Raw genomic sequence first — 57671 nt, 5'->3', positions numbered from 1 at the left:
GCGGGTAGTGGATGCACCAAGCGCATCCACGCAATTTCTCGTCAATGTTGCGATGGCGCTCATGCGCTGCACGAGATTAAGAAAAACACGTTCGCCCGACAGGATAGGTGCCACTTTGCCTGTAATCCGGACAATCGCTTCACCGGCAATCACCCGGTCGCCGTCCTGTTTGAGCGGTTCAACCGTTATGGAAGTGTCCAGAAGATGGTAGCCCCATTCGAAAAGCTGCAGCCCTGCAACAACACCTTCAGCTTTTGCCCGGACGATTGCTTCGCCGGTATCACTGTCATTAAAAATGACCGAAGAAGCATCCCGTTCCCCGATATCTTCGATTAAAAAGTCTCTCAATGCTTTTTCTGCCACTAATCTGTTCATTGTACAGTCTCCTTGCTGTGAATTTTTCTGTCGGTGATCGCTATTCCATCCAATGAAATTCCAATCACTTTTCCTTGCCATTCTGCCGATGGGTGCGGTAAATCCATCCTGAAATGGGCGCCGCGGCTTTCATCCCGTATAAAAGCGGCAGTCGCGATCAATAAACTGGCAGTCGTTCTATGGTAATCGCCGATATCGCTGTTGCTTAGTTCGAGCAGATCGCCGACGGGCAATAAGGGAAAGTCGGCAATAAATTTTTTCAATTGCGCTTTGTCTCTTAATATGCCGACAGCATGGGTCATTTTCAGCCGCAGCAAGTCACTGTCGGGAATCCGGAAAGGTGCAGGAAGCGTTTCTGTTTCCAAGCGCCGGTCCTGATTTTGGGATATGTCAGTGCCCACATCGCTTTGTTCGACTAAAAAGTCAGCCAGCCGTTTCGCGAATACGATCGCTTCCAGCAGGGAGTTGCTCGCCAGCCGGTTTGCGCCGTGGACGCCCGTCGATGCGATTTCACCGATTGCATAGAGCTGCCTGACAGTAGTTGCCCCATTCTCATCCGTTTTAACACCGCCCATATGAAAATGAGCACCCGGCCGAACCGGTATCCCTTCCAGTGCAGGATCTATTCCATGAGCCAGGCAATTTTTCAGGATTGCCGGAAATTTACGGCCGAAGCCATCGATATGGCGTGCGTCCAGAAATACAGCTCCTTTTTCCTGCCAATGCCATTCGATGGTACGGGCGACAATGTCCCGAGGCGCAAGCTCTTTCAGCGGATGGATATTCTCCATGATGGCTTTTCCGTCTATATTGACCAAAAGTGCACCTTCACCCCGGACGGCTTCGGAAATGAGTCCTTTGGCTTTGCCGTCGATGGTCAAAATAGTGGGGTGGAATTGGACAAATTCAAGATCTTCCAATACGGCACCAGCCCGGTAGGCAAGCGAAAGCCCGTCACCTTCCGCAACGGGGGAATTGGATGTATGGCTGTATAAAGCGCCTATGCCGCCAGTTGCAAGGACAGTATGCCGGGCATATATCACTTTTCTGCTGCCGCTTTCGTCACAGGCAACTACTCCGCGGCATTGCCCTTGGTCAATAACAAGATCAAGCGCCTGGTGATGATGAAATAACCGGATCTTGTCTTCGGTTTTCTTCATTAAATAGGCCATAAGCATTTTACCGGTCTGATCGCCGCCGGAGTGGAGTATTCTCCGGGTGCTGTGTGCTCCTTCGATGCCAAGTGCAGGTTGGCCGGTTTCGTCCTTGTCATAGGGGAGGCCTTCTTCCATCAGCTGACGGAGAACGGACGCTCCTTCGGTGGTCAGGATGTCCACCCGCTGTGGATTGGAATGTCCGGCTGTCGCCGTCAACGTATCTGAAGCATGTGCTGCCGGAGAATCAGAAGGATGGAGGCTCGCTGCAATTCCGCCCTGAGCAAGGCTGGAATTTGCGTTTTCCGGAGAAGCTTTTGTTAATACCGCAATTTTATAGGAGGAAGGCAAAGAGTGAGCGAGCATCAAACCCGCCGCTCCGCCGCCGATTATACATACATCAAACAAAACTTTACACCTTCTTTACAAGTGTCTTGACACTATTAATGACATAAAGATACAGTGATTACAAGGCTAAAATGATTTTCGAAGGGATTTTGATGATAATATGAAAAGTTATTTGGATGCTGCTGCAACGGTTCCGATGAGAAAAGAAGCCTTGCAGGCATATATGGAAACAGCAGAACGCGCTTTCGGCAATACGCAAAGCCTCCATGACGCAGGGACGGAAGCAGCGGAATATGTGGATTCCTGCCGCCGGATCTGGGGTACATTATTGGATATACGGCCGGAAGGATTTTATTTTACCGGAAGTGCTTCTGAGGGGAATCAATTGGCAATCCGTTCCTTGTTAAAAGGGCGTTCGGACCATTGCAAAAAAATTATCGCAACACCGCTGGAACATGCCTCGGTACTGGCTGTTCTGCATGAACTGCAAAGTGAAGGCTATCATGTCGAATTTCTTCCGGTGGATGAGAATGGAAATCTGGACATGGGGGCATTTGAACTTGCGGTGAATGAAGATACGGCACTTGTCATTATGCAGCTGGTCAATTCCGAGATGGGAGCCATCCAGGATGTTGCACATTGTGCGGCGTATGCCAAACGCTGGAATGTCCCGGTCCACTCGGATATGGTTCAGGGACTCGGAAAAATTCCGATCAATTTAAGTGCCAGCGGAGTTGCTTCTGCCGTTTTCTCTGCACATAAGATCGGTGGACCAAAAAGTGTCGGCATCGTTTACATAGATCCGAGTATCCACTGGCAGCCAGTTTATGAAGGGACCGTGCATCAGGGCGGATTCCGTGCAGGAACAATCGATGTCCCGGGAATTGTCTCTGCCACAATCGCCGCAAAACTGGCGGCAGCCGAACAGCCGGAAAGTTACAGGAAAGCGCAGATGCTTCAATCATTTTTGGCCGAACATCTGCCCGCAGATGTTTTACTTGCCGGAAATTCCGATAATAAGTCGCCTTTCATACAGGGGTTGCTTTTGCCTCACGTGGAGGGCCAGTGGATGATGCTCGAATGCAACCGGCATCAAATAGCGATTTCAACTGGCACTGCCTGCAAAATCGGTGCAGGTGAAGCGATGTCTGCGATGCTCGCAATGGGATTTGAAAGTGATGAGGCGCGGAAATTTATCCGGATCTCTTTCCACAATTCAGTAGAAGTAAAAGATTTGTTGAATTTTTTGGAGGTTGTTAAGAATTCGATGCACATTTCAGAAATGCACTTTTAATTTGCGGAATAGTCCGTTAATTGGTATTCTAAGAAAAAGGACGGTGGATATACGTGAGTGAAATTATTGAACTGACTAAAATAACGATAATCCAGAAAGATACGGCCAATAAAATCCGGGAAGCCTATATCGGCGATTTTAAAGAGCCGCTCATGTTCGGGGTACACGGCGGAGTCCGTGACTTTTACGGAGTTGAAACAGATCCTGAATATCCTTCCACTTTGGACCATATTGTAGCGGCTGCCGGCGGCTGACTGGTCGGTACATTATCAGGCGCGCTGGAAGCGCGTCAAATACCGACTTCACCAGACAAAGTCAAAGCAGACGTCCAAGGTACCATCGAAGCGCCGGAAGGTGTTTTGAAAATCACCAAAATCGATTGCCATTACCATGTGAAGGTGCCTGCAGGCAAAGAAGAAGCTGCAGAACGGGCTTTAAAAGTTTTTGACAGAGGCTGCCCGGTTGCCCAAACTTTAAAAGGGGCAGTGGAAATTGTGCATTCATGGGAAATTGAAAGTTATTGATGTGGTGAAAAAAGATTTTGGGAAGGCTTGTCTTACCATAAGGCAAGTCTTCTCTTTTATTGTTTTATCCGCTTATTGCAGGCAGGAGGCCAATGATGAAAATAGTTATTTCGCCTGATTCATTCAAAGGTTCAATGACCAGTATGCAGGCTTCGTCAGCCATAAATCGCGCAGTACATGAAATCATTCCCGAAGCCGAAACAGCACTATATCCCATGGCGGATGGCGGGGAAGGGACAGTGGAGGCGGTTTTACGCGGGAGAGACGGAGACAAAATCAGCTGCCGTGTCCAGGATCCGCTTGGACGGGATATCGATGCCGTCTACGGATGGATTGACAGGGAAAAAACCGCCATCATCGAAACAGCGGCTGCTTCCGGATTGCCCCTGCTGAAACCAGGGGAACTGGATCCGGAAACGGCTTCGAGTTATGGCACTGGACAGCTGATAAAAGACGCAATCGGGCGGGGGGCAAAAACGATTCTGCTCGGTCTTGGCGGAAGCGCGACTGTTGATGCGGGCACCGGTTTATTCCAGGCACTTGGGTTGAAATTCTTTGATCACGATAAAAAAGAAATTGCACATATCGGTGGACGGCTGGACCGTATTTTATCCATTGACACCTCAGGATTAATCCCCGCCTTATCGTCCATTAAATTTATCGTTGCCAGTGATGTCACGAACCCGCTTCTCGGAAAAGAGGGGGCGATTGCTGTCTTCGGTCCACAAAAAGGGGTGAAAAGACATCAGCTGGAAAGTTTTGAAGAAGGGATGCGGCAGTTTTCTGTAATAGCTGCACAGACTGCAGGCAGGGATATGAGCGCAGAAGCCGGCAGCGGTGCTGCTGGTGGGATTGGATTTTTGTTGAAGACATTTCTGGAGGTTGAATTTCGCAATGGACTGGATTTGATTGTCGAAATGCTCCAGCTGGAAAAGCAGCTGGCAGGGGCGGATCTCATATTAACCGGTGAAGGGCGGATTGACGGCCAATCCCTATTCGGCAAAGTACCTGTAGGAATTGGGCGCCTTGCGGGGAAAAGAGTGATACCTGTGATTGCATTTGCCGGTTCCATCGGTCCGGGCGTAGAAACCCTTGAGCAGGAGGGCATACAGGCTGTCATGCCTATAGTGGATGGCCCCATGTCACTAGAGGAAGCGCTGCAGAACGGAGAAGCTCTCCTCTATGAGTCAGCGAAACGGTTGATGAGGATCCTTCTGATAGCTAATACAATAGAAGCAGGAAACAAAGGTTGATATTACCTGCTTACAGCATGAATTTTCTCCATTATCCTGCAGATATTTTTAACCCGCTCACCACAGAGCGGGTTTTTCTATGAAAATTAATAATATCTTAATAAATATTCTGATTCTTTTTTAAGCAATCAGGTCTATAATAGGGAGAGATTCTAACAGAAAATTACATATAAGTATGAAACCTTACATGGATTCAATCGTTTAATAGATAAAGAGAAATAAGTCCCGATAGATTCTAAGCCTATGGTCGCATTCGGAAGCGGCCCGGCGCCTGATGTGGTTTAACAGAGACAAAGATAAACTGAGGTTATGGAATCATTGTATAAAACGGACTGTATGCAAGGGGGATGAAAAGATGGAAATATATATTGTGTTCACTGATACCAAAACCAATTTGGCCAAGATGATCAAAAACTGCACCCGGTATCCATTCAGCCATGTATCGCTGTCATTTACAAAGGACTTGAGCCAGATGTACAGTTTTGGCCGAAAAGATACGGACAACGCATTTATTGCCGGGTTTGTGAAGGAAGATGTGCGGGACCACCTTTTTCAGCGGGCGGACTGTGCTGTCTGCAAACTGGATATGACGCAACAGGAATACGACAGAATATGGTCTTATGTCCAAAAAATGGAGCGGGAGAAGGACTCTTTCAAATACAACTTCACTGGTCTATTCGCTGTAGCCTTAAACTATAATTTCAACCGTAAAAACGCTTATTTCTGTTCGCAATTCGTTACTGAAGCGTTGGCTGCGGGAGATATCTGGCTGGCCGAAAAACCGCCTGCCCTCATGACGCCGCGGGATATCTTCTCCTCGGACAGCATGGAAATGATTTACCGCGGTGATATGAGAAACTATCCGCATCTTGAACCCATTTCAGATTATGTCCTCACGCCCCGTCTACTGGAGGCAGTCCAATGAAGAAGGTCCTGCTCCTGCCTTTGTTGAACAGCATGCCATCCGGCCATCACCAGGTAGCGGAAGCTATCTGTGAGAGCATCCGTGCAAACACTGAAAAGATTGAATGCGAAAAATTGGATATTCTTAGTGAATGGAACATTCGGGTTGAACAAGAAATTGTCAAAGGCTATCTTGGATGGATTCGCCGCTTCCCCGAGTCCTATGCATGGATCTACCGGCAATTTGCATATCGCAGCAAAAGCGAGCGCCCCCACAGAGTCTACGAGATCCTATTCATGAAAAAGGTCAAAGATATCCTGCACAGGGAACAGCCCGACCTGATCATCTGCACACATGGTTTCTCATCTCTTTTTATCAATCGCCTGAAAGAGTCGGGTGAATGCACTGTTCCCGCGGTTAACATCTATACTGATTTTTTTATAAACGACGTATGGGGCCGCAGCCATATCGATTATCATTTTGTTCCCAGTGTTAAGATTAAAAGTGAGCTTTCTTCAAAATACAATATAGACAGCAGCCGGATTTTCGTGACCGGTATACCCATCAGCGGAAAATTCCTGGAACGGGATGAAAGGAAAGAGGGAGAGCCTGCTGAACCATTTCATATTCTGTTATCCGGGGGCAGTGTCGGTCTGGGCAATCTTGCCGAAATGCTGAAAAGAAGCGCCAAGGACTTGGATTGCCGCGTAAAGGTATTATGCGGAGCAAATAAAAAATTATACGAAGAAATTAAACGGATTCCAGGTGATTTTGCTGAAGCCTACCCTTATATTGCTTCCAAAGAAGAAATGAACACGATTTATGAAAATTCGGATGCCATTATCAGCAAGCCTGGTGGAGTGACGGTTTCGGAAGCAATCCGAAAAGATCTCCCTATATTCATTTCTTCCGCTTTGCCGGGACAGGAGCAGATAAATCTTCAGCTTTTAAATGAAATGGGTCTGGTATTCATCATTCCCGACGGAGAAGATGCACTGGATTTTGCCTGCCGGCAACTAAAGGACAGAGATAAAATGCGTAACTTTAGAGAAGCGGCTGCCCGGTACAGAGGTTCTTTTGAATTGGCAGATTCACGCAGCATGTTCAAAGTGATAGAACATATGCTTGAGCGGAGCTGAGCACAGTGGATATTCAGTCTATCGTCGATCAGATATTGATGTTTTTAAAAGATCTGGGTCTTATCGGTTTGTTTGTTTCGATATTTTTGGAAGGGGCTTCTGTTCCTTTCCCTGGCATTATCGCCGTTCTGGCATATGGCGGCCTGCTCGATTTTTCAGTGCAAAAGATGGCCGGAACCGCTGCTGCGATGGCTGTCGTTTACAGTCTGGCCAGTCTGATCCCATATTTTATAGGCAATAAATTGGAGCATCGTCTGTGGAATAAAATCCGTAAAGGGCTCAGCAAGGCAAGCCGCTTTTTCAATCGATACGGCATCTGGAGCATCGCCTTATCACGGCCATTCGGAGTAGGGAACTATATTTCTTATCTTGCAGGCATAAGCAATGTCGGCTTGGTAAAATATCTGCTGCTCACGTTTACCGGAATCTTTCCCTGGTGTTTTATCATTCTATACCTGGGTGATTACCTGAACGGCAATTACGACCGTTTCTCAGCCTTGTTCAATGAATATAAATTCGAGTTCTACGGAATCGGTCTATTGCTGGCCATTCTCTTCACAGCATATTCTATCTGGAAGCGCAGAAAAAAAGACCGGACATGAAAAGCCTCTTCAAATGCGAAGAGGCTTTTCTGTGTCCAGCACAATCCCGAATTCTTCTTCGAGCATTTTCATTTTTTCAGCTTCCGTCAATTCCTGCTTTTCTTTCCTGCCATCTATGGTGCGGGTAAGAGTGGTTCCGGTAAGCGTTACACGGCCTTCTGGAGTCGCTTTTGTCACAATGTCATCATGTGTAAAAGTAGACTCTTCTGACACCTGGTTAAAGATACACCCTTCATGGAAATCCTCCAGCTTTTTCTCGTCCAGCGTAAAGCGGTACAGCACTTTTTCATCTCCGTCATTTTCACGTGTCAATTCATAAACATCTGTTTCAATTTCATCAATCCGGTATGTGCCGCTGTTATCCGTATGGCGTTCACCGCCGAGTGGAATGGGACTGATGGTCGAATCACCGAATCCAGCATCCACCAGGTAAGGGGCGTCCAGTTCCACGATGATGGCTGCATGAGTATCGGGTTTTGCATAGCTGCCGTCAGGTTTCATCACGGTCGCCGAAATCATTTTAGCGTCAAAACCGATTTGCTGCAAAAGCCAGCAGAACAAGCCGTTCAGTTCGTAGCAATAGCCGCCTCTGTGCTGATTGACCACTTTATCGTATATGTTCTCAAGGTTCAGGTAGATTGGAACTTTGCGGATCACATCCAGGTTTTCGAAAGGGATATGCTGCATGTGAAGTGATTGGAGCTTCGCCAGGTCCTGCAGGTAATTTTCTTCAACGGGGTAGGCATCAAAGCGTTTCAAATATTTTATCGGATCCATATATATTTTCCTTCCTTTCATGCGGTAGCGTACTGGCTTATTTATTCCCGATAATTGGCTTCCGGAAACTTGCCACGCTGTGCGCAATGGAAAATTGTGCGCTGTAATAGGTGGACATGATGAGCAGGTGCGAATACGCCACAGGAGCAACAAACATATTCCAGGCCAGTACAGAATCCGATGCGACAAATAGCAGACTGCCGATGATCAGCCAGCGGTTTCCGGTCATAAATGCGGACCAGGCCATCAGGATAATGGCGAAAATATAAAACAGGACCGGCACGATTAATGCGTCATCACCGCTGGCCTGCAGTGCTCCCAGCATCCGTACACCCATCACCAGGCCAAAAATGCCGAGCGGCAGGATGGATAGTAAACGGTAGAGACTGTATTTCCATTGGGTTAAAAATGCAGCTATGTAAAAGAGATGACCGATTAAAAAGGCGGATAGGCCGATGATGAACCAATGGAGAGTCGCGTCGCCGATTGAACAAAAGACCAGCCCGGTGAGGATCAGCCAGTGGATCTTTAATTTATCGCCAGGCATTTGAAGGAATGCATACATGATGATCAGCACCATCGGAATCAGCTTGAAAATGAGCTTAAACCATAAGGGTTCATCCGGAATAAAGAAAATGTAAAGAATGCTTGCCGCTAAAATTAACACAGGTAAAAATGATTTTTTCATAATAAGGCTCCCATCGTTTCTTCTATATAAATTGTATTCCACCATACAATTGTAAATCCCTTTATTTTCCTTGTGATTTTACAATCGAAGAAGAATAGTCCAATAGAAGCGATCAGATATAATTAACAGATAAATAGGAAAATAAAATCAATACCTCTCTATACATCTTTTGAATCATAGGACTATCGGGTAAATTTATTATAATTTTACATAATTTTAACAAAGTGTATATTTTCTTCTTGTATAATTATGCCGTACGCAAATTCAAAAGAGGGAGTGAATAGTTTGACGAAAAGCGCAATAGGAAAGATTTTTCTAAGTCTTTTATTGGTGCTGTCAGCAGCTTTGCCGTATATGGCGACTGCGAATGCAGCAGATCCCATCTCGGTGGCGGACGCGATCGCGAATAACTCTGGAACTGCCACGGTTAATGGCTATATTGTGGGCACAGCCAACAGTGGGAGCAGTTATGACCAGGAAGCACCTTTTTCAAGTGCAACCAATTTAGGACTGGCAGATTCACCGGATGAAACAGATCCGGCAAAAATTTTGCCGGTGCAATTACCATCTGGTTCAATACGTTCCGCATTGAATTTGGTTGATAACCCGACCAATTTTAAAGCGGAAATAAACATTACAGGTTCACTGGAAGCGTATTTCACCGTTCCCGGTTTGAAGTCGCCATCATCTTTTGAAATCCTGTCAGAAGGCGAAGCTCCACCAGAACCGACGGTTGTCGATTCATTGGCTGAAGCCCGCACGCTGCCTGGTGAATTGATCCAGGTCGAAGCGACTGTGACGACAGGAACTGGTTTCTGGGGCGGCAACGCGTTTTATGTTCAGGACGAAACAGCTGGACTTTATGTTTACACATCCAGTGCGACTGTATCGCCTGGCGACATCGTCCGGTTGACAGGCTCAGTGTCCGAATACAGCGGGGAACTGCAATTGCAGCCGAACACGGTAGAGGTCCTGTCATCGAACAACGAACTTCCTGCTTTGCAAACTATTACACCTGCAGGAGTGAATGAAGATACGCAAGGTGAGCGCGTTGAGTTGCAGAATGTAACGATTACAGGTCTGCAAGCGGTCAATGATTACGGTACATTCGAATTTTCTGCTGTGGCGGAAAACGGGGAATCCGTAGTTGTCCGCAACGACAACCGCAACGGCGTGACGTTTGAGCAATTCACGCAGCGCTACCAGGAAGGCGACCTTGTCCACGTGACAGGAATCGCTTCTAAATTCAATGATACTTATCAGGTGAAGACATTAGGTTTCGAGAGCTTTGACTTAGTCAATAAACCGGCTGTGTATACCGATGTTTTCCCGGGCATCGTGTCTGAAGGAACAGAGATCACGCTTCAGTCAGGCTGGGAAAACGCAACGATCTATTACACGCTTGACGGCTCGACTCCAACAGCCGCCAGCACACAATACACAGCTCCGATCGTATTGACGGAGGATACAGTCATCAAAGCGATTGCTGTGGCTGACGAAACATCGGAAGTCTTTACATTCGAATACACGGTTTTGAAAACAGAAGATCTTCGCATCCGTGATATTCAAGGACAAGGACATTATTCAGACTACGAAGATGTAGCGGTCATTGAAATCACTGGTGTCATCACGCATTTCTTCAACGGTGCGAACTTTGTCATCCAGGACGTAGAGGATGATGGCGACTGGACGACTTCAGAAGCGATCATCGTTAACAGATCTAGTGCGAGCAGCGCATTTGCTGTGGGCGATGTGGTTACTGTAGCGGGAACAGTGGAAGAATGGTTCTATAAAGGCTATTCGGATATGCGCGCTAACGATCTGCCGCTTACACGCATCCGCTCAACGGAAGTAGTGAAAGACGGCACGGCAGAACTGCCTGAACCACTTGTCATCGGAGAAGATATTTTCCCTCCGACTCAAAATATTGAAAATGACGGTTTGACTTCATTCGATCCGGAAGAAGACGGCATTGATTTCTGGGAATCACTTGAATTGATGCGCGTAGGCGTAGCGGACGCACAAATCGTTGGACCACAAAAATACGGCGAAGTTTTCGTTGTATCGAAGAACGCAACAAACAATGATTTCCATAAACAAGGCGGCGTGTTGCTTGCGGAAGATGATTACAATCCGGAACGCATTACTGTAACGACGGGTGAAAACGTCATCGCCAAAGCTGGCGACACATTTGCTGAAATGCCGGTGGGTGTTCTGGGCTACGGCTTCGGCAACTACCAGATTTGGACAAATGAAAATGAAGTTCCGGCAATTGTGGACGGCGGAACAACGCCGGAAGAAACATGGATTGAAAATGCAGAAGACGAGTTAACAGTGGCAGCCTATAATGTGGAGAATTTCTCTGCAGACCCGAGCCACACTTCTGACGCAAAAGCTCAGCGCATTGCTGAGTCATTCGTAAACGATTTAAATTCACCAGATATTATCGTCATGGTGGAAGTACAGGACAGCGACGGCCCGACTGCATCCGGCAACAGCGATGCAACGGCAAGTTATGAACGCTTGATCGCTGATATCGCAGCGGCGGGCGGCCCGACTTATGCATGGACGGATATCGCACCTGAATACAACCAGGACGGCGGACAGCCTGGCGGAAATATCCGCGTCGGTTATCTTTATAACCCGGAACGCGTAACACTTTCTGAAGGGACAAAAGGAACAGCGACGCAGGATACGGAATGGGTGGACGGCGAGTTGTCATTGAATCCAGGCCGCATCCAACCGATCCCGATGCCGAATACGCGCAAACCGATTGCTGCACAATTCGAATTCCAGGGTGAGCAGGTAGTTGTGATTGGCGCACACTTGAATTCAAAAGGCGGAGACGAGCCATTATTCGGCCAAAACCAGCCGCCATTCCTTGGTTCTGAAGAAGAGCGCATTGAACTGGCGGAAGCCATCAACGGTTTCATCCAGGAAGGGCTTGAACAAGATCCCAACCTGAATGTCATTGTTGCCGGCGATATGAATGATTTTGAATTCACACCAGCAATGGAAGCGTTAAAAGGTGATATTTTAACTAACAAAGTTGAAGATGTGCCGCTTGAAGACCGTTTCTCTTATTATTACCAAGGCAATTCACAGGTTCTTGATCACCTGCTGGTGACGAATAACCTGGCGGATCGCACAGAGCTGGATATGGTTCATATCAACGCAATGTTCATGGAAGAACATGGACGCGCCTCTGACCACGATCCATTGCTTGCGCAGATCGACTTTTCAAAACCGGCAGTGCCGGGAGAACAGGAAGCGGATCCTGATTATTCAGGTGATGTTGCTGTTATCACTGCAGGTGAATTTGACGAAAACGGCGAACTGACAATCGAATTTTCTGAAGGAACAGTGGAAGAATTGCTGGCAAGCGGTAAAGATCTGTTGATCGATCTTCCGGCAGCGGATATCACTTTCACGGCTGAAAACCTTCAGCAATTGGCGGATGCTGCCGGACAAGGCTTCAATCTGGAACTGGCTGTCGATGACGCGGAAACGGTGGACAAACGTCCAGCGTTGACGCAGCAGCTCGACATCGCAGTAACAGATCCGGAAGGCAATGAAGTCGATGTTGATTTTAATTCTGATTTCACTTTGGCTTTTGACACTGACAGCGGAGTGAAAATACAATTCGGCGCCCGCGAAGACGCTAAAGGCAAATGGAAAATCATCCAGGGCGAACTGGATGGCGATACCTTTATCCTAAGCGTCAACGAATTCGGCAACTATACGGTTGTAACGAATAAAGGACAGGCGAAAAAACGCTAAAAACAATATCTCGGAAGAGGCTCCACAAACAGGAAATCTGTCAGTGGAGCCTCTTTTTTTTGTGTATACACTTGAACAAACAGTGTACATACAATCAGGAACCTCATGTTTTTTTACTGTCCAAAAGGGAAAGTGAAGGTAAATGAGATTTTAAAAGGAGAGATGGCAATTGGATAAATACAAGGATCTTGATCATCAATTCATCAACGGCCGTTGGAAAGAAGGAACAGGTAAAAAACAAATCGAAGTGGTTAACCCCTATACACAGGAACAGGTGACCACTTTTAAATCCGCAGGCACGGAAGATATCGATGAAGCTTATCGCGCCGCTTACGAAGCCCAGAAAGAATGGGCTGCTGTAAACGCTTTTGAACGGGCGCGAATCATTGAAGAAGCTTCACTCATCATGGAGCGGCGCAGAGACGAACTGGTCCAGCTTCTGATTGAAGAAGCTGGTTCGACCTTCATTAAGGCGAACGTGGAAGTGGATTTCTGCATCGCTATCACAAAACATTCCGCTTCGTTCCCATTCGAAAACGAGTCGCAGGTGCCGCCTTCGATTGTACCGGGAAAACGCAATGAAGTACTGCGTAAACCCCTTGGCGTCGTAGGCGTCATTGGACCCTTTAACTTCCCGATGTATCTTGCGATGCGTTCTGTTTCTCCTGCACTCGCGACAGGAAACGGCGTTGTGCTGAAACCGGATTCTCAAACGGCGATTACAGGCGGCACATTGCTTGGGAAAATTTTTGAAGAAGCAGGTGCACCCAAAGGCATATTGAACGTTGTGGTGCCGGATATCACTGAAATTGGGGACGCGTTTGTCGAACACCCGATACCGCGTATGATTTCATTTACCGGTTCTACCGGCGTCGGCAAACATATTGGCGAAATTGCGGGGCGCACGGTGAAAAAAGCGGTTCTGGAACTTGGCGGCAACAACCCATTCGTGGTATTGGAGGATGCCGATATTGAAAAAGCTGTAGAAGGGGCTGCGTTCGGCAAATATATGCACAGCGGCCAGATTTGCATGGCAGTCAACCGCATTATTGTCCACCAGGATATCTATGAGGAGTTTACAAACCAATTTCTTGAGCTGAGCAAAAAAATCAAAGCCGGAGACCCGAAAGATCCGACGACATTAATTGGGCCGCTTATCAATCAAAAAGCCGTTCAACGGATTCTGGGTGAAGTGGAACAGGCAAAATCAGAAGGGGCGGAAGTTCTGCTGGAGGGCTCAGTGGACGGCAACGTAATGACTCCGTTCGTATTGAAAGGGACAAATGACATGGCTACAGCAAAACATGAAATGTTCGGTCCGGTTGTGACCATTATTCCGGCGAAAGACGAAGCGGATGCCTTGCGTATAGCCAATGACACGCAATATGGACTCAGTGGATCGGTTCATTCCTCCAATTATGAGAAAGCTTTCAGTTTCGCCCAGCGAATGGAAACGGGAATGGTCCATATCAATGACCAAAGTGTCAACGATGAACCGCTGGTGGCGTTTGGCGGTGAAAAGAATTCAGGGCTGGGCCGTTTCGGAGGCCATTGGTCACTTGATGAATTTACAACTTTCCAATGGATTTCTGTACAGGAAGAAAGAAGAAGATATCCTTTTGAAAAATAGCAAACCAATCCCCGTCCTGGAAAAGACGGGGATTGTTTTGCAGTTGTTTATTCCGGCCATTCACGGTTGTTGTCACGCAGGCTTCCAAGCAGCGCTTTTCGGCGGTCTGATAAATCTTCCAGAGAGTACAGGAAGACATCGGTCGAAACAACAGGCAACCCTTTTTCCCTCATCGTATCGAGGTCCGGGGACGGAGGGGCCATTTCTGCCGGGCTTATATAGCCGCTGCGCAGAGTTGTGATAAAACTGTCAATCGTGGACCGTGCTTCAAGTACAAGCAGCTTGTTCGGCCCATAGCCTTCTTTTATTCCGAATTTGAATACTGTTAATGCTTCATCCAGCGTAGCAACTGATACGGCAATTTCCTGATCCCTTTTACTTGAGTGGTAATAATGCAGAATAGGATAAGCATTATGCTGTGAGGTCAGCAGGCTCAACTGTGCCGAAAAAGAATTGAGCAAAAGATTGATATCATCGAAATTTTTCCCGTTCCAGGAATTCGAGACAACATCTGTTACATTATCACCGATGCCGCGGACACTTTCTGCAAAAGCGCGTTTTTGGGTTACGGCGCCAAGTACAGAAAGGATATAGGTGACGCCGAGCGTAATGAATACCAGACCGCTGGCTGCTGTTAGAACGGCGAGAATCTGCCATAAGCCTTCTTTCATGATGTAATCGCCGACTCCGAGTGTAAAGAGCAGGTAACCGGTCACATACCAGCGTTCAGCCCAGCTGATCGGATTATTGTCGTTTGTGTCAATAAATGAGCCCGGATCCGCAGCAAACAGCAACGTCCAGCCTGTCCAAAACAGCAGGATCCAGGTCAAAAGCGTCGCAATAAGTATAATGGGGCCAGCCAGGCTAATGAGGGAGGATTTGCCGCCGCTGAGCCAACGGAGCAAAAGCCAAAATGCCAGCGACACTCTTTTGGTAATCGGTCCTGCGCCTCCATCCGGCCATAAAGTAGTCCAAGCGAAATCGATTATGCCAGCGATCAACAGAAGGATGCCTAATATAGCGTAAATTTCATTCATCATTAACCTCCTTAAGTGAATAATCCATTTACTTCATAATAAAAGAATAAGCGAATTTGGCTGGCATGTATATTCATTTGGTTCATATGAGTCTTTTTAATTGATGAATTATTATTATAATGATATAATTGTGATAATTATTGATTGAAAGGGAAGTGCTTGGATTGGAAAATAAAATACTGTCGGGCGCCCTTTTAAAGAAGACGCCCTTAAGCAAAATAAAAAAACATAAAAAAGAATATGCGATAAAAACGATTGTGATAATCGGTGATTCTGTTGCTTATGGCTACGGGACTAAAGAAGGCATCGCAAAATACCTGAAAGAAAGTTTTCCGGGAAGCAGGGTTATCAACCTCGGCATCAATGGATTGACGAGCGATGGGCTTGTTGCCAGATTAACCTCGGGATTCTGGGATCTACACCTGTCACAAGCAGACCTGGTTCTTATCAATATCGGTGGCAACGATCTGCTGCAGGGTTTCCGGAAGCTCGGGACGGCTGGATTGGTTCGCAATTTTAAAGCGATCCGCATCAATTACCGGAAAAACCTTCTTGAGATTTACGGCAAGCTCCGCGAGTTGAATCCGGAGGTACTGCTGGTTCAGAACGACCTGTATAATTCAATGAAAAAAGAACATCAATATATGGGCTTGACTAAACTTCTATACCGGCGGTGGAACCGGTCAATCGGAGAGCGGGGCGTAATCATTTCAAAAACCGATAAGATGGGCAAGAATCCCGGTATCTGGCTGGACGGAATTCACCCCAATGATGAAGGCTATAAATTGATGCATGAAATATTGATTGATACACTGCAGTCTACCGGCATAGTGCCGCAGCAGCATTCCAACGAAAAATAAACCGTGAGTATATGAAGCGCATAGCCGCTTCTTTTTTTATGGTACGAAATTTCCGGTTATGAGCCATAAATTTAGGGTATTGGAATTTATACAGCATTTTTGCTGCAGTATCCAAAGCAGGAGGCGGATTGCATGAACCGTGGAGTAATCACATCTTTATCAGCGATTGGTATCGCACAGGCATTAAAAATTGTAACAAATAAAAAACTGACGGGTGAATGGCATTTGAAGCATGCGTTCACGACAGGAGGCATGCCGAGTTCCCACTCAGCAGGTGTATCTGCTCTGGCTACATATGTGGCAGCCAATAAAGGGACGCGCCACACGGAAACGGCACTGGCTGTCGTTTTCGGAACCATTGTTATGTACGACGCACAGGGAATCAGAAGGCATACAGGCGAAATAGCACAATTGGTCAACGATCTTGAAGACAGCCTGATATCCCTGAAAGGTGATTTTCCCAGCCTTGAATTGATCAAAAGGGAAGAAGAACTGAAGGAGCTATTGGGACATCAGCCGATTGAAGTTTTTGCAGGCGCCATGTTCGGTGTAGTCCTTGGACTGATTTCCGCTAAATTTGAAAACGATGCAATTGACCGGAAAAGAGCTAAACGATTGCGGGTTCCAGCAGGCGTGAACAGTTATCGTTATGGACAGTAAATAAAATAAATGCTCCTTCCAGGAAGTTTTTCGGGAAGGGGCTTTTATTTGTTTAGTTTTATTGTTAATGTATACGTATACATATGTGTACTAAGCAATCCGGAAAGTGGTGGAATGAATGGTTTCTTCGGTTGATGTAGCAAAACTTGCAGGGGTGTCGCAGGCCACGGTCTCACGGGTTTTGAATAACCCTGAAAAAGTGAATGCGCCGACACTTGAAAAAGTAAATGCCGCCATCCGGCAATTGAATTACCGTCCCAATGCTGCTGCCCGGTCCTTAATCAGCAGGAAGAGCGGGATAATTGCTTTGTTTTGCGGACAGCTGGATGAGCCGGATAATGCTGAGTTCGCCAATAAGGCAGTGATAAACGCGCAACAAAAAGGTTATACCGTTGAAATTCATATACAGAACCCGGAAAAACCGGAGTCGGTCTTTAATGCAATCCTGAATACGCAGGCGGAAGGAATAATAATTGGTCCGTTAATTATCAAGGGGATGGCTATTGAATATTTGAAAACATCGGGAATCCCTTATATTTTTTGTGGTTCAAGCGGTGGCCGGGAAGGAATTACTGTAGGGATGGATAATCATTCTGCCGGCAAACTTGCGGCAGAATATATCAGATCCATGAAGCCTGAAGCAGTCGGCTGGCTAGGAGGCAACCAATCAGACCTTCGCCTGCAGGAACGCTACCAGGGCTTTGTTGAAGGCATGAAAGAGAGTGGGGTCAATATTGTCAAAGTGACGGGCGATATGGAAGATATCGAGTTGTCTTTTACCGCTATGATGGCTCAAAAGCAGCGTCCGGATGTTATCGTTTCAGCAACAGATTATTACGCAGGCTATGCCCTGGATTTTCTATACGATTATGGATATGCGGTACCGGAAGACATCGCTGTACTGGGAATCGGCAATTCCAGACAGTCAGCTATGAATTATATGAGCTTGAGCAGCATCGGGCTGCCTGGCGATATAAATATTTATGAAGAAGCAATCAATCGGCTGGCCGCCATGATTGATAACAGTGAAAAGGGAAATCGCGGTCCTGCCGATGTTAAGCCGGTTATTTATGAAAGAAGAACGACCAGAAGAAAATAGACCGCTTGATGTATACGTATACATCAAGCGGTCTATTTTTTCGCCAGGTATATTTCCAGAATATTTGTTATAATTTTCTTTATTGAAGGAGGTATGGATATGGACAAAAAAGACCCAGTCGCTTTGACAGACCGTATTACGCTTATTGATGGCTTTGACATGGACATAGCTGAAAGAACCGGTACATATGTTATTAATGAGAAACATTTAACGATTATAGAAACCGGCCCCAGCCCCTCGGTTGCCTATATAAAAGATGGCCTGAAAAAAATGGGGCATAAATTATCTGATGTAGAATATATTATTGTCACTCATATTCATCTTGACCACGCTGGCGGAGCGGGTCTTCTGCTGCAGGATTGTCCGAATGCCAAACTCGTGGTCCATCCAAAAGGTGCAAGGCATCTGGCAGATCCGTCCCGGTTGGTGGCTGGTGCAAAAATGGTTTACGGTGATCGTTTTGACAATCTGTTTGCTCCTGTTTTGCCGGTTTCCGAGGACAGGATTCTGGTTAAAGGGGAAGGGGACAGGCTGGAAATCAGTCCGGATTGCATCCTCGAATTCTGGGATTCATCGGGACATGCCAATCATCATTTCGCAATTGTAGAACCCGTCAGCAATGGTATTTTTACGGGCGATACTGCAGGCATCCACTATGAGCAATTGGCCAAGGAAGGCATTGATTTCCATCTTCCTTCCACATCTCCAAACCAATTTGATCCGGACCTTATGCGTGAATCGATTCTTAGAATGAAAGAAAGAGGTTTTTCCCGTGCATTTTATGGCCATTACGGAATGTCGGAAAAACCGGATGCTGCTTTCGGGCAGACATTGGATTGGCTTGAAATTTTCATGAATGAAGGGGAGGCGGCATTGCAGGCAGGAGAAACTCACATCGAGTTGGCCGCCCGGTTGAAAGAACATATTAATCAGCACTTAAGGAGCATTGAAATAGACGATGATCATGAAGTTTACATGCTGATTGAACTCGATTTGATGGTCGGAGCCATGGGCTTGTTGGATTATCTTTACAAGAAAAAGGATAAATGAAAAAACCTGGCGAGAAAGAGTCTGTCGCTTTCTCGCCAGGTTTTTAGTGTTTTAAAATGTGATCAGTGTTTATTTCGGTTTCAATACAAAAAGGAAGAAACCTATATCCTTATCGAAGTTCCAATCCACAAAAGTTTCATCTATCAATCGAACTCCGGATGATGGGAGGTTAACTTCGCCGATGACCCTTTTTTCAAGGGGCCTCTTTGCAAGTTTCAATTCTTCTGTATAGCCATTGGCAATTAACTCTTTTTCAATGGGGACAAGAATCTGTTCCCTGACCACGAGTATGGTGCGCTCACTTAACCAGTAAATTCCTGTTTTTTCAGGAATTTTTTCTGATTTTTGGCTGGCTATATCAATCGCTTTATAAAATTCCTTCTCTTTGACATCTTGAGGCCAATAATCCAAAGCTTCATCGTGTTTCTCGTTGAGCACAGCAAATATCATGCCCGTTTCTTTATCCAGGTTCCAATCGGCATAAATAGAGTCAATATCCAGACCTGTCAGTTTGTACAATTGCAATGTAATTTCCGAAGCCAAGTCATTCATCAACAAGTCCCGCGTCTCCAGTATCCGCTGTTTTTCATGTTTATTCAAAAGAATTCTTTCCATCGGGGCAATAAACCCTCGGAAGTGAATGGCTAAATAAGGACGTGTTAATATGACATACACAGAAGTGGGGCCTTTTCCGAAATTTTGCCTTAGCAAAGTAGCGATATAGCCCGAGATTTCATTTTCCAGACTTTTCTCGTTTTTCATGGAATCGACTCCTTTTCAGTAAAACAATCTATATAATTCCGGATTAAGATTAATACAATTTGATTATCCATTTCCCTGCGGAAGATGAACTAAACTTCAAGTTCCAGTAAATAAAATAAATAGGGAACTTACTATCAATTGACGCGTCACACCTTAGGGATTAAAATAAATTATCCTTATGTTAAGTAATCACATTTTTCAATAATAAAATGTTAGAAACTACTGCTGGGATAAATTTTTTACAAAATGTATCAACTAGTTGTTCTTTTTTATTACCTGCTGTGATTTAATATATGAAGAAACAAGAACGAAGCATTAATTTTAATGGGAAAAGAGGCTGTATATGTGCGGATTTACAGGATTTATCGGTGAAACAGAAAATGCCGGATCCATACTGAATAATATGATGGACCGGATTATACATAGAGGGCCGGATTCGGCTGGTGAATTTTTGGAAGGCGAAGCTGCTTTAGGTTTCCGGAGATTGAGCATCATTGATCTGGAAAGCGGCAGCCAGCCTTTCCATAACGAGGACAACTCCCTCGTATCCATGGTCAACGGAGAAATCTATAATTTCCAGGAACTTCGTGAAGAGTTGATCGAAAAAGGCCATGACTTCACTACCCATTCGGATTGTGAAGTCATCATCCACGGTTACGAGGAATACGGAACGGCGATTTTCAGCCGGCTTCGCGGCATGTTCGCGTGTGCTATCTGGGACCGCAAAGAGAAGAAATTGGTTGTTGCCAGAGACATGTTCGGCATCAAGCCGTTATATTATGCGAACATGAACGGCGTTTTGCTGTTCGGCTCCGAAATCAAAAGTTTCCTTCCGCATCCGGCTTTCAAGAAAGAAGTTAACCGGGATGCGTTAAAACCTTATTTGACTTTCCAGTATTCCGTGATGGATGAAACGTTCTTCAAAGGTGTGTTCAAGTTGCCTGCAGCCCACTTCATGGTCTATGAACAAGGCCAAGTGTCGCTTGAGCGCTACTGGGAACCTTCTTTTGATGTGAATGAAAAACCGCTTGAAGAAACAGTAGAGGAAATCGACAGCGTGATTCGCGAGTCCATCCAGGCTCACCGGATCAGTGATGTAAAAGTCGGTTCTTTCCTTTCAAGCGGAGTGGATTCCAGTTATGTAGCGTCTGTGCTTAAACCGGATAAAACCTTTACGGTCGGCTTCAGCGACAAGAACTTCTCAGAAATCGACAATGCACAGATCTTGTCTGATGAACTGGGTATCCAGAATATCAATGAAGTCCTGAATTCGGATGAATGTTTCACCGAGCTGGAGCAAATCCAGTATTTAATGGATGAACCGCATTCGAACCCATCAATCGTTCCGTTGTATTTCCTGGCACAATTGGCGAAGAAAGATGTAACTGTCGTCTTGTCGGGTGAAGGTGCAGATGAATTATTCGGTGGTTACGATGATTACGATATCCGTCCGAATTTGAAAAAATACAGAAAACTGCCTGCCGGTCTGCGTTCGGCAGTCGGTTCTGCTGCGGCGAAACTGCCGGAGATGCGCGGCAAGCAATTTCTGATCCAAGGCGGTCTGCCAGTTGAAAAATGGTTCATCGGCCAGGCCAATGTATTTCCGGAACACGAAGCGGCGCGTATGCTAAAAGCTGAATACCAGACAGGTCCGTCAGTAGCGGAGATTGTTCAGCCCGTCTATGACCGTGTCAAAGGCAAAGATGATTTGACAAAAATGCAGTATCTCGATTTGAACCTCTGGCTTGTCGGGGATATCCTGTTGAAAGCCGATAAAATGAGCATGGCGCATTCCCTTGAATTGCGCGTGCCTTTCCTGGATAAAAAAGTGATGGCGACAGCGGCACAATTGCCGGCCCATTACCGCATCGGGGCAAATGACACCAAATACGCAATGCGCCTCGCAGCTCGCCGGGCACTTCCGGAAGTTTCCGCCAACCGCAAAAAAATGGGATTCCCTGTGCCAATCCGGAATTGGATGCGCGAAGATAAATTCTATCAGCAGATCAAATCATATTTCACTTCAGACGAAGCTGCTGAATTCTTCAATCAGAACGAATTGCTGGCTCTATTGGAAGAGCATTACACGAATAAAGCAAATAACGCCCGTAAAATTTGGACCATTTTCATGTTCCTAGTGTGGCATAGACGCTACTTCATCGTAGAGCAGCCGAATGCAGTCCAAGTCCAAATGGATGAGGAAACGGCATTGGTATAAAAAACAAAACAGCAGCTCATCGGAAAGTTATTCTGATGAGCTGCTGTTTTTATTGTTGTTCATATGGCTTCATGACCGTTGGCAGAAGTTCCGTCAGTTCATGGGCAAGCAACGTATGGGCGGAGTGGGTTTTGATCCATTCATCGGCGCACGCCCCGTGGAGATGGACGGCGTTCAGTACTGCATGGCGCCAATTATCATGGCAGCAGAGCATTCCGAGCAGCATCCCGGTCAATGTATCGCCGGTACCGCCCTTTGCCAGTGCGCTGTTCCCAGTCGCGTTCAAATAAGTCTCGCCATCCGGAAATGCGATAACTGTGTTCTGTCCTTTCAGCACGATGGTAACACCTAATTTTACAGCACAATTTGCGGCATGATGAGCGCGCTGCTGCTGAAGTTTTTCCACTGGCACTCCTGTGATCCGTGAAAATTCACCCGGGTGCGGCGTCAAAATGACTGGAGCTTCTGTTTTGGCGTAGGTTCTCTCAGACAGCGCACCGGCATCCATCACAAGCGGTTTTCCAAGCTGCAGCAGATGTTCGACTGCTGCTTCGGTTTTTTGATCGGGCAGCATCCCCGGACCTATTGCAATTGCTTTATAGGAGGTCAGGTCAAGTTCAGGGTCGTTAATCCGCTCCATCAATTCAGGCTCGAAAGTCGCTTCCGGCACATGGGAAGCGATGGGCGTTATGGATTCCCTGGCAGTCGCCACCACCAATTTCCCGAGGCCGCTCCTCATCGCAGCTTTAGCAGCCAATACAGCCGCGCCAGGCATACCCGTACTGCCGGCAATCAGTAAAGCCGTTCCATAAGTACCTTTATGGCTGCCCGATTGCCGTTGGGGTAAATGCATTCTTACATGATCTTTTGACCAAACAGGAATGTCGTCCATTCAACTCATCCTTCCTCTTCACTATATAAAAGAAATAGCCTGAATAGAGGCGGATTAAACTAAAGAAAACGGACAGAACTGCTTGAAAAATGCATGAGCGGGTAAAGGACAGTAAACCATAACAAGGGAGTGATCTGGATGACAGATAAAAAAGAGCAGCGAAACAACGGGGAAGATAAGGAAGAAATCTTTACTGGTACGCCTGAAGAGCAATTGCCTGATTTGGAAGCAGAAGATATACAGAATCAGCAGAAAGAGAAGGCTGAAAAAGAAGAGGAATCAGACAACCAGGATGATAAACACTAAGAGCCGTTCCCTATATTAGGGAGCGGCTTTTTTGCGTGTAGAGTGTCGGTGATATTTATTTTGCAGATTGGCCGTATATGGAACTTGCTGTATTTATTTTTGGCTGTTTTTAATGTAAAATTAAAGCGTATTTAAATGTCGGAAATTTCTGAAATATAGGGGGGGTGGATAAAAAGTTCTATTTTCTTCGGATGCCTAAGTGCCTACACGACACCAGAAAATATTCGGAGGCGATCCAGATGGAAGAGAAGGCGAAAGTGGAGTTTTTCAGTAAGTTCAATGCCGCTTTTTTTAAGGGAGACCAGGAATTCATAAACAATCATGTCACGGAAGATGTCACCTGGTCGATTGTCGGTGCAGAACCTGTTAAAGGGAAGCAGGGGTTGTTGGACGCTGCATTTGGTGTTGCCGACTTCAGCAATATGGAATATGAGATTGAATCGGTTATTTGCAGCAAAGGCGAAGCTGCAGTAAAAGGGATCAGCCGCCGTAATGATGATGAAGGGAATGTCCGCAATTTCTGCTATTGTGATATGTATACATTGGAAGGTGAACATTCTGAAAAAGTAAAAAGCATCATTACATTTGTGATTGAATTGAACCAGCAGCAACAAGCAAATAGTTATTGAAATGTTTTTATTTGTACAGATAAAAGAAATGGAAATGAGAAATTAGCCTGTCTGCCTCTTCACTTGTCTATGGTAAACTGGGAGATGCAATCGAATAGGGAACTCAAGGGTGGTTGGCCATCCCCGGAAGAAAGGGGGGTGGTGCATATGACGGTTTATGAAGCATTGATGTTTGCAGTAACTTTCGCAAGCCTGATGCTTATGATTTCGTCTAAAGACCAAAAAAAATAACCCGCCCTTGAGTTGGTAGCTCTGCGGGTTATCCTTATTAAGTAACCTAATGGCTGATCTCCCTTGTTGGGACCTGGCGAATGCTTGCCGTTCGGTGTTGACGCACCGGGCGGCTTTTTCTTATACATACTATTATATACCCAGTAGCTTGAATTTCAAGCAAATCGGTTAAAAATACTGAAAGGCGGGATAAGGATATGAGAAATCGGGCTGCTGTGATCATCAGTGAAAACAATCGATTGGCATTGATCAAAAGAATGCGGAAAGGCCAGACCTATTATGTCTTTCCCGGCGGCGGTATCGAAGCAGATGAAACACCTGCAGAAGCCGCAAAACGGGAAGCAATGGAAGAACTGGGACTCGAAGTGGAAATCGGTGAATGCATTTTCAAGCTGTCGGGCACGGCGGAAGAATCTTATTTTCTGGCTGCAGCAACAGGCGGAAAGTTTGGCACGGGCACCGGATTGGAATTTACAGAGCCTGAGTCGGAACGGGGAAGCTATGAAGCTGTATGGATTGCCAGGGACAAGCTCACGACGATTAAGCTGTATCCAGAAGAGTTGGCAGCAAAACTCTCCCAAAACTTAAAATAACCCCTTGGAGTGAGAAATAGCCTCATCCAAGGGGTTATGTTTATTATCTGTGTTTCCTATAGTCAGATTGGGTTTATCATATCTTATTTATCCACTAATTGAGATACATAATTTTTTACATCTTCTGCAGTAGCCAATGCCAATATCGAGTCGGTGTGTTTTTCCATTTCCGCTTTCGACAAGCTGCTGATCATGGAGCGGGTTTTTAATATGGATGAAGCGCTCATTGAAAACTCATCAAGACCAAGCCCCAGTAAGATCGGAACAGCCAGTTCTTCTCCAGCCATCTCTCCGCACATACCAGCCCATTTTCCTTCTTTATGGGCAGCGTCTATAACCATTTTCACCATCCGCAGTATTGCAGGGTTGAACGGCTGGTATAGATGTGAGACATTTTCATTCATTCGGTCGGCAGCCATCGTGTACTGGATCAAATCGTTGGTTCCAATGGAGAAGAAATCGACTTCTTTAGCGAAAAGGTCAGCCATCACAGCTGTAGAAGGGATTTCAACCATTATGCCGACTTCGATGTTGTTATTGAAAGGGATGTTTTCTGTTGCAAGCTTTTCCTGTTCTTCTAAAAACAATTGCTTGGCTTGCCTGAATTCATCAAGCGTTGCAATCATCGGGAACATGATTTTCAGATTGCCATGGACGCTTGAACGGAGCAAAGCCCGCAGCTGTGTTCTGAACAAATCGGGCATCTCGAGGCACAAGCGAATTGCCCGAAGCCCAAGAAACGGATTCAGTTCTTTCGGCAAATCCAAATAAGACAGTTCCTTGTCTCCTCCGATGTCCAATGTACGGGCAACAGTCGGTTTATCTCCCATAGCCTTCAGCACTTCAGAATACATTTCAAATTGCTGTTCTTCAGTCGGGAAACTGTCTCTGCCCATATACAAAAATTCCGTCCGGAAAAGGCCGATAGCTTCCGCGCCGTTTTCAAGCGCGGATTTTACGTCTTTCGGTGAACCGATATTGGCAGCCAGTTCCACTTTAAAGCCGTCTGCGGAAACAGAAGGTGCATCTTTCAATGCAGCCAGCGCTGTTTTTCTGTCTTCAAAATCAATTTTTCGTTTCTTATACAATTCAATTTGTTCTTCCGTGGGATCTGCAATAATCTTCCCTTCAATGCCGTCAATGATAAGCATAGTTTCATCAGATAGGCTTGCCATCAGTTTTTTGACTCCGACTACTGCAGGAATTTCCAGCGTTCTCGCCAAAATGGCCGAGTGTGATGTCCTGCCGCCTATTTCAGTTACAAAACCCTGGATGAATTCAGGATTGAACTGGACCGTGTCTGATGGGGTAAGATCATCAGCCAGTAGGATTACTTTCTCTGAAATCAACCCCGGGTTCGGAAACTTCACTCCCAGTAAATGGGCCAATACACGGTTTCTGACATCTTTTATATCCGCTGCGCGTTCCTTCATATAGTCATTGTCCATCGAAGCGAAAATATTCATAAACATGTCCGACACTTCATGCAAGGCAAACTCAGCATTGACCAGGTCATTTTCAATTTTCTCTGTAATTGGTCCGATCAGTTCAGGATCACTCAGCACCATGAGATGAGCACCAAAAATCGCTGCTTCTTTAGGTCCGATTTGCATTTCGGCCTGATCTTTGATGAGTTCGAGTTCTTCTGAAGATACAGCAATCGCTGTGTGGAACCGTTCAATTTCAAGTGCAGGGTCGTCAATTGACTTCTTATCAAATTCAAGAGATGGACTTTCCAGCCGGTATGTCTTTGCTATGGCAATTCCGTCAGAAGCCGCAATTCCATATAGTTCAGCTGTCATTAGTTCGAAATCCCTTCCGCTTTCATTGCTTCTTCGATCTTAGCCATCGCTTCATCTTCATCTTCACCGTCAGCAGAAATCGTGACAACCGAACCTGATGAGATCCCGAGGGACATGACGCCCAGGATTGATTTCAGATTGACTTTCTTGCCTTTATACTCCAATTGGATATCCGATTTAAATTTGCTCACTGTACCAACCAGTGCAGAGGCAGGGCGCGCATGCATACCCGCTTCATCAGTTATTGTAAATTGTTTTTCAGTCATTTAAATTTCCTCCTCAATAGTTATAAGCTCATTCCTTTAGTATAAACCTTAATGATTTAAAGGGTTAACGGATAGAAATGAACGTTTTTGATTGCTTATGAATGATTATGATTGATTTTGGAAGCGATTTCAAGTAATATCTACTTAAAATTACTAAAGCAGGTGATTAGTTTGTTAACCAATGAGCGGCACGATTACATATTACAATTGCTGGATGAAAAGCGGACCGTTAAATTGCAGGATCTGGTTGAAAAGACGGATGCCTCTGAATCGACCTTGCGCCGCGACCTTACAGAACTTGAGAATATGGGTAAACTTGAACGTGTTTTTGGAGGGGCAATCCTTCCAACACGGAATTTGCAGGAACCGAGCATGGATGACAAGTCGACGCGGAATTTAAAAGAAAAACAGTCGATTGCTGAATTTGCAGCCACATTTGTTCAGGAAGGCGACAGTGTATTCCTTGATGCAGGAACTACCACTCTGCAAATGATTCCTCATCTAAAAGATAAGAACCCGGTGGTTGTGACTAACGGATTGCCACTTGCTGTTGCGTTGAATGAAGCAGGTATTACCACTTACTTGACCGGGGGAATGTTAAAGCCGCGAACAGGCGCGTTCGTCGGAGCGGGTGCTTTAGCTGCACTTGGAACTTATCATTTCGACATCTGTTTTCTCGGGGTCAACGGCGTTCATGCCGATTATGGCTATACGACGCCTGATCCGGAGGAAGCAGCCATTAAGAAAAAAGCGGCTTCTCATGCGAGAAAGACGTATATCCTGGCAGACCACAGCAAAGTGAATAAAGTAAGTTTCGCCACAATAATGGATCTGCAGGAAGCAGCATTGATTGTCGATGGACTGCCGGCTGAATCTTTAAAGGAACTTGAGAAAATAACGCCAGTAAAGGTGGTTGAGGAATGATATACACATGCACTGTGTCACCGTCGATCGATTACACGAATTATTTGCCGGATTTCAGGACAGGTGGCTTGAACAGAAGTAATAAGGTCCATTATTATCCCGGTGGCAAAGGCATTAACGTTTCCCGGGTATTGAAACGCCTAGGCGTCGACAGTATTGCTTACGGATTTGCCGGAGGTTTTACCGGCCAGTTCATCCAGGATTTTTTGGCAGCTGAAGGTGTACGGACAGACTTTATCGATACCGGCCAGATTTCGCGGATCAATGTTAAAATCAAAGCTGCCGAGGAAACCGAATTGAACGGACCCGGTCCGGAGCTGAGCGCTAGTCATTTACAGGAATTAAAAGAGAAAGTGGAAAGAATCAAACCCGGTGACTGGTTCGTCTTGTCAGGAAGCATACCGGATTCCTTGCCGATCAGTTATTTTAAATCATTAGGAAATATCATGCAGAAACAGGAAATTCGTTTCGTGCTGGATACTTCCGGCAAGGCCCTGAAGGAACTAATCGACAGCCGTCCCTTCCTGATTAAACCGAATATGGAAGAACTGGGTGAATTGTTCCAGACAACGATCAAAGATAAGCACCATGCTGCAGAATGTGCTTTTCAGCTTACTGCAAAAGGGGTTGCCAATGTCATTGTATCGATGGGGGCAGACGGGGCCATGCTGGTTGACCGGGAGGCGGCTTATTTCGCTGAAGCTCCAACAGGAAAAATGGTCAATACAGTAGGAGCGGGTGATTCACTTGTCTCTGGTTTCATCGCTGCTTTGTCATATGGCAGTTCCAAGGAAGAAGCATTCCGCTACGGTATAGCAAGCGGCAGTGCGACTGCTTTCAGTGATGACTTGTGCAGGAAAGAAGATACAGAAAAATTATTGGATCAGATTAAAGTTCAACCATTTAAGAGACTGGATGTGAAAAGATGAGAATTACAGATTTATTGACAAAAGAAACGATTGCCATGGATTTGATAGCGGGTTCAAAAGAAGCTGTGATCGATGAATTGGTGAATCAGCTGGATGTAGCAGGAAAGTTAACGGATAAAGAAACATTCAAGCAAAATATCTTAGCGAGAGAACAACAAAGCACCACGGGTATCGGCGAAGGAATTGCCATTCCTCACGCTAAGTCAGCAGCAGTCAAACTTCCTGCAATTGCATTTGGACGAGCGGTGAACGGCATTGATTTTGAATCGATGGACGGCCAGCCGGCAAACTTATTTTTCATGATCGCTGCCAGTGAAGGCGCTAATGATGCACATTTGGAAGCCCTATCAAGATTAGCGACATTTTTGATGGATGAACAGTTCCGGGAAAAGATTCTGGCTGCCGATTCAAAAGACGAAGTTTTGCGTGCGGTGTCAGACAAGGAAACTGAAGTTGAAGGTCCTGAAGACACTACAGTCTCAGAAGCAGTGCCGGAGACAACCGGAAAAAGGATTTTAGCGGTTACTGCCTGTCCGACAGGCATTGCCCATACGTATATGGCGGCTGAAAAATTGAATGACCGCGCAAAAGAGCTGGGCATTTCACTGAAAGTCGAAACAAATGGTTCAAGTGGTGCAAAAAATAAGTTGACTGCTGAAGATATTGCAGCAGCGGATGCCATTATCGTAGCTGCTGATACAAAAGTGGATATGGGCCGTTTTGACGGCAAACCGGTCATCCAGACAGCTGTCGGCAAAGCGATCTACGAGACCGATAATCTATTGAACCGGGCAGTCACCAACGACGCACCGATTTATAAACATGATAAATCGAAAGATGATGCAACTGACTCTGAATCCAAAGGCGGTTTCTACAAACATTTGATGAATGGTGTATCGAATATGCTGCCATTCGTAGTCGGAGGCGGAATCCTGATCGCTATTTCGTTTTTCTGGGGAATAGACGCTACAGATCCGACAAGCCCCAATTACAATGAATTTGCTGCAATGCTGAATACAATCGGCGGCGGAAATGCATTCTTCCTGATGGTGCCGGTTCTTGCCGGTTTTATCGCAATGAGTATTGCTGACCGGCCAGGTTTTGCACCAGGTATGATCGGCGGTCTGATTGCCATTACCGTTTCCGGTGTTGATGAAGTTAGTGGCGGTTCTGGTTTCCTTGGCGGTTTGATCGCCGGGTTCCTGGCAGGTTACGTAACGCTATTGGTGAAAAAGGCTTTCGCCGGTTTGCCGAATGCGCTTGAAGGTTTGAAACCGGTTCTATTCTATCCGGTGTTCAGCATTGCTATCACAGGTATCATCATGATGCTCGTCAATCCACAGCTGACAAGCGTTTATACAGGAATTTCTTCTTTCCTGGAAAGCCTTGGCGGTACGAACCTGGTGCTGGTCGGGTTGCTGCTTGGCGGTATGATGGCAGTCGATATGGGCGGCCCAGTCAATAAAGCCGCATATACATTCGGTATTGCTATGCTGGATGCAGACAATTTCACTTTCATGGCGACAGTCATGGCTGCCGGGATGGTTCCACCGCTTGGCATGGCGATTGCGACAACGCTGTTCAAGAAGAAATTCACCAAACCGGAACGTGAAGCTGGCAAAACGGCGTATGTTCTCGGGGCTTGTTTTATCACAGAAGGCGTCATTCCGTTTGCAGCAGCCGATCCGGCTCGTGTCATCCCGGCATCTGTTGCTGGAGCGGCCGTGACAGGAGCACTTGTCATGCTGTTTGATATCGGTTTGCGTGCTCCACACGGCGGAGTTTTCGTAATGGGCTTTGTGGAAGGCGGCGCAATGAACATTCTGCTTTACGCTCTGGCGATCCTCATTGGAGCAATCGTTGCTGCATTGACTGTCGGGCTTTTGAAAAAGAATACTGTTACAGCATAATTATCATGAAGAGCTCTCATTAACATGAGGGCTCTTTTTTTTTGCTCTTAACAGTATCTGCAATTATGCTAAAATAAGGAAACAAATGTTATTTGCAATAAATAATACATAAGAATTGCAGGTGAGAATGTGTTTTTGAAACGGATAAGCTTGCTCAATAAAGACAATGTCGACTTTACACAATATCCTTTCACGATTCCAGCCATTGAAAGTTTTGATGAATTGGAGCTGACAAGGAATATCACTTTCTTTGTTGGAGAGAATGGATCGGGGAAATCCACGTTGCTGGAGGCGATTGCCGAGAAATGCGATTTCAATACGGCGGGCGGGGGGCGCAATAATACATACGATGTCCACGCCTCCAATTCAGTTTTGGGAGATTATATCCGCTTGTCCTGGATGCCCAAAATCACCAATGGTTTTTTCATGAGAGCCGAATCTTTTTATCATTTTGCCACTCATATCGATGAATTGCAGAAAGATGGAGCCGATGCATACCGAAGCTACGGGGGACGTTCTTTGCATGAACAATCTCACGGGGAGTCGTTTTTTTCATTGTTCCAGAATCGTTTCAATGGACGGGCAATTTATCTCCTGGATGAGCCGGAAGCTGCATTGTCGCCGCAGCGGCAATTGGCATTTTTACGGATTCTTCATGATTTGACGGTCAAAGAAGGATGCCAGTTTATCATTGCTACGCATTCTCCTATTTTGCTGGGTTATCCTGAAGCCTCAATATTAAGTTTTGATGATGGAAAAATAGAAGAAATCGACTATGAACAAACCGATCATTATCAAATCACAAAATATTTTCTCGATCATCGTGAAAAATTCCTGAAGGAAATTTTGAAAGAAGAACCGGAGTCATAACTTTATAGATAGAGGATAAGGAAATAGCCGCCTGGTTCTGTGCGGCGTTTTTGCGTTCATATTGATGAATAATAAAGTCGTTTAATTTAAAACGGTTAAAGCGTTCGTAAAGGTATCTGGAAAAAAGCGGACGTTCGTAAAGTGTTTTGGTACATTTACGAACGTTCTTTTTGTGGGTTTAGAGGGGATTTGGGGCGTTCGTAATGGTGTACTTTTACGAACGCTTTAGCAGCAAATAATATTAACGCCAAATTCACACTTCTATATTATCGTATAGTACGATATAATCGTTTTATAAGATGTATCAGAAGGAGTATTCATAATGGCCAGTAACGTAAAAGAATTAAATGAATATTGGACTGATATTTATTTTCATCTGCATTATCCGCATACAGAAAAGATTTCCCACCAAGTAATTCGAATTCTGCAGCTTGTTGAGAAAAAAGAAGAGATTGGCGTAAATGAGGTGGCCACTTATCTTCACATTTCTCATAATACCGCTTCTGAACACGTGAAACGGATGGTGGAGAAGAATCTTCTAATTAAAGAAAGAGGTCTACTTGATGAAAGGAAAGTTTTATTGCACCTGACAAAGGTGGGGAAAGATGTTTTGCATCGAAATACGAGTCTTGATGAAGAGAAACTTGAGCAGGTTATGAATCAGTTAGCGGATAAGGAAAAAGAAATCATAGAACAGGCCTTTAAAATTTTAAGTGAGCGTGCCAAAACATGTTTGTGATTATGAAGATTATCGCTTCTGCAATTGTAATCGCTATCGTAACAGAGATTTCCAGGAGATTTCCTTCATATGGCGGGATAGTAGCAGCTCTTCCACTTGTGAGTTTGCTGAGCATCATTTGGTTGTACGTTCAGGGTGAGCAGACTGCTACCTTAAGCAAGTTTGCATTAGGTGTGCTGTGGGGGTTTCCAGCAACGGCTGTTTTGTTGGTCATCGTCTATATCGCTCTGCAAAATTCCGTTCATCTGTTTCTTTCCATTGCCTTAGGCGTAGGTGGTTGGTTGCTTTTTTTAGTTCTTCAAAATATTGTTATAGATTATGCAAAAGGAATTTTTACCTGAGGAAGGGTAGGAGATGATCTAATGGAACAAATGTTAGATGAAGCAATTAAATTAAGAGAAGCCGGGAAACAAATAGAATCAAATAATCTGATTAAAGAACTAGTAGAAAAAAACCCCGAGGATCCACAAATCAATTACCAGTGTGCATGGAGTTTTGACTTATTAGGAGAAGAAGAAAAAGCAGTTCCTTTTTATGAGAAAGCGATTGTTCTGGGATTAGCTGGAAAAGACTTAGAAGGTGCACTACTGGGATTAGGAAGTACATATAGAACGCTGGGGAAATACCAGGAATCAAAAAGGACTTTTTTAAAAGGAATAGAGCTTTTTCCAAAAAATAATGCAATGAGAAATTTCTTTGCAATGACACTTTATAATCTGAAAGAGCATCAAAAAGCGATGGAAATACTTCTTCAATGCTTACTGGAGACTTCTACTGATGAAGATATTCAATCGTATAAAAAGGCTATTGAATTTTATTCAAATAAGCTGGATGAAACTTGGAAGTGAATAAAGCATTCATGGCATCCAGTTTACATATCATCAGATTATAGGAAGGGAAGAAGTAAACAGAGCTTCTTTCCTTTTTTTATTTTTTGGAAAAGAGTACTGCTATAAAATATTTTTATCGAAATTGAATTTTTATAGTTTTTAAAATCCAAGAAGTAAATAATGGTAAAATAAGTATGGAAAGATTCGAACTATTTTTTAAATAAATTTTTTACTGCCTATTAGAAGAACATCTAACTCTTTAAACAAATTAAAATAGCTAAGGGGATGACAGTTTTGAGGGCTGTATTTTTAGATAGGGATGGAACCATTGGCGGAACAGGTGGAGGAATGCACCCCTTCGAATTTCAACTATATGATTTTGCGCCGGTAGCTATCAAAACGCTGAACGATTTAGGGATCAAGGTATTTTTATTTACCAACCAAACCCGGGTGGGGCGAGGTTTTTTTACCGAAAAGGTATTATTAAAGGGATTTAAACTTATGGAAGAAGAGTTGGCAAGACATGATGCTTTTCTGGATGGTATCTACTATTGTCCCCATAACCTGGAAGAAGGTTGCACTTGTCAAAAACCGAATATTGGTTTGCTTTTACAAGCCAAAGAAGAGCATGGACTGAATTTGGAAGCGTGTTACATCGTTGGGGATACGGGTGGTTCGGACATGCTGGCTGCAAGTAAAGCGGGAACAAAAATGGTGCTAGTAAGAACCGGCTGGGGCGAAGGCTCGTTAACGAAGTACCGCAGCCATTGGTTGGGCATTGATCCAGACTATGTAGCTAAGGATTTACTGGAAGCTGTGGAATGGATTTCATTAGATATACAAAATCAGCATTCTGTTAGTTGAAACAAAAAAATCGAAGGATGTGTTGCAGGTGAAGATTTTGATCGCACAACCCAATCGGGAAAATACCTTGGAATCAATGAGAAGGGAAGCCGGAAACCGCCCAAATGTGGATGTTATTCTATTCCCGGAGGGTTATTTTCAATCCGATAAACTCGAGGTTGTGTCCCAACTAGCCAAAGAATCAAACATTTATATCGTTTGCGGATACAAGGATGAGAATGATAAAGACCGGGCTTTTATGGTGAATCAACATGGCAAAGTCTTATTAGAAAGAGCAAAAACACCCGAGGCCGACAGTTTATTTGCTCCGTCGAAGATTGAAGATGAGGGAAGGAAATTCGGATACGTTCTGTGCAGAGAAATTTTCCTCGGCTTGAAGGGGCTGGGACGAGAACCAGTAGACATTATTTTTAATCCTATTGGTGTAGGGATGTTTAGCGAAGAGCAATTTACGGAATGGACGGACGAAGCCAGAAAAATAGCGATTGAACAGAAAGCATTTGTTATCGGCGTTAGCCATTCGGACGGTTCCTACCGAGATTGCGGGTTTTCCATACCGATTGCGTACGGTTTCGATCAGAACGGAAAAGAGGTATTGATGTTGAAAAATGATATGAGAAGCGTCATTTTAGACACGGAACTAAGGGCTGTAGAATATGTTTCTGTTTCTTGAGAGAGTTCGAAATTCAAAAATCTAATGAAGTATACTGTCGGTTGAAAAAATATTAGCTTACATATGAAACATTATCAAAAGGGAAGAAGCTCGAGAAAGATGAATACTTTATAAGAATGAGCCAACCACTGAATAGACTTATCAAGTTTAAGACATCTAGTAAAGGCGGTGGAATATTCGCCTAACGCCAAAAGGAGAAGAACAATGTCCATTCAAAGAGAACCTATCGTAGCTCTTGATTTCTATCAGGAATATTATAAATCGAAACTAAGTGACTATCATTTATCAGAAGAACAAAGCCGCTATGCTTCAGTCCCTTTAAAAGCCGTGTCCGAATGCGAAACTGATGGTACCAGACACCCGGTCGTCATCTTGTATGACGGTGAGCCGGCGGGTTTTTTTGTGCTGCAGGGTTGGGAAGGGGTTAAAGCATATAGTGATAACCCCGATGCCATCTTATTAAGAGGATACTCCGTCAACGCTAATTTCCAGGGCAAAGGAATTGCCAAGGAGTCCTTATTCGCATTGGATTCATTTGTGAAGAGAAATTTCCCGGATAAAAAGGAAATTATCTTAGCCGTGAACCACAAAAATACACTCGCTCAGCATGTCTATAAGAAGAGCGGGTTTATCGATAAGGGAATAAGAGTGATGGGAAAAAAAGGAGAATTATTAATATTTCATAAGGGATGCTAAATAATAGCAAACCATCACAGTGGTTACATGCTTTATTTGGAGAGTCTCATGTCAATAAAGGAGGCAGTTATGAATTCATTCATTTTTGATATGGATGGCACACTTTTTCAAACCAATAAGATTCTGGAACTAGCTCTTGGCGATACATTTGACCGCTTAAGAACTTTGAATCTCTGGGATTCCGGTACGCCAATTGAAAAATACCGGAAAATCATGGGGGTTCCCTTGCCCCAGGTTTGGAAAGAGTTGCTCCCTCAGCATTCACTTCCAGTAAGAGAAGAAGCAAATGACTATTTTCATGAAAGGTTGATTCAGAACATCGAAAGTGGGAAAGGTGCCTTATATCCAAATGTGGAGGAGTTATTTACGCACTTGAAAGAGGAAGGACATGCCATCTACATTGCTAGCAATGGCTTAACAGCTTATTTGTCTGCCATCGTGGCATTCTACCGGCTGGACCGCTGGGTTACCGAAACTTTCAGCATTCAACAGATTGCTTCTCTGGACAAAGGGCAACTGGTCGGCACAATAATTCAAAAGTATGGCATCAAGAATGGAGCAGTTATTGGCGACCGGCTATCCGATATCAATGCAGCAAAAACGAATCACTTAACCGCTGTGGGCTGCAAGTTCGATTTCGCCCAGGAAGAGGAATTGGCTCAAGCAGATTTTGTGATCGAAGATTTGTCTGAATTGAAGTTCCTGCTGTCAGATTCATGTGATGTTTAAATAAATTGACTCACTCCATGCAATCACTGGTTTTCTGCTAAATGAAAAAATTTTGAATACAAAATTGCTTTATCAGAATGGGAGAAAGGAGCTTTTTATGACTACTGAAGTAATCTATAGAATAGCTGTTGGTGAAGATCGAAACAATTTATATCCGTTAGCAAAGAGTTTGGCCACAAGCTTTGAAGTGAACGAAGAAGACTTTTCCAATGTTTTCAATTCGTTAGTAGAAGATAACAATATAGATCTGCTTGTTGCAGAAAAAGATCATGAATTGATCGGATATGTTTTTGTATTACACCATCCGGCTTTTTATGCGAATGGTACCATCAGTTGGGTAGAGGAATTGTTTGTATCAGAAGAGTATAGAGGTCAAAACATTGGAAAGTACTTGATGGAAGAAGCCGAAAAGCTATCTTAAAACCGAGGTTCAAAATTAATGGCGTTAGCCACGAGAAGAGCCGACAAGTTCTATAAAGCGATAGGCTATAGCGAATCGGCGACTTACTTTAAAAAGATTTTGTTTGATGCATTTTTATAATAACTCAACTCCGTTTTGGTGAACCATTAAGGTTGAATGATTGGATTACATATCACCAATTTATTGGAAGCTGAACAAATAGAAATGGAGAGAAGAGGCGGTGCTAGACCAAACCTTTTCTCTTTTTTCATATTCAGTAAAACTAACTTTTAAAGAAAACATTTCTCCTTAAATGCTAGGTTTTACCCATAAATTTGAGAAATCCACATAGCCGAAGTGGCTGATTTTAATATTCATCAAATCTGCCGAAAAAGGGATTTGACGCTTTTCATAATAGAGGGGAATCATGATTGATGACTCCAAAAGCATCTTTTCAATTTGTAAATTCAGAGAAGTCCAATCTTCGAAAGGGGTCTGTGAGTATTGATTAAGACATGCAAGAATTTGCTTGTTTTTGGCCAGGTTGGCAGTCAAAGGTGAATTACTGTTCTTGAGAAAGTAATAAAATGAGAAGTTTTGATTCATTTCGAGTACTTCTCCGTGTATAAATAGATCCGCTTGTTGATCTTCTCCGTGATCTAAAAGTTTATCTGCATAAGTCATCCACTGCATTTTAACGGGAACGCCTTCTTTTTCCAGAGCCTCTTTTAACCAGACCGCTGGTTTTTCGATGTCTTTTATTGCTTTTAAGACCAGTGGTTGATCAAAATGCGGACGCTTAACATCCTGTGCGGTATACTCCTGGCTGTGGCCAATTAAGCAGCTCTTCGAGTTTGGCAAAGCTCGTATGTGGTAATGACCTATATCGTTTCGGTGTTTCGCTATAACATAATGCACATAATCCCGTACTTCTTTGTGTTGGATAGGTGAAGGGCGGAATGCATTCATAATAACGACGCCGAATCCCGTATCACTTTCCACTTGAAATGTGGTTTCTTCTTTCGCTTGGCTGGCAGAACGATAGATGATATCGAAGTCTTTCGGCACTTGGACGAAATCAATTACATCCAACAAGGGTCTTGTTTGAAAGTAATCGCTGAAGGCTTTTAAAGACGTTTTGCCTTCCACGTTCTCAGCTTCATAGAAACCTCCGGTGCCCAATACTTTGCCTTTGCTTTCTTTGTAAATACTTGAATTCATCATCCCAAGCATTTGAAGACAGTAACTGCAGCCGCCGGGAAAGTGAAAGTCAACCACCAGCGGAGCAACAGCTTTCACTGACGTGACAGGCTCCCACAGAGTTTTGAAATAGGGATGATTACGCAACCGGTCTATACATGTTACTACATCCTCAGCGGTCAACAGAGAGCCATCGTGGAATTTTACGTCTTTATGTAAATAGAATCGAAGCCGTGTATCTTGCACGTCCCATGCATGGGCAAGTTCCGGAGTAATGGAACCAGCCTCATCAACTGAAACCAGACGATTAAAGACATTGGCGACCATACTGGCACTTTGTATATCAAGTGCTTCAATCGGGTGCAAAGTCAGCAATGGATACTTCCTCGGGATGATCAACTTATCAACTTCTTCGGCACTTTGAAAATAACCGAATTTTAAACGGAATTGATTCAGTAACCGCAGCTTGCTTTCACTCGACCAATCGTACAGCAAATACTTGCTACTCTCTTCAACAGCTTCTTGCTCGATTATCTTCATTAGCTGCTCTTCATAAATCTCTTCCACATTTTTCAGCCAGATCAATTTTGAAAAGTTCCCTCTGCCGCGGCCAGCTGTATAACTTAACCAGCCTTGTGCTGTCCACTTTTTAATATAGCGAGAGGTTTGTTTGGTGCTGAAACCAAGGATGCTTGCTATTTCTTTGTGTTTCACATTTCCGGAAGGGATGGTTTTCCATAACGTTAATAAGTGTTTCTCCATTATTTTTTCTCCTTTAAAAGTGGACGTTTTTACAAATATTGTCCATTTTTCTTCTCTTGAGTCTGGTTTAATATACAGAATATGGAGGGGGAATACAACATGAAATGGAAAGACTATCCACGCAACATTAAAGTCCGCTTGATTACTTCGTTTTTTAATAGAGGAGTATCGTCGGCGGTCATGCCATTCATGGCCTTGTTTTTTGCACAGGAAATAGGAAAAGTGGCAGCAGGTTTATTTTTAATAGGAACTGTCTTTGTCGGATTTTTTGTTAATCTGATTGGTGGGTATATTTCGGATCGTTTCCCCAGAAAAAAAGTTTTGATTATGACTTCTTCGCTGAGTGCGCTCTTTTTCTTCTTTATGACGGCCAGTTTAATGCCGGCAGCTAATTGGATTTGGTTGTTTGCAGCAGCTTATGTGGCGTACATCGTCACGAGCAGTTTGGGAAGACCGGCCATGCGGGCAATTATAATCGACTCCACAACACCTGAAAACCGGAAAGCGGTCTATGCCATCGATTATTGGTTAATCAATCTTTCCTTGGCTGTTGGTGCGGCATTAGGCGGGTTATTGTATATCAATCATCAAGTAGAGTTATTTCTGCTATTATTTTTGACATCAGCCTTCTTACCGGTTGCTTATGCCATCTGGCTGGATGATCAACAGGAATACCATTTGAAAAAGCAGCATGAAAATGTGTTTCTTGATTTATTTCATAACTATAAAGTGGCGTTTCAAGATCGGCCATTTGTGAAAGTCGTAGTAGGATCAATGTTTATCTTTGCTGCTGAATTCTCACTGAACAGCTACATCGGAGTCCGGCTAGCGGAAAGCTTTGATCCTGTATCGATTGGAAGTTTTGAAATCGGTGGGGTCCGGATGCTGAGTATACTCAATATCCAGAATATGCTTTTGGTAGTATTCTTTACATTCTTCATCAGTAAGATCACTGACCGATTTAACAATAAAAAAGTCCTTTTTTGGGGGCTTGTCATCTATAGTGCCGGTTATGTTGTAATGACTTCTGCAGACACCTGGTACCTGCTTCTTCTCTTCAGTATTGTTGCGACCTTGGGTGAATTGATGTATTCCCCGATTCGCAACGCTGAGCAGGCTAATATGATGCCGATTGACAAGAGAGGTTCTTACTCCGCATTTTCCAATATTTCTTTTAGCGGTGCAGACTTAATTGCGCGTTCCACGATTATTCTAGGCGCATATTTAATTCCCAGCATGATGTCTGTTTATATGGGAGGCATTCTGATGTTGGGGACTTTTCTTGTTTATACCGGTTTATTCAGTAAAAAAGCTGAAACTAAAAAATTAGTAGTAACCAGTGCAACTTAATAATTCGAAAGAAAGAAAAAATGCTTTCAATCAGTAATCGTACTTTATCAGTAAAAGTGTACTTTTACGAAGGATCAATTCTAGTGCCATACAATTTAAATACAGAACTTGAATGGTTATTTTAAATATTAGTAGTTTTATTAATATTTTATTTTTCAATGGTAAAATAAAGAAATCTCATTGGATAGGAGTTTAAAAGCAATGAAAACTCTCGAAACGGAAAGGGTCTATTTAAGAGAATTTATTGAAAGTGATTGGGTAGGAGTACATAATTACGCATCTCAAGAACAAGTTTCTGAACACCAAACCTGGGAGCCGAGTTCTAAGGAGGAGTCTAAAGAATTTGTGAAACAAGTTCTTGATGATTCACAAATAATGCCTAGAACAAGATTTACATTCGCTATTGTTCATAAAGAAGATGAAGTAATGATTGGTTCTGGAGAGATTAATATTCGAAGTTTCAGTAATAAAACAGGGGAAATTAGTTATATTTTAAACCCGGATTATTGGGGAATGGGAATTGCAACAGAAGTTGCTAAAGTTGTAATTGGATTTGGGTTTAGCGAACTGAATCTTCACCGGATTTATGCTACGTGTGCTCCTAAGAACATTGGGTCACAAAAAGTGTTAGAGAAGTCGGGCATGTCTTTTGAAGGGAGAATGAGAGAAACCTTGTTACTTAAAGAAGGGTGGAGAGATTCTCTCCTTTACAGTGTGCTGACTCATGAACGGCCAACTGAGCAGGTATAATTTTCTTTTTAGTTTACATGTAGCGGCTTATTAGAAGTAGTTACAATTCAATGGCAAGATACAAAGAGGAAGAGCAGTGCAAATCAGCACCGCTTTTCCTCTTTTTTCTATTAATGATCATTGTTGCGAGATACCCTCATATAAAAACTATATGGTAAAGTTAAGAAAAAAAAGAATAGTAGGGATATTCGAATGAATTTAAGCGACTTTGAAATAATAATTAAAAAACTCTTTGGTGCAAAGTTATTAGAAGAACATGACGAATATGGATTTACGAATACTTCAAATGATGACATTCAAAAAATAGGGTATGCTACGAACCTTTCACTAGAGACAGTAGAAAAAGCCATCCAGCATGGTGTGGACTTGATAGTTACCCACCATGATGCTTGGGATTTCCTCTATGGCCTAAGAGAAACCTGTGTAAGCAAGATGAAAGAACATCATATCAGTCACTTTTGGATCCATGGTCCACTCGATTTTATTGAATTTGGAACTTGTACATCGCTCATGGAGACTTTAGAAATTGATAGGATTCTAAGATATTCTTCTTACTCTGAAGAAGATGGCGAGATGCCGGGCGTTGGAGAATATCGCAATCCACTTAACTTTGATACATTAGTCGAAAGTATGCGCTCTAAGTTACAGGAACCCGTGCGTTCATGGAAAAACAACCAAAAAGAAGTGAGAAGGGTTGGCGTATTAACAGGAGCTGGTCATTCTTCGGCTATTATTCAAAAGGCAATCGATGAAGACTGCGATACATACATAACAGGTGAAGCGAATTTATATACCATCCAGTACGCAGAATTTGCAGGAATTAACCTGCTGGTTGGCAGTCATACTTTCACTGAAATTTTCGGAGTAAAAACATTGGCGAATAAAATAGTGGAACTAAATCCAGAGGTTATTGTAAGAGAATTGAAAGAATCTCACTTTGAGATGAATCACTAATCTCTGCTTTTAGAAAAGGCAAGGTATGCAGTTTGCATATCGACAGATTACATGGAATTGTTTTAATACAATTGGGGAGAAGACAAGCAGATGTATTGAAAATAATGGATCATAATAGTTAGGGATAACCAATGAGACTGTGGAATGGAGCAATTGGAATGGAAATATGGGATTTAGTCGACGAATATAGAAACCCGATAGGGAAACTGCATGTTAAAGGAAAAGAATTAATGCCTGGTGAATATCATGTCTCTGTGGAAGTTTTCACGATTAATAAAGACGGGAGGATCCTTTTGACTCAACGTTCTCCGTTCAAGTCCTATCCATTGCTTTGGGAAAGCACAGGCGGTGCGGTTCATGGAGGAGAAAAGAGTATGGAAGGGGCCACTCGGGAACTCGCGGAGGAAACTGGTTTGCTTGTGAAGTCTGAAGATCTTCAGTATTTGGGCGAAATAAAGCGGGAGAATTCTTTTTTAGACTGCTATCTTTGGGTCAGCTCTGAACATATCAACATTCACGAGTTAACACTGCAGGCAGGAGAGGTGAACGCTGCTAGGTTGGTTACGTCGACAGAGTTAATAGAAATGAACAATGCCGGTCAAATCGTTCCTCCGGTATGGGAGAGGTACCAACTATTTTGTGAGAAATTAGCAGACTTCGTTATAAAATAAGTTGAACCAAGTCCGATTCTTTTAAAACGGTAATTGAGACAAGCTAACTAAGTCAGGAAGATGATAAAGAAATAGGGGTGAGAAAATGCCTGTAACTCTAGCTGAACAAATTCCTCATATAAGGGAATGCCATAAAGTCGTGCCGATACACAAGGGGTTTTCCTCCGATGAAAAATACCTTGTCCATATGCCGGACGGTCATGATAAGTTGTTTCTGCGAATTTTCAAGCCAGAACAGCTGGAAGCCAAAAAAATTGAATACGCGCTTCTGAAAAAGATGCAAGACTATGGTGTTGCCAGTTTAAAACCACTAGCGATTGGAAAGACGCTAGAAAAGGGATATATGATCACGTCTTATATAGAAGGTAATGATGCAGGAGAGGAAATCTCCGCTTATAGTGAACAAGAACAATATGACCTGGGGATAGCAGCGGGGAAAGAACTGAAGAAAATGCATCAATATGCGGCACCTGAAACGATCACTCCTTGGCATTTTAGAAAAATAGAGAAATATCAGAAGTACTTGGATGCCTATTCATCCTGTGGGATAAAGGTGAATAACGATAAACAAATCATGGACTTTATCGATGAGAACATTCACCTGATGGAACAGCGGCCGAACCTGTTTCAGCATGATGACTTTCATCTTGGAAACCTCATTGTGAAGAATAAAAAGCTGGCGGGCGTTATTGATTTTGACAGATACGATTGGGGAGATCCCATTCATGAGTTCCTGAAGATCGGCTTTAGCAGAGGAATCAGCGTTCCATTCTCAAGAGGGCAAATAAAGGGATATTTTCAAGGCGAAGAACCCGGCGAAGAATTTTGGCAGCTGTATTCGCTTTATATGGCCATGTGTGTGTTTTCATCCGTCATTTGGACCTTGAATACCATTCCGGAAGAAATGGATGATATGCTGCAGAAAATCGAAGTATTTTTGGATGATCATGATTACTTCAATCGGTTGCAGCCCAAATGGTACAACAAATTAAGCGGTTATGAATGAGTGGTAGATTCGTAAAAGGTTTAAATTAATTGGTATCAAAAATTTGGAAAGCAGGAAAAGGGGATTTACATGACCACTCACATCATCTATCGAAAAGCCGTTGAGAGCGACAGACAAGAGGTATACCCGTTAGCAAAGAGCTTAGCCACCAGCTTTGAAGTGAACGAAGCGGACTTTTCCTCAGTTTTCAAATCTATAGTTGAGGATCCAAATGCAGACATGTTGGTTGCGGAAAAGGATCAACAACTGATCGGATATGTTTTTGTCTTGCATCACCCCGCATTTTATGCGAATGGCATCATCAGTTGGGTAGAAGAGTTGTTCGTATTGGAAGAATATAGAGGACAATCTATTGGAAAGCACTTGATGGAAGAAGCAGAGAAACAGTCGAAAGCCCGAGGAGCAAAATTAATCGCTTTAGCCACGAGAAGAGCCGACCAATTCTATAAAGCAATCGGGTATAGCGAATCCGCGACTTATTTCAAAAAGAATTTTGTGTGATGTCCTTTCAGCATAATTCAGTTACATTCTCTTGAAGCGCTAAGTGTGGAAGATGGCTATACATATTAGAGAGTTATTGTAACTTTTAAAATGATGAGTAAAAAAAATCCTTAAAAAAAAAGTATTAGTTTGGAGGCTTAAATGACTAGAATTGCGATAGTCTCGGATATACACGGGAACATCTATGCACTTGAAGCTGTTTTAGAGGATATGAAAGAGAAAGCGATCGATTCTGTATACTGCCTTGGCGACATGATTGGAATAGGCCCTTTTTCGAATGAAGTTCTGGAAGCATTATTTGCAACAGATAATATGCAAATGATTACAGGAAACCACGAGGAATCCATTTTAGCTGTTCTTACTAACGAACCTTACCCTAAAAGCAGAGTCAACGTGAAACCGCATCATGAGTGGATTGCGAGTAGACTAAAGGACGAATTTATAGAGAAAATATCAAAATTACCTCGTCAACTAAATAAAACCTTTGATGAACATAGTATACAATTCATTCATTATCCGATGAATCCGTCTTCATCTAACGACCCTATCAACAAAGATCCATTTGACCAACTGGGTGTGCCTTCAGTAGAAAATTTCACTCACCTTCAAGGGTTGGAAAACACTGAGTTGGTTTGCTTTGGGCATGATCATAGCCATCATCTATTTACCTGTAACAATACAACTTTCTATAATACAGGCTCTCTCGGGTATTCCAGTAAAGCATTTGCTCGTTATGGAATCATTGAGGTTGATACAAACGGCTATCACATTTCTCAAATTAATGTCCCTTATGATTTAGAGAAATATGTTCATGACTTAACCAATAGTTCAGTACCGAGGAAAGAAATCATCCTTCGAATGTATTCATAACGATAAGCTGTCAGCGTAATTTGATAGCATTTAAAAAGACAGCCAGTAAAGTCGGCATCAAACCCTACAGGTTTTAGAGGTAGAAATTAAAAAACGAAAGGGAGGAAAGCTTCATGGAGTATGTAAAAGAACTAAGGGCTTTGGTGGGCCATAGACCTCTGATACTGGCGGGTTCGGTTGTCTTAATCGTCAATCAAAAGAATGAACTGCTTCTGCAGCATCGAAACGATGGTGGGTGGGGTTTGCCAGGCGGGTTAATGGAGTTAGGAGAAAGCTTGGAAGACACGGCAAGAAGAGAAGTAAAAGAAGAAACCGGACTAGACATTGGCGAATTGAAACAGTTAGGCGTGTTTTCAGGGCCGGACTACTTCTTTAGAGTTGCGAACGGGGATGAATTGTATTCTGTAACGGCTGTTTTTCTATCTGATGATGTAACAGGCGAGATCCAAGTAGATGAAACTGAATCCGTTGAAATGCAGTTCTTTAAGTTGGATTCACTGCCTGCTGGATTGACGGAAGAATACCAAAGTTACATAACTCCATTTATTGACCAACTAATTAAGTAAACAGTGGCTAGAGTTTACATGTCGTGCATTATCAGAAGGGGGCTTAAATATGGAGGGAGACGCTTATGACCAAAGACGAAATGTTAGTTTTTGTAGAAAATAAGTTCCCTGATTTACCACTAAATAAAGTGCAAACAAACAGCATCGGTTGGGATAATGACATTTTAATTGTAAATGAAGAAATCGTCTTCAGGTTCCCTAAATCAGATGAACTCTTGTCTAAAATCGAAGATGAAGGAAAAATATTAGAAATACTAAAAACCCAAAAGCCTTTATTGTTTCTTCCTTCTTATGAGTATTTGTACAGAAATAATGCCTTGAAAGGGGTTAAATATGATTTCATGAAAGGCAGCTCTTTGAGTGAATTTCCAGTTAGTAAGCTTCGTGATAACCCGTTTAACGCCAAAGGAATTGGTGATTTTTTAACTAAGTTACATAGTATAGAGTTATCAAAGCTTCATCATTCGAATGTAGGAACGACTCACTCTTTGAAATACTGGGAAAACTTATACGCAATGGTCGAAAGGGATGTTTTTCCATTTTTAGCTTCTGGCCAACAACATAAAATTAGTGAACTGTTCTCAGAATTTCTTGAAAGACTGCCTGCATTGACAAATAAAAAGACGATCATACACGGAGACTTAACCGCCGCAAATATCATTTATAATCATGAAAAAGAATGCATTAATGGAATAATTGATTTCACAGATGCCCAACTAGGGGATCCGGCCTTCGATTTTGCAGGACTGTACTGGGATTTTGGGCTTGAGTTTACAAAAGATGTCTTGAGGTGGTACCGCAGTACCGAAAACAAAGAAGCCTTACTGAATCGAGTTAAAACCTTCTATGGATTACAGCCCGTTTTCCATGAGCTGCTGTATGCGGTAAATCATAATCATCAAATTAACTGGGATACAGCGTTAAAGAAGTTTAACCGACTCTATCAACTTGCAAAATAAGTAGTTGCCTTAATAAGCGATAGAGCTTTAACAAAACGAAAATAATAATTTCTAATAGAAAGCAAACAGTGCAATTTTATTCGAATGGGTTAATGAAAAAGATTTATGATTACAGGAAGAGAGGCTGAGCCATCACCATGAGAGAAATAGTTGGAACAAAAATTGAGTTAATAGAAAATACGGAAGAAAACACGGATGAACTGTATTTTTGGAGATTTGAAGAAAAGGAACAAGAAGCGAAAAAATGGAATGGACCTTACATACCGGAAAAGCGAATGACCAAGGAAGAACACCGTAATCATTGGTTGAATGAAGAGGAGATTGCAACAGGAGTTCCAGCTTCCCTCGTGATAAGAGCTGAGGGAAAAGTGGTTGGCTATGTGGGAGCTTACTGGATAGATAAGAATACGAACTGGCTCGAGACCGGAATTGTGATTTACGATAAAGATTATTGGAATGGCGGATATGGCACTGAAGCCTACAAGCTATGGATTGATTTCCTTTTTGAATCGACCGACTTGCATAGGCTTGGGATGTCGACCTGGTCTGGAAACGAACGAATGATGATAGTGGCTGAAAGAATAGGGATGACGGTGGAGGCATGTATTAGAAATGCCCGAACGGTAGAAGGACAGTATTTTGATGCCATCAAAATGGGCATGTTGAGAGAAGAATGGGAGAAGTTAAGCACTATTTAATTTAAGCTTTTTGATTGAGTATATATGAAGGATTATAAGAAAGGAACTTAACACTGAGTTTCTTCTTTTTTGTTCGCAGAAGTGTACTTCTACGAAAGAATATACTTTTAATGACAAGCTTTTTAATAATTTTATTTAACGAGGTTCATGGAAGAGTATAATATAATCCATAGAAAATGAAAGAAGGGATATAAATGGAAATTAAAGTAGACAATCTGACAAATTCTGCGGTCAAACAATTGCTTGGGGAACATATAAATAGTATGAGTCAGCAGAGTCCTCCTGAAAGTAAATATGCACTTGATCTTGAAGGGTTAAAGAAACCGGATATCACTTTTTGGAGTGCCTGGGAAAATCATGAACTTTTAGGATTCGGGGCTCTTCACGAAATCGATCCTCAACATGGTGAGCTAAAATCCTTAAAAACTTCGCCAGTTCATCTAAAAAAAGGCGTAGCCGCCAAAATGGTTGATCATATAATTAAGGAAGCAACGTCACGTGGGTATAATAGAATAAGCTTAGAAACTGGACCGACGGAAATTTTCGGACCAGCAATTAACTTATATAAAAAATTCGGATTTGAATACTGTGAGCCGTTCGCTAGTTATAAAAGAAGCGACTTTAACATCTTTATGACTCTTAAATTATAGGTTTTAGAGTACTGTTTATAAATTTTAAAGTAAGGTTTTGAAGGTAATTATCTAGAAACTTACTTCAAAGCTTCGTTAATTTACATATCATGAGGTTATCGGAAGGAAGAAAACCTACCCCTACAAAAAGAAAGGAAGAGAAGATGCTCAATTAGAGCTTCTTTTCTTCCTTTCTTTTTGTACAAGCGTTTTTTCGATATATCATCAATCCTAAAGCTTTTACTTAAGAGAGAGTTAATTTGTTTTTAAAAATTTATCATTTTTAAATTCATTACTATTTACAATACTCAGTAAAAAGTATAAACTAAGAAAAAGTTTCCTTAGGGAAAAATAATTTTACTTACGAAAAATAATGTTAGGAGGGAATCATATGGTTTCTGCGCTTGTATTAAATGATGTTCATGTTTCTTATCACGGTAAATCAGCCATCAGTGGAATTAATTTAACAGTTGAATCAGGAAACGTCTTAGGGATTATCGGACCAAACGGTGCTGGAAAATCGACTTTATTAAAAGCATTGTTGAAATTGGTATCAATCGATAAAGGAAGTATAGAGATATTTGGAAAAACATTAGAAGAAAACCGTAAAAGAATCGCATATGTACCACAACGAAGCGAGTTTGATTGGGATTTCCCTATCCATGTTCTAGACACCGTCTTGATGGGCACATATCCCAAGATAGGAATCTTTAAGCGCCCGAAGAAAAAAGAAAGGGACTTAGCCTACGAGTGTTTGGAAAAGGTGGGAATGGAACATTTTTATAATCGACAGATAGGCGAACTGTCGGGAGGACAACAGCAGCGTGTCTTTCTCGCTAGGGCACTTGCGCAAAATGCCGCTCTTTTCTTTTTGGATGAACCATTTGTTGGTATTGACATAGCCAGCGAAGAAACGATTGTTGACCTCTTGAAAGATTTGCGTAATCAAGGGAAAACAGTGGTGGTTGTTCATCATGATTTAAGCAAAGCAACTGAGTATTTCGATGAACTGCTTTTACTGAACAAACACGTGATTCATGCCGGGAAGCCTAGTGAAGTCATGCGTCCGGAGATTATGTTGAAAGCCTATGAAAGAGAATTATCTTTTTTACGCGAAGCAGGGGTGAACTAATATGGCCTTTATTGAAGGACTTATTCAATATGATTTTCTGCAAAAGGCGCTTTTAACTTCAATTATAGTGGGTATTGTTTGCGGAGTTATCGGCTGTTTCATTATTTTAAGAGGAATGGCTCTTATGGGTGATGCTATCTCACACGCAGTATTGCCAGGGGTGGCCATATCCTATGCACTGGGAATCAATTTTTTCTTCGGTGCCGTTTTTACAGGTGTAGTAACAGCAATAGGAATAGGCTTTGTAAGCCAAAATAGCCGTATTAAACAGGATACATCCATCGGCATTATGTTCACCGCTGCCTTTGCTTTAGGCGTTATTCTCATAACCGTGCTCGAAAGCAGCACGGATTTGTATCATATTTTGTTTGGTAACGTCTTGGCGGTCCGGCCTTCGGATGTGTGGATTACACTGATTATCGGACTAATTGTATTAATTTCTGTTTATGTATTTTACAAAGAACTTCTTGTCACTTCTTTCGATCCGACCATGGCGGAGGTATACGGCCTACCGGTAAGGCTGATCCATTATTTTTTGATGACACTTTTGACTATGGTTACAGTAGCTTCCTTGCAGACGGTCGGTATCGTGCTGGTAGTCGCCATGCTGATTACCCCGGCTGCAACAGCCTATTTGCTGACCGATCGTTTGTCGGTGATGATTTTTCTTTCTGCCGCAATCGGAGCAAGCGCTTCGGTGATCGGTCTGTATTTCAGTTTTACTTATAATTTGGCCTCAGGGGCCACGATCGTCCTTTCGGCGACAGCTTTGTTTTTTGTGGCTTTTCTTTTTTCCCCAAAACAAGGAATTTTATGGAAAAAATTAAATGATAAGAAAAATCGACTTGCTTTACAATAATAAAATATCCGAAGAAGAGGAGAATACGCATGACAAAGAAAAGAATTTTCTTATTTATTAGCTTGTTTTTACTGATTGGTTTAACAGGATGTGCGAGTAGTCAGAATCAAAATAAAACGGCAGATGCAAACGAAGATAAACTGCTGGTAGTTACCACTTACTCCATTATTTATGACATCGTGAAAAATGTAGGCGGAGATCGAATAGAGATTCACAGTTTGGCTCCAGTAGGTTCCAATCCCCATGAATACGAACCCCTTCCAGTGGACGTACAAAAAACGACAGACGCCGATGCCGTCTTCTATAATGGCTTAAACCTTGAAGCAGGTAATTCCTGGTTTGAAAAATTGATGGGCACGACTGGCAAAGCCGGGGCTGAAGCGCCCGTCTTCCGGTTAAGCAAAGGTGTCGAGCCGATGTTTCTAACAACTGAAGGGAAAGAAGGGGAAGAAGATCCCCATGCATGGTTAGATATTCGTAATGGGATTAAGTATGCAGAAAACGCAAGAGATGCGCTGATTGAAATTGATCCAGATCATGCAGAAGAATACGAAAAAAATGCAGAAAGCTATATCAAAGAATTAGAAGCACTTCACCAAAAAGCTATCGAGCGATATAGTGAAATTCCGAAAGAGGACCGTATTTTTGTAACAAGTGAGGGCGCATTCAAATATTTTAGCCAAGCGTATGATTTTACAGCGGAATATATTTGGGAAATTAACCAGGAAAACCAAGGTACGCCAAAACAGATTACCCGCATTCTAGAGATTATCGAAGAACAGGATATTCAAGGGTTATTTTTAGAAACAAGTATCGATCCTCGCAGTATGGAAATGGTATCCCGAGAAACCGGTATTGAGATTAAAGGAAAAGTATTTACCGATTCCATCGGAAAGCCGGGAGAAGACGGAGACACTTATCTGAAAATGATGGAGTGGAACATTGAAACGATTTTAGAAGGATTAACTAACTAATTGTTGAGAGAAGTTTTAAGTAGTTTGTCTTTTTGAAGCTGTATTTGAAGATAACAAGTTTAGAGTGCATTGGCTCTTTTGGTCTTAACAGAAGCACAATCCGTAACAAATATGAACATCAGAAGGAGGGGAGCATATTGCCCACCATCAATATGGAAGATTACTTGGAAAAGATTTATTTATTAATTGAAGAAAAGGGTTATGCACGTGCAACCGATGTAGCTTCGTCCTTGGATGTCTTGCCTTCTTCTGTATCCAAAATGATGAGAAAACTTGATAAAAATGGGTTGGTTTCTTATGAAAGATATCGGGGTTTCACATTGACGACAAAAGGAAGAAGCATAGCGAAAGATATAGCGAATAAACATCGTACGTTAGAAAAGCTATTCCACATTCTTGAAATTCCTTCTATAAATATTTACCAGGAAATTGAGGGAATAGAACATCATATCGGAAAAGAAACCGCGTTTTGTTTAGGTAGCTTGGTTCAATTTCTGGAGGAAAATCCCAACATCAAAAATTCTTATATAAAATATCGAGAAGAATTGGTCCGATAAATATAGTCGCTTTAAAACACTAAAGAGTTTGTTTTGAATGATTTCAAGTAATGAAATGGAATTTAAAACAAACGATAGTATGAAATAACAATAACCTTTTAACCTGTTTTAGCGACTTGAGAAAGATAAAAATTCTTTCTATATGATATTAGATAGTGCTCATTGAAGGGAACTGGAGGAACTGGAGGTTCTGAAATTCCCCTAACCTATATTATTTTGTGAATTACCCTTTTACCTGTGCAACCTTATTATCAATGAAGACGCAGAAAAAATGTTTATTAAATAGAAAATATCTTTTTTAAGCCTGAAATTAGATGGCATACTGAAAAGTTTTTATTTGATTCAAAATTAAAGAAATTGTCTAATGATTACTGGTTTGCAGATGAGTAATTGTTAAAAGCACTGAGATAAACAATACAACCAGAAGGGAAGAGAAGAAGCTCAAATAGAGTTTTTTCTCTTCCCTTCTATTCGAAAGTGTACTTTTACGAACGATCTAATGTTAGTAAAGAACGACTTGAACAAGCTCATTTCTGATTTGTATGAGGAGTTGTATAAGAATACAGCAGATATTTCATGCAATATGCAGAAGGAACAGTCAATAAATATACGGTGGAATAAGAAGCAATTTTAAGTGAAAGGGGATTAATACCGTGAAGACTTCTCTCAATTTATGAGTGGCTATACGGAGAACAGACTGAAAGGTTCATCACTTATTGAAGGTCTTCAAGCGCAGATCGGTCATGTGTTCACGGCGGTTAAACTGTTTAGTTTTGCAATTTTCCGGCAGTTCCCGGAAAAATACGACAAAAAAGTAATCTAAAAAAGTTTTTCAAACGTTTAGTAATTGTAAAAGGATCAGGCAGAAAAATCGCAGAAACAAAACAACAAGGAGGAATAAGGAGGATGTTAATAGGAAAGGGTTTGAGGATTTCAATGATTTCATTTGCTCTTCGCAAAATATGTTACGTTCAAAACGTTGATTTGTAAGATATTAAAGACATGGATGGATAAGTAGGGTGAACCGTTTTTCAGCTGTACTGGTTACTATTCCTTGATAAGGATAAGCTTAGAGAACGGAATGCAAGGGCCGGGAGAGTGAATGAAAATGAAGGTGACTGTAAAAGGAAAAGGACGGTACTTGATTGCCAGTTCGTTTGTAACATTCGGCTTATTAGCAGGATGTGGAAGTGGGGACGTATTCGAGTCCGAAGAAGCAAACGCTGGATCAGAAAGCGAACAAGTAGCTGTGGAAGAAAGTGAACAAGCAGCTTCAGAAAAAAGCGAAAAGGCAGACTCGGAAGAAGTGACAGATGATCATGTAATTGATATCAGGGCGTTTGAGATGGGTTATACACCGCCTACCATTACCTTGACCAAAGGGGAAGAATATACATTGGTCATGAAAAATGAAGGGGAGTTATTCCATGATTTAACGTCACAGGACATTGACGTTGAAATCACCTACATGAGTGAAATGCCCGACCATCCGGAGGAGGTCTCGTTCATTGATGATATATTGGGCATGAACAAGGCTCACGCTGAGGGAGACCACGACGGAGAACAAGGCGATGGACATGACGAAGAAATGAATGCCCTCCATATGAACTCAAAACCGGGTCAAACAGTGGAAATTAAATTCATCCCGAAAGAAGCAGGGGGATTTAAATTTTACTGCAGTATTCCGGGACATGAAGAAGCAGGGATGCACGGTATGTTTGAAGTCATCGATTAATGTGACGATCGGACTGCCGGCAACTGTACGAGGAAGTCCAAAGTAGCATGAGCCGGATTCAGGAGAAGATGAGCCCGGTCAGAATGGGGGGGCTTAGCTGATTTCCATAAGAAACCTTAGTATTAAGGTTTTTTATTCGGCGAACCCTTTTCCTGCCCGTCCTGATTTATTCTTATATCTTACAATAATGTTAAAATTAAAAACAATTAAATAACAAGTTTATCAAAAAAGTTGCTGGGTAAACAGAATTATGTAAGCGCTTCCGTCCTTTTCAACAAGACTATTACATAAAAAACAAGGTCGGTCTTGCAGTCTGTCGTTCGGTCACTGGATGTAGGACAAGTAGGTTCACGTAAAATTTTACAAAACAAGGAGGAATTATTTAATGAAAATGAATTGGAAAACAGCAAAGAAAACAGCGATTACACTCCCGTTGAGTGCAGTATTACTGACAGGGGTAGGTGTCGGATCAATCAGTGCGTCAGGACATGGGGGCGAAGCACCGGAAATGTCCCATCCGACCATTGACACGGCGGCTCTCGAGTTGCGTACCCATTTAAGCCATTACCTGAGTGAACATGGATTCCTCGCAGTTGAAACCATGAGAAACGGGGCTGCTGGATCTGCAGACTTCGAAGCATCTGCCATGGCATTAAGCGCCAACACGGAAGATTTGACGGCGGCCATCACATCTGTTTACGGAGAAGAAGCAGGTCAGGCTTTCCATGACATGTGGAGCGCGCACATCGGTTACTTTGTTGATTACGTGAAAGCCACTGGAGCAGAAGATGAAGCGGCCAAACAGGAGGCGCTGGATGAACTGGCACAATACAAAGCAGATTTCTCCAGCTTCCTGGAAGGCGCTACAGATGAACGGCTGGATGCAGACGCATTGGCAGAAGGGCTCCAAATGCACGTAAACCAACTAATCGGCGCTTTTGACAGCTATGTAGCCGGTGATTTTGAACAAGCGTATATGTACGAAAGAGAAGCGATCGAGCACCTTCACGGGGTTGCAAAAGGACTATCCGTAGCCATCGTGGACCAATTCCCGGAAGAGTTCAACAATACGAAAGCGGACACACCTGCCGGTGAATTGCGTGCTCATTTGGGCCATCTGTTATCTGAGCATGCCGGATTGGCGACAATTGTCATGCAGAACGGCTTGAGCGGATCGGAAGAGTTTGAAGCATCGGCCGCGGCATTGAGCACCAATACAGAAGACCTAACAGCGGCCATTGCTTCTGTCTACGGAGAGGAAGCAGGCCAGGCATTTGAAGAGATGTGGTCGGAACATATCGGGTACTTTGTCGATTATACAGAAGCGACGGCCGCAGGTGATGAAGCAGCAAAACAGGAAGCTTTGGACGAGCTTTCAATGTACAAAGAAGACTTCTCAGCTTTCATCGCGACAGCGACAGATGGAGAAGTGCCAGCTGAAGAAATGGCGAACGGGCTACAAATGCATATTGAGCAGCTGACGACAGCGCTTGATCTCTATGCAGCAGAAGATTACGAGGCGGCATTTGAAGAAATCCGCACCGCTTATGCTCATATGTATGGTGCAGCTGAGGGCTTATCCGGTGGTATCGTGAACCAGATGCCGGAGAAATTCAGTGCTGATATGCCAGGCATGCCAGAAACCGGTATGGGCGGAACAGCCGATTCAGCTAATATGGCTTGGATGCTGTGGGCACTTCCATTCTTGGCGCTTGCAGGTGGATTTGTCGTAGCCAGAAGAAAAGAACAAGCAGAGTAATAGCTGTAAGGATGGAGAGGGGGAACATCCCCCTCTTTTTTCTACTTTCTAAACAAGGAGTGAATCAAATGAATGGATTTGCCAAAAAGTTTTTCCTCATTTATTTTTTATTTCTCCTGACGACTCTCAGCGATACCCCCAGGCATTCCACAGAACTTATCTCTACAGAAGCTGAACAAGATTTTGTCCCTGCCCAAACGGAAGTTACCCAAGAAGATGTCCAACAGCCGACACTTCCGGTGGCTGAAAAATTGGATGAGACAAAAGTTGACGTTCCGAAAACGACTGCTGAAGCACTTGCATCGGCACCGTCTGAACCAGACTTGAGTGGCATCACACCCGCTGTAATTGAGATTCCCGCCATTGGCGAACGGGCCGAAGTGATTGAAGTCGGACTGACCGAAGATGGAGCGATGGAAGCGCCAGCGAGCATTTACGAGATTGGCTGGTATGCCCTTGGAACGAAGCCGGGAAGCCGCGGAAATGCGGTGATGGCCGGTCATGTCGATGGACTGACGAGCCCGGGAACCTTTTATAACTTGAAAAAGCTGGAGCCAGGGGACAAAATCCATATCACGGGAACGGAAGGGGAGAAGCTGACGTTCGTCGTCACGGAAAAGAAAGCCTATGTGCCGGAAGAAGCGCCGCTGGAAAAGATATTCGGGCCAAGTTCCGGCTCTCATTTAAACTTGATCACCTGCACAGGGACTTTCAACGATGAAACCGACGATTACGAGGAACGGCTCGTCGTCTATACGGATTTAGTGGAAAACTGATAGGTATTCTGATTAAACTATTGTTTTTTGCCTTGTTGCTGCTATTAAAAAACCCACCATACAGTTGAACTGAACCCCAAATGGTAAACACTTTAAAAAGTGACCCTATTTTGGTTTTTTTCTGTTTTCAAACCCCGGTATACTGAAATCATCTATCAGAACAAGAGAGATTGACTTTAGCCGCTTTAGAACATCATGGGATTTGTTATAAATGATTTCAAGTAATGAACGGAAATCAAAAACAAATTATAGTATGAAATAAAAATAACTTTTCAACCTAATTTAGCGACTTGAAAAAGATGAAAATTCAATTTGTATTATAGTAGACAGTACTCATCGAAGGGAACTGGAGGTTCTCAAATTCCTCTGAAATGATATTATTCTGTGAATTACCCTCTTACCTGTGCAACCTTATTATCAATGAAAATGTAGAAATAATGATTTTATGCATGAATGGGAAATATCTTCTTTTAAAGCCTAAAATTAGTTGGCATACCGAAAAGCTTTTATTTGATTCAAATTTAAAGAAATGGACTAATGATTACTGGTTAGCATATAAGTAATTGTCAAAAGTACTGAGACAAATAATACAACCAGAAGTAAAGAGAAGAAGCTCAAATAGAGTTTTTCTCTTTACTTCTGTTCGCAAAAGTGTACTTTTGCGAACGGTTAATTTAGGGCAAGCCTATAAGAATCGTTGCATTCGCAAAGATTCCGACATGAAAATTATTAATTTATTTTTCCTGTAATAGAAATATATATATCAGTATTTTAAGCTGATAATTTATCAAGTATAATTGAAAAGAAGGAAAAAATCAGTAGATTCGGGGTGGGAGTATGGGGTTTTTGTTTGGTTGTTTAGTGTTAATAGTCAGCTCTATTTTAGTGTTCAGGAATCTTAAGATCATAAACCCTTTTACAAAAGGGGTGGGGATTGCAATTGCACTATCTATTTTGGGTGCAGCTAGCCTGGGGCAAAACTATACACAAAGTTTAATCCCTGAGGCAAACGATGGGTTAGGGATTTCCAATACAATCGCTTATTGGATAATTGGTGAAGATGGATGGTCTCAAGAAGTGTTTAAAAATATGTTCGAAATATCTCTAATTGTCTCTTTAATTTTGATCGTAACTTATCCAATTGTCACTGTCATTGAAACAAAACTGGAGAGAAAACCAGCATAGTTATTTTAATAAGTTAGCTTCGAAGGACTATCTTGGAAGTGGTCTTTATAGATTGGTCTTAAAATTAAACTAGTTAATAATATGAGGGATTATCAGAAGTTGATTGAATACAAATGGAGAAAAGAGGCCGTTTAGAAAGTCTCTTTTCTCCATTTGTATAAGTGTACTTTTACGAACGCTTTATCTACAGGAAATTTTTAAGTTTTATAAAAGTATTATTATAGATAATGGTAAAATTAGTATGATGAAGGCTGTTACGCTCTCCAAAAGAAGGTATAAGAGTTTATTTAAGACCCTCTTTGACTGTGCCTGTGACTTTAAAAATGAAATTTTAAAAACGGAGTGGCATTTATGAAAAGACTATTAATTATGACTGTCGGAAAAACCCATAGCGGAAAAAGTACATTTGCTAAAGATTTAGAAACAAGGCTGCCTAATTCTATAGTAGTCGACCAGGACAATCACGCTGAAATCCTGCAGACTTATTATCCGGTATTAGTCCCTCAGGAGGGACCGAATACGATTAAGTATGCACTTACTCAAACCATTGTCGATTATGCAGTGAATGAAACGAATTGTCATGTGATTCTATGTAATTCAAATCGGAATCACAAAGGTCGAATGAAACTACTGGATTATTATCATGAAAAGGAATTCGTTACTATTCTTGTGAAATTTGATATTCCGAATCATATTCTTGAGGAAAGAATCAGGAAAAGCCAAAGAAGTACAACCATACTAAGAACGGCTTCTTCTTTTCAGGAAGTGCTTACTCAGCAAAATGAAACTCGTAAAGACGCTTTGGTGGCTCCCTCAAAAAATGAAGCAGACTATTTGTTTGTAATAAAAAACGCTGATGATATTGAATCGGTCGTATCATAAATTATTGAGATAGCTCAAAATCAATAATTTCTATTGCCTCAACTAATGACTGTAATAAAGAGCTAGCTAACTCGCAAGCAATCTAATATTCTGCAGTTAATAATGATCTTTGGTTTACATATCACGAGGTTATCGGTAGCTGGCATAAATCTTGCACATAATATTAAGAACCCAGAAATCCTAGTTTAAAAGGTTGCTGGATTCTTAAAAGTTATGCGTAAAATAAAGCTCAAAATTGATGCAAGTTTTTCTTAAAGTAACACGCTTTTACACGGATGGAAAAAGCAGAACAGCTTGGTAGAATTGGAGTTCTGATCCGATAGCAAAGAAAAGAGCCGAAGCGATATTATCGCCCCGGCTTTTCTTATGCGTCTGTACCCCGGTCGCCTACAATAATCATAGGATCTTGTTTTGTTTTTACCTCTTCCTTACTTAAAAGCAAGGCCGAGATCAGTGCAG

60 protein-coding genes (1 of these 60 running past the window's edge) are annotated in these 57671 nt (G+C 42.8%); 50 read left to right on the top strand and 10 right to left on the bottom strand.

Annotated elements, in window-relative coordinates; translation table 11 throughout:
* Together nadC and nadB are read right to left on the bottom strand one after the other, a co-directional pair.
* Positions 1 to 375 carry the 5' portion of a carboxylating nicotinate-nucleotide diphosphorylase gene (gene nadC, locus DP120_RS04930; RefSeq protein ID WP_112222456.1) on the bottom strand. Its footprint begins 480 nt before the window's first position, so 375 of the gene's 855 nt are visible here — the first part of the coding sequence; its start codon is at positions 373 to 375; its stop codon lies off the left edge, out of view.
* Positions 372 to 1937: an L-aspartate oxidase gene (gene nadB, locus DP120_RS04925; RefSeq protein WP_112222454.1), complete on the bottom strand. Its 1566-nt coding sequence runs from the start codon at positions 1935 to 1937 to the stop codon at positions 372 to 374. Before nadB ends, nadC begins: the two co-directional genes overlap by 4 nt.
* Before the next feature lie 100 nt (positions 1938 to 2037).
* Here nadB and DP120_RS04920 point away from each other — a divergent pair, with 100 nt between their 5' ends.
* From DP120_RS04920 to DP120_RS04890, 7 genes are all read left to right on the top strand, one after another.
* Positions 2038 to 3171: an IscS subfamily cysteine desulfurase gene (locus DP120_RS04920; protein ID WP_112222452.1), complete on the top strand. Its 1134-nt coding sequence runs from the start codon at positions 2038 to 2040 to the stop codon at positions 3169 to 3171.
* Between the two features lie 53 nt (positions 3172 to 3224).
* Positions 3225 to 3425: a hypothetical protein gene (locus tag DP120_RS04915; protein WP_112222450.1), complete on the top strand. Its 201-nt coding sequence runs from the start codon at positions 3225 to 3227 to the stop codon at positions 3423 to 3425.
* Positions 3426 to 3695, top strand: a complete 270-nt coding sequence (locus DP120_RS04910) for an OsmC family protein (RefSeq protein WP_112222448.1) — start codon at positions 3426 to 3428, stop codon at positions 3693 to 3695. It begins immediately after the preceding gene.
* A gap of 95 nt (positions 3696 to 3790) precedes the next feature.
* Positions 3791 to 4948 (top strand): glycerate kinase, encoded by a 1158-nt coding sequence (locus DP120_RS04905; protein ID WP_240611973.1) that lies wholly within the window; start codon positions 3791 to 3793, stop codon positions 4946 to 4948.
* A gap of 355 nt (positions 4949 to 5303) precedes the next feature.
* Positions 5304 to 5873 (top strand): hypothetical protein, encoded by a 570-nt coding sequence (locus DP120_RS04900; RefSeq protein ID WP_112222444.1) that lies wholly within the window; start codon positions 5304 to 5306, stop codon positions 5871 to 5873.
* Positions 5870 to 6991: an MGDG synthase family glycosyltransferase gene (locus tag DP120_RS04895; RefSeq protein WP_112222442.1), complete on the top strand. Its 1122-nt coding sequence runs from the start codon at positions 5870 to 5872 to the stop codon at positions 6989 to 6991. Before DP120_RS04900 ends, DP120_RS04895 begins: the two co-directional genes overlap by 4 nt.
* A 5-nt stretch (positions 6992 to 6996) precedes the next feature.
* Complete coding sequence (locus tag DP120_RS04890) at positions 6997 to 7593, top strand: DedA family protein (RefSeq protein ID WP_112222440.1); 597 nt, start codon at positions 6997 to 6999, stop codon at positions 7591 to 7593.
* 9 nt (positions 7594 to 7602) lie between these two features.
* Here the strand turns inward: DP120_RS04890 and DP120_RS04885 are convergent, their stop codons facing one another.
* Both DP120_RS04885 and DP120_RS04880 read right to left on the bottom strand, forming a co-directional pair.
* Positions 7603 to 8370: an arylamine N-acetyltransferase family protein gene (locus DP120_RS04885; RefSeq protein WP_112222438.1), complete on the bottom strand. Its 768-nt coding sequence runs from the start codon at positions 8368 to 8370 to the stop codon at positions 7603 to 7605.
* A 37-nt stretch (positions 8371 to 8407) separates the two neighbouring features.
* Positions 8408 to 9058 (bottom strand): lysoplasmalogenase, encoded by a 651-nt coding sequence (locus DP120_RS04880; protein ID WP_112222436.1) that lies wholly within the window; start codon positions 9056 to 9058, stop codon positions 8408 to 8410.
* A gap of 276 nt (positions 9059 to 9334) precedes the next feature.
* Between DP120_RS04880 and DP120_RS04875 the strand changes: the two genes are divergently transcribed.
* Positions 9335 to 12838 (top strand): DUF6359 domain-containing protein, encoded by a 3504-nt coding sequence (locus DP120_RS04875; protein ID WP_420812430.1) that lies wholly within the window; start codon positions 9335 to 9337, stop codon positions 12836 to 12838.
* Positions 12839 to 13007: 169 nt separating this feature from the next.
* Positions 13008 to 14468 (top strand): aldehyde dehydrogenase family protein, encoded by a 1461-nt coding sequence (locus DP120_RS04870; protein ID WP_112222432.1) that lies wholly within the window; start codon positions 13008 to 13010, stop codon positions 14466 to 14468.
* Between the two features lie 47 nt (positions 14469 to 14515).
* Here DP120_RS04870 and DP120_RS04865 read toward each other — a convergent pair whose 3' ends face one another.
* Complete coding sequence (locus DP120_RS04865) at positions 14516 to 15505, bottom strand: two pore domain potassium channel family protein (protein ID WP_112222430.1); 990 nt, start codon at positions 15503 to 15505, stop codon at positions 14516 to 14518.
* Between the two features lie 257 nt (positions 15506 to 15762).
* On the opposite strand from DP120_RS04865, the gene DP120_RS04860 reads away from it, so the two are divergent.
* From DP120_RS04860 to DP120_RS04845, 4 genes are all read left to right on the top strand, one after another.
* Positions 15763 to 16365: an SGNH/GDSL hydrolase family protein gene (locus DP120_RS04860; RefSeq protein ID WP_205854510.1), complete on the top strand. Its 603-nt coding sequence runs from the start codon at positions 15763 to 15765 to the stop codon at positions 16363 to 16365.
* A gap of 132 nt (positions 16366 to 16497) precedes the next feature.
* Positions 16498 to 17025 (top strand): divergent PAP2 family protein, encoded by a 528-nt coding sequence (locus tag DP120_RS04855; RefSeq protein ID WP_112222426.1) that lies wholly within the window; start codon positions 16498 to 16500, stop codon positions 17023 to 17025.
* Between the two features lie 118 nt (positions 17026 to 17143).
* On the top strand, positions 17144 to 18124 hold the full coding sequence (locus DP120_RS04850) for a LacI family DNA-binding transcriptional regulator (protein ID WP_112222424.1): 981 nt from the start codon (positions 17144 to 17146) through the stop codon (positions 18122 to 18124).
* Positions 18125 to 18223: 99 nt separating this feature from the next.
* The gene (locus tag DP120_RS04845; protein ID WP_112222422.1) at positions 18224 to 19174 is read left to right on the top strand and encodes an MBL fold metallo-hydrolase; all 951 of its coding nucleotides are present in this window, start codon (positions 18224 to 18226) and stop codon (positions 19172 to 19174) included.
* A gap of 69 nt (positions 19175 to 19243) precedes the next feature.
* Here DP120_RS04845 and DP120_RS04840 read toward each other — a convergent pair whose 3' ends face one another.
* The gene (locus tag DP120_RS04840; protein ID WP_112222420.1) at positions 19244 to 19936 is read right to left on the bottom strand and encodes a Na-translocating system protein MpsC family protein; all 693 of its coding nucleotides are present in this window, start codon (positions 19934 to 19936) and stop codon (positions 19244 to 19246) included.
* A gap of 343 nt (positions 19937 to 20279) precedes the next feature.
* Between DP120_RS04840 and asnB the strand changes: the two genes are divergently transcribed.
* Positions 20280 to 22154 carry an asparagine synthase (glutamine-hydrolyzing) gene (asnB, locus tag DP120_RS04835; RefSeq protein WP_112222418.1) on the top strand — a complete coding sequence of 625 codons (1875 nt, stop codon included), beginning with the start codon at positions 20280 to 20282 and terminating at the stop codon, positions 22152 to 22154.
* Between the two features lie 49 nt (positions 22155 to 22203).
* On the opposite strand, the gene DP120_RS04830 is transcribed toward asnB, so the two are convergent.
* Entirely contained in the window at positions 22204 to 23046 is an 843-nt protein-coding gene (locus DP120_RS04830; protein WP_112222416.1) for an NAD(P)H-hydrate dehydratase, read from the bottom strand.
* Between the two features lie 138 nt (positions 23047 to 23184).
* On the opposite strand from DP120_RS04830, the gene DP120_RS18380 reads away from it, so the two are divergent.
* The 3 genes from DP120_RS18380 (at position 23185) to DP120_RS04820 (ending at position 24805) form a co-directional block, all read left to right on the top strand.
* Positions 23185 to 23352 (top strand): hypothetical protein, encoded by a 168-nt coding sequence (locus DP120_RS18380; RefSeq protein ID WP_165843726.1) that lies wholly within the window; start codon positions 23185 to 23187, stop codon positions 23350 to 23352.
* Positions 23353 to 23591: 239 nt separating this feature from the next.
* A complete protein-coding gene (locus DP120_RS04825; protein ID WP_165843725.1) occupies positions 23592 to 23981 on the top strand; it encodes a nuclear transport factor 2 family protein in 390 nt (129 codons plus the stop codon).
* A 428-nt stretch (positions 23982 to 24409) separates the two neighbouring features.
* Complete coding sequence (locus DP120_RS04820; protein WP_112222412.1) at positions 24410 to 24805, top strand: NUDIX domain-containing protein; 396 nt, start codon at positions 24410 to 24412, stop codon at positions 24803 to 24805.
* 83 nt (positions 24806 to 24888) lie between these two features.
* Here the strand turns inward: DP120_RS04820 and ptsP are convergent, their stop codons facing one another.
* Together ptsP and DP120_RS04810 are read right to left on the bottom strand one after the other, a co-directional pair.
* Complete coding sequence (gene ptsP / locus DP120_RS04815) at positions 24889 to 26607, bottom strand: phosphoenolpyruvate--protein phosphotransferase (RefSeq protein WP_112222410.1); 1719 nt, start codon at positions 26605 to 26607, stop codon at positions 24889 to 24891.
* On the bottom strand, positions 26607 to 26873 hold the full coding sequence (locus tag DP120_RS04810; protein WP_112222408.1) for a phosphocarrier protein HPr: 267 nt from the start codon (positions 26871 to 26873) through the stop codon (positions 26607 to 26609). Before DP120_RS04810 ends, ptsP begins: the two co-directional genes overlap by 1 nt.
* Before the next feature lie 171 nt (positions 26874 to 27044).
* Between DP120_RS04810 and DP120_RS04805 the strand changes: the two genes are divergently transcribed.
* The 12 genes from DP120_RS04805 (at position 27045) to DP120_RS04750 (ending at position 36458) form a co-directional block, all read left to right on the top strand.
* Positions 27045 to 27797 (top strand): DeoR/GlpR family DNA-binding transcription regulator, encoded by a 753-nt coding sequence (locus DP120_RS04805; protein WP_112222406.1) that lies wholly within the window; start codon positions 27045 to 27047, stop codon positions 27795 to 27797.
* Positions 27794 to 28726, top strand: a complete 933-nt coding sequence (gene pfkB, locus DP120_RS04800) for a 1-phosphofructokinase (RefSeq protein ID WP_112222404.1) — start codon at positions 27794 to 27796, stop codon at positions 28724 to 28726. The genes DP120_RS04805 and pfkB overlap by 4 nt, the downstream gene beginning before the upstream one ends.
* Positions 28723 to 30636: a PTS fructose transporter subunit IIABC gene (locus tag DP120_RS04795; protein WP_112222402.1), complete on the top strand. Its 1914-nt coding sequence runs from the start codon at positions 28723 to 28725 to the stop codon at positions 30634 to 30636. The genes pfkB and DP120_RS04795 overlap by 4 nt, the downstream gene beginning before the upstream one ends.
* 129 nt (positions 30637 to 30765) lie before the next feature.
* Positions 30766 to 31506 (top strand): AAA family ATPase, encoded by a 741-nt coding sequence (locus DP120_RS04790; protein WP_112222400.1) that lies wholly within the window; start codon positions 30766 to 30768, stop codon positions 31504 to 31506.
* Positions 31507 to 31828: 322 nt separating this feature from the next.
* Positions 31829 to 32245, top strand: coding sequence for a MarR family winged helix-turn-helix transcriptional regulator (locus DP120_RS04785; RefSeq protein WP_112222398.1), 417 nt, complete (start codon positions 31829 to 31831; stop codon positions 32243 to 32245).
* Entirely contained in the window at positions 32236 to 32586 is a 351-nt protein-coding gene (locus tag DP120_RS04780; protein ID WP_112222396.1) for a DUF3147 family protein, read from the top strand. The genes DP120_RS04785 and DP120_RS04780 overlap by 10 nt, the downstream gene beginning before the upstream one ends.
* Before the next feature lie 21 nt (positions 32587 to 32607).
* Entirely contained in the window at positions 32608 to 33093 is a 486-nt protein-coding gene (locus tag DP120_RS04775) for a tetratricopeptide repeat protein (protein ID WP_112222394.1), read from the top strand.
* A 267-nt stretch (positions 33094 to 33360) separates the two neighbouring features.
* A complete protein-coding gene (locus tag DP120_RS04770; RefSeq protein ID WP_112222392.1) occupies positions 33361 to 33939 on the top strand; it encodes an HAD-IIIA family hydrolase in 579 nt (192 codons plus the stop codon).
* Positions 33940 to 33967: 28 nt separating this feature from the next.
* On the top strand, positions 33968 to 34612 hold the full coding sequence (locus DP120_RS04765; protein WP_112222390.1) for a carbon-nitrogen hydrolase family protein: 645 nt from the start codon (positions 33968 to 33970) through the stop codon (positions 34610 to 34612).
* A 204-nt stretch (positions 34613 to 34816) separates the two neighbouring features.
* Positions 34817 to 35308, top strand: coding sequence for a GNAT family N-acetyltransferase (locus DP120_RS04760; protein ID WP_112222388.1), 492 nt, complete (start codon positions 34817 to 34819; stop codon positions 35306 to 35308).
* Between the two features lie 69 nt (positions 35309 to 35377).
* A complete protein-coding gene (locus tag DP120_RS04755; protein WP_112222386.1) occupies positions 35378 to 36037 on the top strand; it encodes an HAD family hydrolase in 660 nt (219 codons plus the stop codon).
* 97 nt (positions 36038 to 36134) lie between these two features.
* Complete coding sequence (locus DP120_RS04750) at positions 36135 to 36458, top strand: GNAT family N-acetyltransferase (protein WP_112222384.1); 324 nt, start codon at positions 36135 to 36137, stop codon at positions 36456 to 36458.
* A 288-nt stretch (positions 36459 to 36746) separates the two neighbouring features.
* On the opposite strand, the gene DP120_RS04745 is transcribed toward DP120_RS04750, so the two are convergent.
* On the bottom strand, positions 36747 to 38399 hold the full coding sequence (locus tag DP120_RS04745) for an ABC transporter substrate-binding protein (RefSeq protein ID WP_112222382.1): 1653 nt from the start codon (positions 38397 to 38399) through the stop codon (positions 36747 to 36749).
* 99 nt (positions 38400 to 38498) lie between these two features.
* On the opposite strand from DP120_RS04745, the gene DP120_RS04740 reads away from it, so the two are divergent.
* The 21 genes from DP120_RS04740 to DP120_RS04640 all read left to right on the top strand — a co-directional run bounded on the left by DP120_RS04740 (position 38499) and on the right by DP120_RS04640 (position 57212).
* On the top strand, positions 38499 to 39749 hold the full coding sequence (locus DP120_RS04740) for an MDR family MFS transporter (protein ID WP_112222380.1): 1251 nt from the start codon (positions 38499 to 38501) through the stop codon (positions 39747 to 39749).
* 201 nt (positions 39750 to 39950) lie between these two features.
* Complete coding sequence (locus DP120_RS04735; RefSeq protein WP_112222378.1) at positions 39951 to 40499, top strand: GNAT family N-acetyltransferase; 549 nt, start codon at positions 39951 to 39953, stop codon at positions 40497 to 40499.
* A gap of 192 nt (positions 40500 to 40691) precedes the next feature.
* A complete protein-coding gene (locus DP120_RS04730) occupies positions 40692 to 41453 on the top strand; it encodes a Nif3-like dinuclear metal center hexameric protein (protein WP_112222376.1) in 762 nt (253 codons plus the stop codon).
* A 158-nt stretch (positions 41454 to 41611) separates the two neighbouring features.
* Positions 41612 to 42124 (top strand): NUDIX hydrolase, encoded by a 513-nt coding sequence (locus DP120_RS04725; protein ID WP_165843724.1) that lies wholly within the window; start codon positions 41612 to 41614, stop codon positions 42122 to 42124.
* Between the two features lie 85 nt (positions 42125 to 42209).
* A complete protein-coding gene (locus DP120_RS04720) occupies positions 42210 to 43130 on the top strand; it encodes an aminoglycoside phosphotransferase family protein (protein WP_112222373.1) in 921 nt (306 codons plus the stop codon).
* A gap of 69 nt (positions 43131 to 43199) precedes the next feature.
* The gene (locus tag DP120_RS04715) at positions 43200 to 43631 is read left to right on the top strand and encodes a GNAT family N-acetyltransferase (protein ID WP_112222372.1); all 432 of its coding nucleotides are present in this window, start codon (positions 43200 to 43202) and stop codon (positions 43629 to 43631) included.
* Positions 43632 to 43772: 141 nt separating this feature from the next.
* Positions 43773 to 44501 carry a metallophosphoesterase family protein gene (locus tag DP120_RS04710; RefSeq protein WP_112222371.1) on the top strand — a complete coding sequence of 243 codons (729 nt, stop codon included), beginning with the start codon at positions 43773 to 43775 and terminating at the stop codon, positions 44499 to 44501.
* A 113-nt stretch (positions 44502 to 44614) separates the two neighbouring features.
* Positions 44615 to 45067: an NUDIX hydrolase gene (locus DP120_RS04705; protein ID WP_112222370.1), complete on the top strand. Its 453-nt coding sequence runs from the start codon at positions 44615 to 44617 to the stop codon at positions 45065 to 45067.
* A gap of 65 nt (positions 45068 to 45132) precedes the next feature.
* On the top strand, positions 45133 to 46026 hold the full coding sequence (locus tag DP120_RS04700; protein WP_112222368.1) for an aminoglycoside phosphotransferase family protein: 894 nt from the start codon (positions 45133 to 45135) through the stop codon (positions 46024 to 46026).
* A gap of 137 nt (positions 46027 to 46163) precedes the next feature.
* Entirely contained in the window at positions 46164 to 46724 is a 561-nt protein-coding gene (locus DP120_RS04695; protein WP_112222367.1) for a GNAT family N-acetyltransferase, read from the top strand.
* Positions 46725 to 46918: 194 nt separating this feature from the next.
* Positions 46919 to 47374, top strand: coding sequence for a GNAT family N-acetyltransferase (locus tag DP120_RS04690; protein ID WP_112222365.1), 456 nt, complete (start codon positions 46919 to 46921; stop codon positions 47372 to 47374).
* A gap of 370 nt (positions 47375 to 47744) precedes the next feature.
* Positions 47745 to 48485 (top strand): metal ABC transporter ATP-binding protein, encoded by a 741-nt coding sequence (locus DP120_RS04685; RefSeq protein ID WP_112222363.1) that lies wholly within the window; start codon positions 47745 to 47747, stop codon positions 48483 to 48485.
* Position 48486: 1 nt separating this feature from the next.
* The gene (locus DP120_RS04680; RefSeq protein WP_112222361.1) at positions 48487 to 49344 is read left to right on the top strand and encodes a metal ABC transporter permease; all 858 of its coding nucleotides are present in this window, start codon (positions 48487 to 48489) and stop codon (positions 49342 to 49344) included.
* Between the two features lie 29 nt (positions 49345 to 49373).
* Positions 49374 to 50318, top strand: a complete 945-nt coding sequence (locus tag DP120_RS04675) for a metal ABC transporter substrate-binding protein (protein WP_112222360.1) — start codon at positions 49374 to 49376, stop codon at positions 50316 to 50318.
* Between the two features lie 137 nt (positions 50319 to 50455).
* On the top strand, positions 50456 to 50875 hold the full coding sequence (mntR, locus tag DP120_RS04670; RefSeq protein ID WP_112222359.1) for a transcriptional regulator MntR: 420 nt from the start codon (positions 50456 to 50458) through the stop codon (positions 50873 to 50875).
* Between the two features lie 673 nt (positions 50876 to 51548).
* Complete coding sequence (locus DP120_RS18375; RefSeq protein WP_165843723.1) at positions 51549 to 51698, top strand: hypothetical protein; 150 nt, start codon at positions 51549 to 51551, stop codon at positions 51696 to 51698.
* A 279-nt stretch (positions 51699 to 51977) separates the two neighbouring features.
* On the top strand, positions 51978 to 52610 hold the full coding sequence (locus DP120_RS04665; protein WP_112222358.1) for a plastocyanin/azurin family copper-binding protein: 633 nt from the start codon (positions 51978 to 51980) through the stop codon (positions 52608 to 52610).
* Positions 52611 to 52995: 385 nt separating this feature from the next.
* Positions 52996 to 54369, top strand: coding sequence for a copper amine oxidase (locus DP120_RS04660; protein ID WP_338046814.1), 1374 nt, complete (start codon positions 52996 to 52998; stop codon positions 54367 to 54369).
* A gap of 68 nt (positions 54370 to 54437) precedes the next feature.
* The gene (locus DP120_RS04655) at positions 54438 to 55145 is read left to right on the top strand and encodes a class F sortase (protein WP_112222356.1); all 708 of its coding nucleotides are present in this window, start codon (positions 54438 to 54440) and stop codon (positions 55143 to 55145) included.
* Between the two features lie 837 nt (positions 55146 to 55982).
* A complete protein-coding gene (locus tag DP120_RS04650; RefSeq protein ID WP_233785897.1) occupies positions 55983 to 56330 on the top strand; it encodes a hypothetical protein in 348 nt (115 codons plus the stop codon).
* A 351-nt stretch (positions 56331 to 56681) separates the two neighbouring features.
* Entirely contained in the window at positions 56682 to 57212 is a 531-nt protein-coding gene (locus DP120_RS04640) for an AAA family ATPase (protein WP_112222352.1), read from the top strand.
* Positions 57213 to 57671 lie beyond the last annotated feature (459 nt).

Source organism: Planococcus halotolerans (assembly GCF_003289955.1).
In the GTDB taxonomy this organism is placed as follows: Bacteria; Bacillota; Bacilli; order Bacillales_A; family Planococcaceae; genus Planococcus; species Planococcus halotolerans.
Note: the sequence above shows the minus strand (reverse complement) of the source record. Positions and strands in the feature narration are given on the sequence as shown.

What these genes read in the sequence shown, in the direction of transcription:
- DP120_RS04920 (WP_112222452.1), top strand. Translation starts at nt 2,038, where the DNA reads ATGAAAAGTTATTTGGATGCTGCTGCAACGGTTCCGATGAGAAAAGAA.
- DP120_RS04905 (WP_240611973.1), top strand. Translation starts at nt 3,791, where the DNA reads ATGAAAATAGTTATTTCGCCTGATTCATTCAAAGGTTCAATGACCAGT.
- DP120_RS04900 (WP_112222444.1), top strand. Translation starts at nt 5,304, where the DNA reads ATGGAAATATATATTGTGTTCACTGATACCAAAACCAATTTGGCCAAG.
- DP120_RS04895 (WP_112222442.1), top strand. Translation starts at nt 5,870, where the DNA reads ATGAAGAAGGTCCTGCTCCTGCCTTTGTTGAACAGCATGCCATCCGGC.
- DP120_RS04885 (WP_112222438.1), bottom strand. Translation starts at nt 8,370, where the DNA reads ATGGATCCGATAAAATATTTGAAACGCTTTGATGCCTACCCCGTTGAA.
- DP120_RS04880 (WP_112222436.1), bottom strand. Translation starts at nt 9,058, where the DNA reads ATGAAAAAATCATTTTTACCTGTGTTAATTTTAGCGGCAAGCATTCTT.
- DP120_RS04865 (WP_112222430.1), bottom strand. Translation starts at nt 15,505, where the DNA reads ATGAATGAAATTTACGCTATATTAGGCATCCTTCTGTTGATCGCTGGC.
- DP120_RS04855 (WP_112222426.1), top strand. Translation starts at nt 16,498, where the DNA reads ATGAACCGTGGAGTAATCACATCTTTATCAGCGATTGGTATCGCACAG.
- DP120_RS04850 (WP_112222424.1), top strand. Translation starts at nt 17,144, where the DNA reads ATGGTTTCTTCGGTTGATGTAGCAAAACTTGCAGGGGTGTCGCAGGCC.
- DP120_RS04845 (WP_112222422.1), top strand. Translation starts at nt 18,224, where the DNA reads ATGGACAAAAAAGACCCAGTCGCTTTGACAGACCGTATTACGCTTATT.
- DP120_RS04840 (WP_112222420.1), bottom strand. Translation starts at nt 19,936, where the DNA reads ATGAAAAACGAGAAAAGTCTGGAAAATGAAATCTCGGGCTATATCGCT.
- asnB (WP_112222418.1), top strand. Translation starts at nt 20,280, where the DNA reads ATGTGCGGATTTACAGGATTTATCGGTGAAACAGAAAATGCCGGATCC.
- DP120_RS04830 (WP_112222416.1), bottom strand. Translation starts at nt 23,046, where the DNA reads ATGGACGACATTCCTGTTTGGTCAAAAGATCATGTAAGAATGCATTTA.
- DP120_RS18380 (WP_165843726.1), top strand. Translation starts at nt 23,185, where the DNA reads ATGACAGATAAAAAAGAGCAGCGAAACAACGGGGAAGATAAGGAAGAA.
- DP120_RS04825 (WP_165843725.1), top strand. Translation starts at nt 23,592, where the DNA reads ATGGAAGAGAAGGCGAAAGTGGAGTTTTTCAGTAAGTTCAATGCCGCT.
- DP120_RS04820 (WP_112222412.1), top strand. Translation starts at nt 24,410, where the DNA reads ATGAGAAATCGGGCTGCTGTGATCATCAGTGAAAACAATCGATTGGCA.
- ptsP (WP_112222410.1), bottom strand. Translation starts at nt 26,607, where the DNA reads ATGACAGCTGAACTATATGGAATTGCGGCTTCTGACGGAATTGCCATA.
- DP120_RS04810 (WP_112222408.1), bottom strand. Translation starts at nt 26,873, where the DNA reads ATGACTGAAAAACAATTTACAATAACTGATGAAGCGGGTATGCATGCG.
- pfkB (WP_112222404.1), top strand. Translation starts at nt 27,794, where the DNA reads ATGATATACACATGCACTGTGTCACCGTCGATCGATTACACGAATTAT.
- DP120_RS04795 (WP_112222402.1), top strand. Translation starts at nt 28,723, where the DNA reads ATGAGAATTACAGATTTATTGACAAAAGAAACGATTGCCATGGATTTG.
- DP120_RS04785 (WP_112222398.1), top strand. Translation starts at nt 31,829, where the DNA reads ATGGCCAGTAACGTAAAAGAATTAAATGAATATTGGACTGATATTTAT.
- DP120_RS04780 (WP_112222396.1), top strand. Translation starts at nt 32,236, where the DNA reads ATGTTTGTGATTATGAAGATTATCGCTTCTGCAATTGTAATCGCTATC.
- DP120_RS04775 (WP_112222394.1), top strand. Translation starts at nt 32,608, where the DNA reads ATGGAACAAATGTTAGATGAAGCAATTAAATTAAGAGAAGCCGGGAAA.
- DP120_RS04770 (WP_112222392.1), top strand. Translation starts at nt 33,361, where the DNA reads ATGACAGTTTTGAGGGCTGTATTTTTAGATAGGGATGGAACCATTGGC.
- DP120_RS04760 (WP_112222388.1), top strand. Translation starts at nt 34,817, where the DNA reads ATGTCCATTCAAAGAGAACCTATCGTAGCTCTTGATTTCTATCAGGAA.
- DP120_RS04755 (WP_112222386.1), top strand. Translation starts at nt 35,378, where the DNA reads ATGAATTCATTCATTTTTGATATGGATGGCACACTTTTTCAAACCAAT.
- DP120_RS04750 (WP_112222384.1), top strand. Translation starts at nt 36,135, where the DNA reads ATGACTACTGAAGTAATCTATAGAATAGCTGTTGGTGAAGATCGAAAC.
- DP120_RS04745 (WP_112222382.1), bottom strand. Translation starts at nt 38,399, where the DNA reads ATGGAGAAACACTTATTAACGTTATGGAAAACCATCCCTTCCGGAAAT.
- DP120_RS04740 (WP_112222380.1), top strand. Translation starts at nt 38,499, where the DNA reads ATGAAATGGAAAGACTATCCACGCAACATTAAAGTCCGCTTGATTACT.
- DP120_RS04735 (WP_112222378.1), top strand. Translation starts at nt 39,951, where the DNA reads ATGAAAACTCTCGAAACGGAAAGGGTCTATTTAAGAGAATTTATTGAA.
- DP120_RS04730 (WP_112222376.1), top strand. Translation starts at nt 40,692, where the DNA reads ATGAATTTAAGCGACTTTGAAATAATAATTAAAAAACTCTTTGGTGCA.
- DP120_RS04725 (WP_165843724.1), top strand. Translation starts at nt 41,612, where the DNA reads ATGGAAATATGGGATTTAGTCGACGAATATAGAAACCCGATAGGGAAA.
- DP120_RS04720 (WP_112222373.1), top strand. Translation starts at nt 42,210, where the DNA reads ATGCCTGTAACTCTAGCTGAACAAATTCCTCATATAAGGGAATGCCAT.
- DP120_RS04715 (WP_112222372.1), top strand. Translation starts at nt 43,200, where the DNA reads ATGACCACTCACATCATCTATCGAAAAGCCGTTGAGAGCGACAGACAA.
- DP120_RS04710 (WP_112222371.1), top strand. Translation starts at nt 43,773, where the DNA reads ATGACTAGAATTGCGATAGTCTCGGATATACACGGGAACATCTATGCA.
- DP120_RS04705 (WP_112222370.1), top strand. Translation starts at nt 44,615, where the DNA reads ATGGAGTATGTAAAAGAACTAAGGGCTTTGGTGGGCCATAGACCTCTG.
- DP120_RS04700 (WP_112222368.1), top strand. Translation starts at nt 45,133, where the DNA reads ATGACCAAAGACGAAATGTTAGTTTTTGTAGAAAATAAGTTCCCTGAT.
- DP120_RS04695 (WP_112222367.1), top strand. Translation starts at nt 46,164, where the DNA reads ATGAGAGAAATAGTTGGAACAAAAATTGAGTTAATAGAAAATACGGAA.
- DP120_RS04690 (WP_112222365.1), top strand. Translation starts at nt 46,919, where the DNA reads ATGGAAATTAAAGTAGACAATCTGACAAATTCTGCGGTCAAACAATTG.
- DP120_RS04685 (WP_112222363.1), top strand. Translation starts at nt 47,745, where the DNA reads ATGGTTTCTGCGCTTGTATTAAATGATGTTCATGTTTCTTATCACGGT.
- DP120_RS04680 (WP_112222361.1), top strand. Translation starts at nt 48,487, where the DNA reads ATGGCCTTTATTGAAGGACTTATTCAATATGATTTTCTGCAAAAGGCG.
- DP120_RS04675 (WP_112222360.1), top strand. Translation starts at nt 49,374, where the DNA reads ATGACAAAGAAAAGAATTTTCTTATTTATTAGCTTGTTTTTACTGATT.
- DP120_RS18375 (WP_165843723.1), top strand. Translation starts at nt 51,549, where the DNA reads ATGAGTGGCTATACGGAGAACAGACTGAAAGGTTCATCACTTATTGAA.
- DP120_RS04665 (WP_112222358.1), top strand. Translation starts at nt 51,978, where the DNA reads ATGAAAATGAAGGTGACTGTAAAAGGAAAAGGACGGTACTTGATTGCC.
- DP120_RS04660 (WP_338046814.1), top strand. Translation starts at nt 52,996, where the DNA reads ATGAAAATGAATTGGAAAACAGCAAAGAAAACAGCGATTACACTCCCG.
- DP120_RS04655 (WP_112222356.1), top strand. Translation starts at nt 54,438, where the DNA reads ATGAATGGATTTGCCAAAAAGTTTTTCCTCATTTATTTTTTATTTCTC.
- DP120_RS04650 (WP_233785897.1), top strand. Translation starts at nt 55,983, where the DNA reads ATGGGGTTTTTGTTTGGTTGTTTAGTGTTAATAGTCAGCTCTATTTTA.
- DP120_RS04640 (WP_112222352.1), top strand. Translation starts at nt 56,682, where the DNA reads ATGAAAAGACTATTAATTATGACTGTCGGAAAAACCCATAGCGGAAAA.